Origin of the sequence: Corynebacterium mendelii (assembly GCF_017307055.1) — a bacterium.
Lineage (GTDB): Bacteria > Actinomycetota > Actinomycetes > Mycobacteriales > Mycobacteriaceae > Corynebacterium > Corynebacterium mendelii.
This window is the reverse complement of the sequence record NZ_JAFLEQ010000017.1, coordinates 297,290-354,392: the sequence shown is the minus strand read 5'-3', so window position 1 is coordinate 354,392 and position 57,103 is coordinate 297,290. Positions and strand designations below refer to the sequence as shown.

Genomic DNA, 57,103 nt, shown 5'->3' with positions numbered 1-57,103 from the left:
GCCACCGCGGCACTGGTGGCGTTGACCGGCTGCGGGGATTCGGCGACCACCACCGATGAGGCCACCGCAACCTCCATTGCGCCGCTGCCGCGGGAATCACTGTCGGCAACAGCCACCACCCCGGCAGGCGGTGATACGGATGAGTCTGTGCCTGCTGCGGCGAAAGTCAAAAAACCCGCCGACTACGGCATCGAGGACCAGGGGGCGAAAGAAATCACCGCCATCCCCACCTTCGAGTCCAGCCACACCGACAGTGACCGCACCTATCTGAAGGCACTGACCGGCGCCGGAATCACCGTCGACGATATTGAGGACCAGCTCATCGGCGCCGGGGTGGAGGTATGCCGCACCCGGGCCGCCGGCGAGCTGGATGTCACCCTGCCCGCGGTGGCGGGACAGCTGGTGGAACAGCAGCGCACCCGGCTCGGTGCGGAAGAAACCGCCAACGCGATCGCCTCAGCCGCGCAAGCCGCGTACTGTCGGACCCCATGAAAAAGATCCTCACTGTCCTTCTAGCGCTGATTGTTGTCGGCTTCATCGGCTTCGGTGTGCTCACCTGGCTGGGCGGCCGGGACACCGTCGACACCCCGCCGCCTGACGCGCAGCCCACCGGCCCGGTCCAACCCGACTGGTGCCCCGATGTGGAGGTCATTGCCGCCCCCGGCACCTGGGAATCCAGTGCCGTCGACGATCCGGTCAACCCGACCGCCAACCCGAATGCGCTGCTGCTCAATGTCACCCGGCCCCTGCAGGACCAGTACCCGGCGGACAAAGTCAAAGTGTGGACCCTGCCGTATACGGCCCAGTTCAAAAATGCCGGCTCGATGGATGAGATGAGCTACGACGATTCCCGCAATGAGGGCATCACCCGGCTGGATGAGGAGCTGAAAAAAACCCACGGCGACTGCCCCCTGACCGATTTCATCATGATCGGTTTTTCCCAGGGCGCGATCATTGTCGGCGATACCGCCAACCAGATCGGCACCGGTATCGGGGCGGTTGACGCGGAGCGGGTCCGTGGGGTGGCGCTGGTGGCCGACGGCCGCCGCGAAGCGGGCGTCGGCCAGTCGGTGGGCACCCCGGTGCCCGGAGTCGGCGCGGAGATATCGCTCAAACCCCTCAACGCGGCCGTCCAGCTGGTCATGCCCGGGGCCACCATGCGCGGGCCCCGTCCCGGCGGTTTCGGTGCTCTGGATGACCGGACAGTGGAAATCTGTGCCCCCGGCGACCATATCTGTGCCGCCCCCATCGATGTCACCGACGCCCTGGAGCGTGCCCGCAATTTGATCGACCACAATGGTGTGCACGCCCAATACGCCGGCAATATGGCGGTCTTCGGCACCGAAACAACACCCGAGTGGCTGGTGCGCTGGACCAACAACCTGATCAACCAGGCTCCGGCGGAACCTGCCGCCCCACCTGCTGGCACGGATCCGGCCGCCGGTTCCGGGACAGTGACCTCTGTTCCGCCGATACCGCAGGGCTGACAGGCGACCCGGATAACCCGATGGCCCGGGGAAGATGATTCTTCCCCGGGCTTGTGCGTGGTTGAACCAGCTGAACCAGCGGTGCATCCCCAGGCCGTCGTCGTATCCGGAGCCTGCCGGAGGGGAGCTGGGGAAAATAAAGGCGCCATGAAGCTATGGTTTGCGCACCGTGTGCGAGGATTTCCCGGTGGGGAAAACCACGTTGTCGTTCAGCGGGAAAAATGTGGGTTCCGTCAGCCATGCCGGTGTCGGCGTCAAGCCGTTGCCGGTGCTGTGCGGTGACAACAACACCGGCACAACCTTGTATCGCCCACATGCCCTGGTATCCGGTGAAAACGGCAACTGTGCCGCTACCCGGGCATCTGCCCAGAGAAAACAGTGTGGTGCAAGACAACCGGTTGCTGCAGGCTCCACGCGAAGCAGGCCCTTCCACCATCCCCGTGGCGCAGCACACCGACCTGGTGATGGGCAAAACCGGAATATCCGCCGGGCAGGCAACAGCAGCGCCGCCGAGGTTTTTTGGTTCGTCATCCGATCGTGGCCGCTGACACGGACAGCACACTCAATTCAGCGATGTCCGGCACCCGGTTGCCGGGCAGTGCCAGCGCAATGGGTCAGGGGATCGAATGTGGTATGCCCCGGGGGAGTCACCGTTGACCGGGACAGTGTCACCTATTTGTGTCCGTCACTTCTCGGCGTGGATGGTCGCGACAGGGAAAAACACTGCGCACAGACGTCGGGCATTGTCGGAAAAATTGCCCCGCAGGTTTTTTATCTCCAGGGTGTTCAGCGCAGCTTGTTCGGATGAATTCGTGTCAGTACCGCGGAAAGAACAAGTATCCGTCTTTTCCACCAAACCCTGACAACTGTGTTTTCCGCGTTCCCTTTCCGGGCGTGCGCGGCAGATGGCCGAAGATGCCGGACTTCCGCCGATGCCCGGCAGCGGGCTTTCAAGGGATACCCGCAGGCGGGGCCGGACAACATCTCCCGTGACAGCAACTCGGCCAGCTGCCGGTCACCTGTGTCGCCCATCGCCCGGCAGCACCCCGATGTGGTCAGTGACCTGGAGAACATCGTTGAAGGACAAGGTGTTGATCACGGACGAGGGGCCGATATACCGGCCCGCAGATTCCGCGATAGAGCTGCCGGTACGGCAAACATCATCGACGGCAAGGGCGTTGTGCGATCTGCTTTTCTTCATCACATGGGAAGCTGATGTGCCTTCGACAATCATTATCGATGAGCCGGAGCTGAATCTGCATCCCAGAAACCAGGTCAGGCTGGCACGGTATCTGGTGAAACTGGTCAACCTGGGGATGCGGGTGGTGATAACAACCCACAGCGACTACATCGTCAGGGAGCTGGGTATTGCGACGGTCAACCATGACCACGGTGTTGGCGGCCCGGATGGCACCGAACCGGTTGCTGCCGTGAACATGCTGGGGGAACAGCTGCAGATGGACATCCCGCGGATTAATCCGCAGGATGTCGGTGTCTACTACACGGCACGGGACAACGGGGATGCCGGTGGGATTACCGTCAAGCAGGCCGAAGACACCCGGCAGGAGGGGCGTGAGACCCTGTTTTTCGATGACGTGATCGCGGACCGGAACATCCGGTTGGACCACGCTTTTGGAAAAGGAGCCGCAGTGAGTGGTATCTCGGCCGGCCTTGGTTCTTTCCCGCAGGCCAGGCTGTGTGAAGACTGCGTCATGCACAACACCACTGGCCGTCTGCCTCCGGTTGAACGGCAGGACGGCGGTGCCGTGATCCCGGCTGCGCTGATGCCGACCGTTCCCGTCAGGCGCGCCGATTTTCCGTACCAGCACCTGGCGCAGTGGCATCTGCTTTGTCGTCTCTCCCACACCACTGTGCTGTGGGGCGGAGCATCCCGCTGCTGTTGTCCGGGGGTGTCATTTCAGCGGAAGACGGCGTTGAGTTCCCGCAGCTTGTGAACGGAAATATTGTTTCTCACCAACGATGAGGGGCGGGCCGGGGAGTCAGGGGATTCAGGGGTGGTCTCCCAGAAGGTCGGCCGCCACTTCTTGGCTGATGCACTGATATCGGCTCCCAGTCCGGCCAGCAGACAACCGGTCGACAGCGGCAACGGTTTCGAACCCCAGGCCAGCAGAATATGCTGCGGGCGGGCAAGCACCACCGCCCGGCGCAGCAGCCGAAGATGCCGGGCGGTTGTTTTCGCCGACGTCTCTGACTCAGTCAGCGACGGATCCACGTGCAGCAGAACAATGGTGGTGATTGACGTGTTGTTCTTCAGTTTCGCCAGCACCTGCTCAATCAGCTCCACGATCGCCGGATCATGCTCTCCGGCCGGGGAACCGGGCAGGGCGGTGATGACCACCAGGGTCTTTTTCCCCTTGATTTTCGTCTTTTTCGCCTTTGCCCCACCACCAATGCGCACCACCGTCACCAGCCGGTCGGTGGCTTCTGTGAGATTGTCCGTGGCCAGGTCCGGTGTCCCGGCCAGAATCTCCCACACGGTGGCGGTGACACCGTCGCAGGAAAACGAGGCGTCCTTGAGTTTGAGGGTGCGGGGAAGAGCACCCTGTCGCGGCAGCAGGTGTTCGGTGACTGCGCGGTGGTAGTCCCTGACGGTGATGGACATGGGTTCTCCCGGTGTGAAATAAGAGTCGAAACGTTGGTGTGTTCCCACCAATTCTACTGCATTGCGGCAGGTGGAACCCGTGGATTGCCGGTACCGGTTGCCACCGGTGTGTGGTTTCAGGTACCCGGCTGTGCGGTGTACCGGCTGCACGAATGGGGGCCAACCGGAGAAGTGGGGCGGCTGCGATCCCCGGATCGACAACCGCGCAGTCGGCAAAGACAGTACTTTTTGCCTGTCCGCCGGTTTACGATGAAATCCACGGCCGGTGCCGGGGTGTTTGTCCGCGCCCTTCGCGCACTGCGCCGTGCTGGTCCTTTTTTCCTCGGGCCACCACCTGCTGACAGATCCCCGGAGCCAACCCCGTGCCCATCCCGCGAGTAAGCCACACCGTGAAAATCAGTGTGCTCGTTGTGCTGTTTGTTCTCACCCCGGCGCTGACGATCACCTTCGGGCCGGCCGCTGTGCCGGCGCGGGAGGTGTTCGGGGTGATCGGGCACCATCTTTTCGGTGATGCGGTGCCTGTGGCCTGGGAGCCGATCACGGATGCGATTGTGTGGAAAACCCGCCTGCCGCGGATTGTCACCGGCCTGGCGGTCGGGGTGATTTTGGGGGTGTCCGGGGTGGTGATGCAGGCGGTGGTGAGAAACCCGCTGGCGGAACCCTATGTGCTGGGGGTCAGTTCCGGGGCGTCCACCGGGGCGGCACTGGCCATGATCACCTTCGGTATGACCAGTTCCTTTCTTGTCGGTTCGGTGGCTTTTGCCGGGGCGGTGGCGGCCACTGTCCTGGTCATTGCCATCGGCGGCGGATCCGGGTCGACGGCCCTGCAGCTGATTTTGGCCGGTCTGGCCGTCGGTTTCGGTTTCCAGTCGCTGACCAACATCATTGTTTTTTCCTCCGACAACCCGGAAACCGCCCGGGCGGTGCTGTTTTTCACTCTCGGCTCGCTGGGCCGGGCCGACTGGAATGATGCGGTGCTGGTCAGCGTGACAGCCCTGCTGCTGACGGTATTCGCATTTATTGCCGCCCCGGTTCTTGACGCGGTGGCCTCCGGGGATAAAACAGCGCAGACTGTGGGCGTCAATCCCGGGGCGGCCCGGCTGCTGCTTTTGGTTCCGGTGTCTGCCGCTGTGGCCGCGGCGGTGTCGGTGGCGGGCGGGATCGGTTTCATCGGTTTGGTGGTTCCCCACATGATTCGAAGCGCCATTGGCTACGGCCACCGGCTGCTGGTGCTGGGATCGGCTGTGACCGCGGCGCTGTTTCTGGTGTGGGCGGATGCGATCGCACGCGTTGTTTTTGCCCCCGCCGAGCTGCCCATCGGCGTGATGACCGGCCTGATCGGCGTACCGTTTCTGGTGGTGCTGGTCCGCCGACTTCCCGGGGCGGTGACCTAGCGGCGTACCGGCGGTGGCACCCCCGTCGATGGTGAGGTGCTTTGTCCACGTCGCCCAAACCAGACACAATTGAGCCATCAAGGTGTGCACGCGGTGCATGAGACAACCCGCATGTCACCGGTCCAAATCCAGCCCAACCCAGTTTTCAAGAAGAAAAGAGCCATCCATGAAACTCACCCGCAAACAACTGGCCCTGCCGGCCGCTGTCCTGTGTGCCCTGGGGTTGGTTGCCTCCGGCTGCTCCTCCACCAGGTCCTACACCACCCACAGCGCCAGCCAGCCCGGCGCCAGCCTGGCCGAGGTCGGAAAGACCATCCCCAACCCGGGGACGACCGGCACCGCGGATGAACCCACCAGCAGCGCGGCTGAACCGACCAGCGAGAAAGCCACCACCACCGCCGACAGCAAAGCCGATGCCGCTTTCCCGGTGACGGTGACAAGCTGCGACAAGGAGCTGACCTTCGACAAAGCCCCGGAAAATGTTGTCATTCTGGGTGTCTCGGGGGCTGCGGCGATGAAGGAACTGGGTGTTTTGGACCGGGTGAAATACCGTACCGGTGACATCCGTACCGGTGCTTTCGATGCCGCCACCCAGGCCCAGCTGGAAGCCATCCCCACCATTGCCGCCGACAAACTCGACACCGGCGGATCGAAGGTGTCGACGGAAGCTCTCCTGGCAGTCAACCCCGATCTGGTGGTCGGCTACGAAACCGGCGCCGACATGGATGCCCTGGACAAAGCCGGGGTCGCCTTCTACTCGCCGAATGCTTTCTGCCCCACCACATCCACCGGTAAAGCCAGCTTCGACCTGGTCGGCCGGGAGCTTGACACCTTCGGCAAAATCTTCGGTCTGTCGGACAAAGCCGCCGACACCGACGGTGTGCTCAAAGGCGAGGTCGCCACACTCGTCCCGCAGGGCGACGGCCTGAAAGCCGCGGCGCTGTACATCACCCCCGGGTCCACCACCTTCTACACCTACGGCAACTCCTCTATGGTGCAGCCGATCCTGGAAGTCAACGACCTGAACAACGTCTACGCCGACAACTCCAAGCGGGTTTTCGACGCGTCGATGGAAAGCCTGCTGGCGGAAAACCCCGACTGGATTGTGCTGCTGTCAGATGAAGGCACCGACAAAGAAACCATGGACACCTTCCTCGGTTTCCCCGGCGCAGAGGATCTGAAGGCCGTGGCCCAAAAGCGCGTCGTTGTTCTGCCCTTCGCCCTGACCGATCCGCCCAGCCCCCTGTCGGTCAAGGGTGCGGTCGAACTGAACAAAGCGATGATCCGGTCCGTTCAGTAACGACCCGTTGCCGGCGCCCCGAAAAATGCGCCACCACACCATAGAATCCCGGCGGGATGCACACCCGCCGGGTCCCTGCACGGCCACGCCCCCGGTATACCGCTCGCCGCAATCGCATGCGGCACCCGGGCGTGGCCGTGCCGTGGTTTTCGTGCCTTTTCTTTATTTTTCTTTGTTTTCCTTCTCTGCGCGGTCACCGAAGAGGTGGCGGCCGTATTTTTCAACCTTCTTTTTTTAAGGACCGACCGTGATTGAACTGGCTGGTGTCAGCGTTGTGCGTTCCGGAAACACCGTGATCGACGATGTGGCCGTGACCATCCCCGACAACGGTGTGGTGGGGCTGGTCGGGCCCAACGGCGCCGGGAAAACAACACTGCTGAACCTGATGTACCGGCACCTGTCGGCCAGCAGGGGGACCGTGGTTGTCGACGGCCGCGACATTGAATCGCTCACCCGCAGAACCATCGCCGCCACCTGCGCTGTGGTCGCCCAGGAAAAAGACACGGCCCTGCCGTTGACGGTGAAAGATTCCGTGGCCCTGGGCAGGCTGTCCGCCCGCAGCGTGTTCGGCTACGGCGACCACACCGACCGGAAGCTGGTGGCCGACGCCCTGGCCGAGGTGGGGCTGGACGCGCTGGGCGACCGGCTGACAACCCAGCTGTCCGGCGGGGAGCTGCAGCGGGTGCTCATCGCTCGGGCGATCGTGCAAAACGCCACCCATCTGCTGCTGGACGAACCCACCAACCACCTCGATATCAGCCACCAGTTCGAGCTGATGAACCTGGTGCGCGCCATGGGAACCACCACCGTGATGGTGCTGCACGATCTGAACCTGGCGGCCCGCTACTGCGACAGCATCGGACTGGTCGACGCCGGCCGACTGGTGGCTTTCGGCCCGCCGGATACGGTGCTCACCGAAGAGATCATCGGCCGGGTCTACCGGGTTGCCGTTACTGCGGTCACCGTCGGCGGGCGAAGACACCTGGTGTTTGATCCCATCCAACACGCTGCACACTGATGGAATGGCGGGCGCTGTTGCCGTCCGGCAGATAAATAGTCCGGCCGGCCACAACTTGCGAGCAGTCGTTGAAGGCGTGCTGACTGACTGCTGGTTCGGGATGTAGGCGCACCATCTGCGTTGCTTCCGCAAGCTGTTGTGTTCGGCAGGTGCCCGACTGAGGCAAGTTCAGTTTTTTGTTCACCCGGCAGAGTCATTGGCCAGCACCGACACATCCGTCCGTTGGACACAACAGCTTGAATGGTTTTGCTCAGGGAAACCTTCAGCGGCCATAGAATTTTTTGGCTGGGTATTTTTCGGGTTGGGGGATGGAAAAAGGGGGATGTGGCTGACTTCATCACAGTTTTTCCGGATCCGATCGTTGGCACAATCAGCGCCACACGGTTGTCAAGGTGGGCAGCATGGTCAGAAAGGTTCGCACCATCATGGGTAAACCGCCTACGGCCCACACCGAAAACGTAGGCGAAAAGCAGTACAGCTTGGGCTGGGAACGTATCGAAGCTGCGCGCGCATTGGCGGCACAGGGTCGGATGCTGGAAGAACTGGACCGTGAGCTTCTCTAGTGCTGACGATGCGGCAAGTGACCTGATTGACGGGGTACGGGTGCGGTGGATAGCTCCTGGACGTGCCGCCCGTGATGAAACAGCGTTTAGACACGCTCTTGCTGAAGGCCACCGGCTGCATGGTGCGGGTAGCCCTATGAAGGACAACCTGCTGATCGACGCTTACGAACGCGCCTACATGGTGGCCCAGGCTGTGGGTGCTGACGGTCGTGAACCAGAGATACCGCCTATGCGGGATCGTCTGACAATGGCCCGCCGTGTGCGCGGCTATGTCGTTAACGGCAAGCCCAGCCGCACTCAACGCACCGTAGAACGCCAAAGCAGCGCTGGACGTAAAGCACTAGCCACAATGGGCCGTAAAGGCGGGAAAAAGGCCGCACAGCGGCTAAAAACAGACCCCCAGGGCGAATACGCCCAACTCCAAAAAACACGCCTTGCCAAAGCCAACGAACGAAAAAAGCTGGAAGCACAAGGCGAAAAGCTAACCATTGCTGGCTGGTTCCTACGTGTTTACACGGAGACCGGCACGTGGCCGACGATTGCTACTGCGATGAATGAATACAACGTCTCGCGGGCGACCGTTAAGCGCGCACTTCAGGCCGCTAACATCACCCTCCCTAGAGGACGGAAGGCACAGCCAAAATAAATGGCTCAGACCGGAAGCGCTAATACGGTTCCCCCGATAGGGATAAGGCTTTTAGAACCTTCCCTTCTCGCCCCTCACCCCCTCCCCGCACCACACTCAGCCCTAGTCCCTCTCAGCTCTCGTGCGGGCAACCTGGCCCCCTGGGATGTGAAAAGCCCCCAGCGGTGTTGCTGGGGGCTTTTTTGGAGGGAGGGAGGGTTATTTGTCTGCGGTGGTTTTCTTGGTTGCGGTTTGCCGGGTGGTTTTCCTGGTGGTCTTGCTGGCTGGTGCGGGGGTTTTGGTGCTGGCCAAGATGGTGTCGATGGTGGCTTGCATCCGGGCTAGCTCGGCTTGGTGTCTTTCCTCGTCGCGTTGCCGTTCGGTTTCCAGCATTTCGGCTTTGGTCTCGCCGCGCTCCTGGACGCGGGTTATCTCGGTGGTCAGACGGGCGATTTCAGCGCGGGCGGTAGCCAACTCGTCCCGCAGCTCTTCCAACTCGTCGTTGGCTGCTGTGCGTTCATCCTCGGCCTGGCGGGCTGCTTCCTGGGCTTCTTCTACCCGCATGGCTTCACGCTCTGCCTGATCGGCGCGTGCCTCGGTACATGCTTGTTCGATCATGGCCCGCATGGTTGCCACGATCATGGCTTCTTGGTCGCTGGTGTCGGTGACCGGTCCTGCGGCTGCTGTCGCGTTTGCTGTTTCCCTCCACTGCTTGACGACCTCGGCGGCGATTCCGTTGTCGGTGCGCGCCATTTTCCGCACCTTTGCCACAGTCACCGCACCGGGGCCTTCCGTGTTGACCAGATGCGCGATAGCGGCGTTGAGTCGCTGGCGGGGGCTGTTGGTCATGGTCGGGGCGTAGCGGTCGGACATGAGGGGACTCCTAGGGAAAACAGGGCGGTAGGGGAATGTCAACTGTCATGTCATCAGAATTAAAATAAGGCGATAAGAACCGTATTGGTGTTTTGGTTGTGTGGGGGTGTTTTTGGGTGGTTGGTGCTGGCTGTCGTGTGGTGGCTGTCCCGGTCGTGGGGGTCGTACTAGAAACCACTGGTCAGCCCCCCGTGTCAGGTTGGCACACAGCCCTCTACCTGCGGTGACGGGCGGCTGTCTGTAGCCGGGTTTTCCGGGGAGCCTGTTTTCCCTGTTCGTCCCACTGTGGCAAGTTGGCAGTCATGCTCTGACCTGCGCCGATGGGGCGATTGCCGGCGGACGGCATTTAGCAAATGTGAAGCCCGTTTTGTGGGTGGGCGCGGCGGCTGCTTTCCCGGCCGCTGTGAGCAATAACGCCGGTCTGGGCTGACTGGCCGATGGGGGGCGAGAAAAGACAAATGAGTACCGCCGCCACAACGGCCATTACTTTTTGGGCGCTCACTTCAGCACCACCTTGGTGTAACCGGCAAGACTTGAAATATCTGGCTGAAAGAGCTGGTCTTCATCTGTTTTGCTCATGACCACAACCCATTCACCGTTTTTCCACACCATCGGTGTCCGGAACACTACGAATCCTCCACTCGGCAGAATGAGCGCTGTTTTAACAACGACAACCTCACCACCACAACTGGTGGCCTTCACTCCTGCCGCAACCGACTGGGGCAGCGGTGCTGGAAAAGCCGTGCGAGCACCCAAATTAACCATTCTGTTTATTCCCGGCGCATCCACATACTTCCGCTGATAATCAATGGAAAGTTCATCACTAAACGGCATTGCTCCAGAAACCGCATTAGCTGCTGCTACAGCTGCTCCGGCGACTGTTTTCGGATATCCGGCCGGCAGCGGTGCATCAAAATTCCCCGGCCCGTGTTGGTCGGTAATGAGCATCTGGCGACCGTGGATGTACTGCTGCTGACCGACGATTTCATCGGGCATGGTGCAGTCAAGTTCGTCGGGACTCTCGAAGTCACCGCGTTTGTCACCGTTGGGATTGACCGGCATATACAGCGGCCGACCAAGAACACCTGTTCCATATCCACCGGGCGCAAGTTTCGAGTCATCGAAAAGGTTGCGCTGGAAGTGCCGCTGCTCAAGATCAAATGAACCCTTATGTGGCTTCATGTTCTCAATCAGCAGGTCCGCTGGCCCCACTTCAGTAGTAGTGACTGCTGCCTGGTCGGCTGTTTCAGTGGTAGCGGTCACAGTCGCCTGGCCTGCTGTTTCTTGTTCTTGTGCTGGTTGTGGGTTGTCGTTGTCTTTGGAGCAACTGGCGACCAGGAGCGAAAGCAAGCAGAAGGAGGCAAGGGTCTTTTTGACCATCGGTTCAGTCTTTCTTGGGGGGTGCTTCTATCTTGAATACAAGTCTTTGACTGTGTGAATGTGGTCACATTGTCTTGTCTTGCATTGCACTGCTGGTCTTGTGGCTTTGGGGACGTGGGTGAGAGCCGATTGTCGCTGGGGCAATCGGCTGGGGCCATTGCGGGTCGGGTTTAAACGGCTTGTTTTTGCCGCTGGACCGGGTGTTGCCCGTGATAGTAGGTCATATCTTTGAGCATTCGGAATATGACGTTACAGCGTCTTCGTGCCAGGCACATGACAGCGGCGTTGTGGCGGGTGTGTTCGGCTCGTTTCGGGCACAAGTATTGGTGTGAACGCTCGTGGAATCTTCATGCTGCTGACAAGCCGATTGCCATAGGGCGTTCTTCAATTTTTTGTTTTCTACCCCTGTTCGGCCCGGAACTGTTGATTGGTGTTCCTGATTGTCTGTCCTGTGGGCACAGGCTTCGCGTATGAAGCCAGTTGGGCTGGTGTCCGGAAGTGGGATATGTCCCCGATGCACATCAGGATTGTTGCGGCTGTCTGGGGTCCGATTCCAGGCATGCTCAGCAGAATGTCGAACTGTGGTAGCTGACAGGCTAATGCCTCGACTTCACGGTGGACTGCTTTGCGTCGGCGGCTTTAGTTCCGGGATCTGGTGGGTGTTGATTGTGATGCCGGTGATCAGCTGTTTGGTGCCGGGCATGGCTATTTTTTGGGCTTTGACCGCGGCGATGATGCGCTCGATCAGGCTGCTGTGGCGGACAGCGCCGTGTGTCTTGGCGAAGGCTTTAAGGTGTTTGTGTCGCTCAAGTGTCCAGGCTGTGCGGGGGCTGGTAGTCGATTCATTTTTCGGGGGCAGCCGTTGTTTCTGGGGGCGTGTCCTGGCCGGGGCTTGAAGGGCTTGTAAGCGGATGTTTTCAAGCCGCCGGGGTTGTTCTAGGGCAATACCTGCAACCAGTAGGCCACACTGCAAACAGGCGTGTCCGCCACCGGTGGCTAATGTCACGGCGTCTCACAGCACATCCCGCGGCGTTACTGGCGCCGGCCGGCATCATCCCTTTTAGGGACTCATCAGGGACAGCAGTAACAATGAGCCATACTGGGCGCCAGTAACTCAACCCCCCAACAGGAAGGGCCGTTCAGAAAGCCTGAAACCCGCAGGCCCCCGCCCCGGGGCCAACACCCAACGTCATGGGCGGGAGTTGTGGGTGGTTTCCATGGGGTGTGGATGCCTTTGCGGCGATGCGGAAAAAACGACCGCCTGTGCCGGGGTGGGAGTGAAAACACCGGTGTATCGGGTCAGCTCAACGGGTGGATATGGTTTTGTATGTAATACAATTAAGGAATTTTGTTATAGCTTAGTAGCACCGCGGCGCGGGGCCGGTGTGCTCATCGGCGCCCTCATGCGGCCGGCGGCCGGTATAGCGTGGGATCTGCTTCCCGCGCTCTGGGTCAACCACCACCGGATCGAGCCGGCCCGTCGATTCCGGCCGCGGGGATGAGCGTTGTGCTTTTTGAATAATTCTCTGACTTCCGACAAGTAAAGGCGAGTGTGACCCTTCGATGGATACCAAGGCGATAGTTGCCCATTTCACCGGACCCGACGGCCAGCTGGCCATCCCCGAGCAGTTGACGATTCCCGCCATGGCGGAGATGCTGACCTCCATGGCGGTGGCCGCCGGGGCCGGCGACCAGACGGCAGTGACCGGGTGGGATTTTTCCTCCGACCCGGACGGGGTGCGTGACAGCTACACCCGGGTGCAGGCCAACCGGCGGATCAAGGCCATCGGTGCGCGCCTGCAGCAGGTGGCGCAGCCCGGCGACCGGGCCGCCATTTTGATGGGCAACTGCCCGCACTACGTTTTTTCCTTCCTGGGGGCCATGTATGCCGGGCTGATCCCGGTGCCGCTGTATGACCCGAATGAGCCGGGCCATCAGGCGCATCTGTCGGCGGTGGCCGGGGACTGTGAACCGTCGGTGATTTTGACCAACAACCGCTCCGCGGCGGCGGTGCGCCAGCGTTTCGCCGAGGTGCCCGCCGCCCGGCGTCCCCGCATCATCTCTGTCGAATCACTGCCGGACTCCCTGGCCGACAGCTGGCAAAGCCCCGACCAGACCGAGGCGGGCCGGGCCGTGCTGGAAGAGCTTGCCGCAGCCGGTGTCGCCCCGGTCGATTCCCCGGCGTTTTACCAGTACACCTCCGGCTCGACGAGAACCCCGGCGGGCGTGAGGCTGACCCACCGGTCGATCATCACCAATGCCCTGCAGATCTACAAGGCGGTGGAGTTCGTCGATCCCGCCCGCATGGTCATCTGGCTGCCGCTGCACCACGACATGGGTATTGTTCTCTCCGCCGTGTTCACCGTGCTGGGCCATCCGGTCGACATCATGTCCCCGACTGATTTCCTGCAGCGGCCCGGCCGCTGGATATCGCTGCTTGACCGGCGCCACGACAACGACCACGTCTACACCGCCTCGCCGAACTTCGCGCTGGAGCTTACCGCCCGCTACGGCCACCCGGCCGCCGGTGCGCACACCCCGGATCTGTCGGCGGTGGAAGGGCTGTTCATCGGCTCGGAAACCATCACCCCGCAGGCCCTGGACGCTTTCGAGGACACCTTTGTTCCCTTCGGTTTGAACAAGGGGCGGCTCAAGCCCGGCTACGGGCTGGCGGAAGCCACACTGCTTGTCACCGTCACCCAGCACGACGGTGGGGCGGCCATCCACCGGGTTGACCGGTCGGCGCTGGCTGACGGCCGCCTGGAGCCGGTGGGCCAGGACTGCGGGTCGGCGGTAAGTCTCATCTCCTGCGGCTCGGTGGTGGTTCCCCAGCAGCTGGTGATCGTTGACCCGGACACCAGACAGGAACTGCCCGACGGGCGCATCGGCGAGATGTGGGTGCACGGCGACAATGTGGCCGCAGGCTATCTGGACCGGGAAGATGACACCCGCGCCACCTTCCGCAACCGGCTTGCCGGGCGGCTGGATGACAATTCCCGCGCCGCCGGCGCCCCCGATGACGACCGGTGGATGGCCACCGGTGACCTGGCCGGATTCATCGACGGGGAGATCGTGATCACCGGGCGGATGAAGGAACTGATCGTCATTGCCGGGCGCAACCACTACCCGGCCGATATCGAATACACCGCCCAGCAGGCCACCGGCCATATTGCCGCCGGGGTCGTTGCCGCATTCGGCGTGCCGGGCGAGTCCGGTGAACAGCTGGTTGTTGTCGCCGAGCGTGACCCCGACAATGACAGTGCGGGCGATCGGGCGGCCGCCGCCGACATCCGGGCCGCGGTCACCGCCGGCCACGGTGTGGCCCCCGCCCGGGTGCTCATTGTGGATCCGGGGACGATCAAACGCTCCTCGTCGAACAAAATCGCCCGCCGGGTCAACCGTGCCGCCTACCTTGACGGGTACTTCACCGCCCCCTAGCCGGTTGGGCGGGCGGCAGCGGCGCGCCGGGTGGGCGCCCGCTGTAGCCAAGGGTAAGCTCTGTTGGCACACCGCTTGCCTCAGGTGACATTGTCACAGTCCGGGAAAAAATATCCCAACAGGGTTTTATCCCTTGTGCATCACAATTGCTGCTAGCATGGCGGCCATGGCCGCCGCAGCCCGCGGCACCCGGTGCCGCCACCACGGTGCCGGTGTGTGCGGCCTTGATTTCCACTATTTCCGGCGGCTGTCGGCCGCCGGAGCCAACCCCCTGGAGAACCATGAGTCTGACTGAGACCGTAGGACGTTTTTTCGCCCCCGACGGCACTATTGTGCTGCCGGACAATCTCACGCTGCCGGGGGTCTGTGAAGCCATCTACCAGGCGGATAAAGCCGCCGGCGGGGACAACCGTCAGGTGATCCGCTTCTGGGATTATTCGGCCAGCCGTGACGGGCAGGTCATCGACATTGACCGCGGCACGGTCAACCGGCGGATCAAAGCGGTGGCCGCCCGGCTGCAGCAGGTGGCCTCCATCGGGGAGAAAGCGGCCATTTTGATGGGCAACCACCCCGACTACATCTACGCTTTTTTGGGGGCGATGTACGCCGGGATGGTTCCGGTGCCCCTGTATGATCCGACCGAACCCGGGCATGCCGCCCATTTGGCTGCCGTGCTCGATGACTGCAGGCCACAGGTGGTGATGACCAACCAGCTGTCGGCTGCCGCGGTGCGGCGCACCTTCGCCTCGGTTCCGGCCGGCAAACGTCCCCGCATCCTGGCCGTGGATGCCCTGCCGGATTCGCTGGCTGATTCCTGGGTCAATCCGGCCGAGACCGACGCCGGACGGGCCGTGGCGCGCAACCTGGCGGAAGCCGGGAAAAAACCCAAGGACCAGCTGGCGTTTTTGCAGTACACCTCCGGCTCGACCCGGATGCCCGCCGGGGTGCTGCTCACCCACTCGTCGGTGATGACCAACGCCCTGCAAATCTATGTCGCGGCCCAGTTCAAAACCCCGCAGCGCATGGTCTCCTGGCTGCCGATGCACCACGACATGGGTATTGTGCTGGCGATCATGTTCACCATCTTCGGCATGCCGATGGATATTATGCGGCCCCGCGATTTCATCCAGCAGCCGAAGCGTTTCATCCGTCAGCTGGCCCGGCGGGCCGACAACGACTGGGCGTACACGGCCGTACCGAACTTCGCCCTGGGTCTGGCGGTGCGCTACGGGCTGCCCGACGACGGCGAAGAAATCGACCTGTCCAATGTCGACAACCTGATTTTGGGGGCCGAGCCGGTCATGCCGCGCTCCCTGGATGCTTTCGCCGAAGCGTTCGCCCCCTACGGATTCCACCGGCATGCGTTGCGCCCCAGCTTCGGGCAGACTGAAGCGTCGCTGCTGTTGACCACACCGCAAACGGAAAACCGGCCGATTATCGTCGCCGTCGACCGGGAGGCGCTGACCCGGGACGAAATCAAACGTGTCGACGGGGACGGCCCGCTCACCGCCCGCCTGGTCTCCTGCGGCCCGCCGATCCCGGACGAGAAAGTCATTATCGTCGATCCGGTCACCCGCAGGGAACTCGATGACGGACTGGTCGGTGAAATCTGGGGCTGGGGCAACAATGTCGCCGCCGGCTACTACAACCGCCCGGAGGACACGGAAGCGACGTTTTGCAACACCCTGGCGGGGAAACGGGCGCACGATTCCCGGGCGGCCGGTGTCCCCGATGATGCCGCATGGCTGTCGACCGGGGATTTGGGCTGCATTCTCGACGGGGAGCTGTTTTTGACCGGGCGGGTCAAAGAACTGATCGTCATCGCCGGGCGCAACCACTATCCGCTGGATATCGAATGGACCGCCACCCAGGCCACCGATCATCTGCGCCCGGCCTGCATGGCCGCGTTCGCCATTCCCGGCGACGATGTTGAACAGCTGGTTATTCTCGCCGAACGGGAGCCGGAGGCCGATCCTTCCGGTGATGCCGCGGCCATTGACGCGGTGCGTACGGCGGTCACTGAGGGGCACGGGATTTCACCGGCGGAGATTATCGTCTGCGAACCCGACACCATCGCCCGCTCATCGTCGGGCAAAATCGCCCGCCGCCTGGTGCGGCAGACATACCTGGCCGAACACTAGCCGCCCGCTGGGGTCCCGGGCAGTCGGAGATTTTGCCCGCCCGGCGGCCCCGGCTGCATAATGGTTCGGCACGCCCGGCCGGGCTGCGGCTGCACAAGTCACCGGCGCACCGTGCGGCCTGTAATAGGCGGACGGTGGCCAGCGATACAATTTGTATGGCCGCGGTTTCCGGCCATTTCGGCCTGCCCGCACCGCGCGGGCGGCGGTTTGTGTCACAGTGTGTAGAAGTTTTTTGCCCGACTAAGAAGAGAAGTGAACGTTCGAGATGGATGCACGCCCGGAGTCTTCGCCCATGACCGCAGCCAGAATCAGTGACTGGTTGATCGATTGGGTGGCCGCCACCACGGGCACCGAGGCATCCTCGGTCGACCCGGATGCCCCGATGCAGAATCTGGGGCTGTCCTCCCGGGATGTGGTGGTGTTGTCCGGGGAACTGGAAAACCTGCTCGGCATTACTCTCGACGCCACCGTCGCCTACGAACATCCGACCATCAACGCCCTGGCGGGCTTTGTCACCTCCCCGGCAGCCCGGGAGAAAAAACCCGGCTCCCGCCGAAAAGAGACGGCCCCTGTCACCGGTGGCGGCGACCACACCGGCCCCGGGGTGCACGATATCGCGGTTGTCGGCATCTCCGCCCGTTTCCCCGGCGGGGAAGATGTGGATTCCCTGTGGGATTTGCTGGTCGCCGGCCGGTCCGGGGTGGGGGAGCTTCCCATCGGCCGCTGGTCGGAATACATCAATGATGCGGTGATGGCCGGGAAAATGGCCGAAACCAACACCACCGGCGGATACCTGGCCGATATCGGTTCCTTCGACCCCGGTTTTTTCGGCCTGTCCCCGCTGGAGGCGGCCAATATGGATCCGCAGCAGCGCATTGTGCTGGAACTGGCCTGGGAAGCACTCGACCATGCCCGTATCCCGGCCAGTGATCTCAAAGGCACCAACGTCGGTGTGTTCATCGGCTCCACCAACAACGACTACGGCATGCTCATTGCCGCCGACCCCGCCGAAGCCCACCCCTATGCGCTGACCGGTACCGCAAGTTCGGTGATCGCCAACCGGGTCAGCTACTTTTTCGATTTCACCGGACCGAGTATTTCGGTGGATACGGCATGTTCGTCCTCCCTGGTGGCCATCCACCAGGCGGTCCGCGCCCTGCGGTCGGGGGATTGTGACGCCGCCCTGGCCGGCGGGGTGAATATTTTGGCCAGCCCGTTCATCTCCACGGCGTTCGGGGAGCTGGGGGTGATCAGCCCGACGGGTGCGATCCATGCGTTCTCCGACGATGCCGACGGTTTCGTCCGCGGTGACGGGGCCGGGCTGGTGGTGCTCAAACGGGTCGATGACGCCATTGCCGCCGGCGATAATATTCTGGCCGTCATCAAAGGCAGTGCCGTCAACTCCGACGGCCGCTCCAACGGGATCACCGCCCCGAAACCGGAGGCCCAGGTTGATGTGCTGCAGCGCGCCTACCGGGACGCGGGCGTGGATGCCGCCACCGTGGACTATGTGGAAGCACACGGCACCGGCACCCTGCTGGGGGACCCCATTGAGGCCACCGCCCTGGCGGAAGTGCTCGGCAAAGACCGCGACATCGCTTCCCCGCTGCTGTTGGGCAGTGCGAAAACAAACTTCGGCCACACCGAATCAGCCGCCGGTGCGGCTGGCCTGATCAAAGTGGTGCTGGCGATGGTCCACGGGGTGATTCCCCCGTCGCTGAACTACACCAGCCCCAACCGGCACATCGACTTTGATGCCGGGCATCTGGAAGTGGTGGAGGACCCGCGGGAATGGCCCGCCTACTCGGGTGTGCCCACCGCCGGTATCTCCGGGTTCGGTTTCGGCGGAACCAACGCCCACCTGGTGGTTACCGCATTCGACCAGGACACTTACGGCCCGGCCGCCGAACCTGTGCAGGCACAACTGGGCGATGGTGGACCGGTCCTGCTGCCGGTCTCCGGGCACCTGCCCTCCCGGCGCAAAGACACCGCAGGCCAGCTCGCCGGATGGCTGGAAGACAGAGCACAGGCCGGTACCGGTACTGATCTGGTGGCGCTGTCCCGGTCACTGGTGCGCAAAAACCACGGCCGTTCGGCTGCCATCGTTGAGGCCCACACCACCGAAGAAGCCGTCCAGCGGCTGAAATACGTTGCCGACGGCAAACGCGCCCAGGGCATCCACGTGCAGGATGCCCCATCCGCGCAGGGGCCGGTGTTCGTCTACTCCGGTTTCGGCTCCCAGCACCGCACAATGGCCAAAGATCTCATGCACACAAGTGCCCTGTTCGCGGACCGTCTGCGGGAGCTTGACGACATCATCGTCTTTGAATCCGGCTGGTCGCTGATCGACCTGATCGAGGATGATTCGAAAACCTACGACACGGAAACCGCCCAGGTGGCCATCACCGCCATCCAGATCGCCCTGACTGATCTGCTGGCTTCATTCGGTGCGAAGCCTGCAGCCGTGACCGCCATGTCGATGGGGGAGATCGCCGCAGCCTACGCCTGCGGCGGCCTGTCGGCCACTGACGCGATGCGGGTGGCCTGCGCCCGCTCCAGGCTCATGGGGGAGGGCGAGCAGTCCCTGCCCGAGGACCAGCTGGGGGCCATGGCCGTGGTGGAATTCTCCGTCGACGAGCTGGACCATTTCATCGACAACAACCCGGAGTTTTCCGGCATTGAACCGGCCGTCTACGCCGGCCCCGGCATGACCACTGTCGGTGGCCCCCGGGACGCGGTGATCACACTGGTCGAACTGCTGGAAAAAGAAGGCAAATTCTCCCGGCTGCTCAACGTCAAAGGCGCCGGGCACACCTCCGCGGTGGATCCGCTGCTGGGGGAACTGGCCGCGGAAACCTCCGATATCGACGCCCGGCCGATCACCATCCCGCTGTACTCGTCGGTGGATAAAGCCACCGTCTACCAGCCGGGCGAAGTGGTCCACGACAGTGACTACTGGACCCGCTGCACCAGGGGGCGGGTGTGGTTTTTGGATGCGGTGGAAAAAGTGTTCGCCGCAGGCCACGACATGCTGATCGAAATCTGCCCCAACCCGGTGGCGATCCTCGGGATGATGAACACCGCTTTTTCCGTCGGCAAGGGTGATGCGCAGCTGCTGTACACCCTCAAGCGGAAAGAAAACCCGGCGGAAAGCTTGAAAAACCTGCTGGCCAAAATGTGGGTGGCAGGTTACCCGGTGGACTTGCGCGGCATCGACGGTGACGGCGATATCACCGATGCCCCGATCAGCCCGTGGGTCAAACAGCGCTACTGGACCGCCGCCCGGCCTAGTTCCACGACCACCCCGCCGCTTCCGGGAAGAAGAGTCAGCCTGCCGGATGGCTCGGTGGCGTTTTCCACCCTGGCGGAGCTTGCCCCCAGCACCGCGGCGATCCTGGAAAAAGCCGCCGAAGCCGTCAACCCCAAGGCCACGGTCACCGCAGTCGAGGAGCACTCCACCCTGCCGGCCTCCGGAGAGATCACCACCATCGCGAAGAAAACCGTCGGTGGCACCACCATCGCCATGTACCGGGTGATGGGGGAGACCTTCACCCTGATCGCCGAAGCCTTCGCCGGGGTGATCCCGCAGGGGAAAGTGCTCGATCCGGGGCTGGAGAACAAAGGCACCCGCGCCAGCGAGGAAGAAACCGGTCTGCCGGAAGTTGAATCCCGGCTGTGGGAACCCGACTCCGGGGAAACCGTCGAGGAACGGCTGCGGGCGATTGTCAGTGAATCGATGGGCTACGACGTCGAGGATCTTCCCGGAGAACTGCCGCTGATCGATCTGGGCCTGGATTCCCTGATGGGCATGCGGATCAAAAACCGGGTGGAAAACGACTTCCAGATCCCGGCCCTGCAGGTGCAGGCCCTGCGCGACGCCTCGGTAGCCGATGTAGTCCGCATTGTTGAAGGCCTGGTCGCCAAACGCCTGGCAGGCGACGACACCGACGCCACTGACCCCGCAGCTGACAGCCCTGCACACACACCGTCGGATACACCGGCCACCGGTGACGTGGGCGGTGACACCCCGCAGGGGGTTGGTGTTGCCCCGCGGGATGCCTCCGAAAGGCTGGTGTTCGCCACCTGGGCCGCCATCACCGGTAAAGCCCCGGCAGGTATCACCTCGGCCGTGGAGACAATAGATGATGACACCGCCGCCGCGATCGCGACCCGCCTTACCGAGCGCTCCGGGGCAACGATCACGGCCGCCGATGTCCTGGCCGCGAACACCCTCGAGCCGTTGAGTGACATGGTCCGCGACTGCCTGGAAACAGAAGTCGACGGCAATATCCGGGTGCTCAGGGAACGCAAGGATGGTTCCACAAAACCCGCGGTGTTCATGTTCCACCCGGCCGGCGGATCCTCGGTTGTCTACCAGCCGCTCATGCGCCGTTTGCCCGAGGATGTTCCGGTCTACGGTGTCGAACGCCGCGAGGGAACACTGTCTGAGAGGGCCGAAGCCTACATCGACGAAATCCGCCAGTACGCCCACGGGCATGATGTGATCCTCGGCGGCTGGTCGTTCGGCGGGGCGCTGGCCTACGAGGTGGCCCACCAGCTGGTCGGCTCCGATATCAATGTTCCGCTGATCGCCCTGCTGGACACCGTTCAGCCTTCCGAGCCGATTCCGGACACCCCGGAAGAAACCAAGGCCCGGTGGGAGCGGTATGCGGCTTTCGCGAAAAAGACCTACAACCTGGATTTCCCCGTCCCCTACGAGCTGCTGGAATCAGCCGGGGAAGACGCGCTGCTGGATATGATGGGCACGTTCCTGGCCACCACCGATGCCAGCCAGCACGGCCTGTCGGCTGGTGTGCTCGAACACCAGCGGGCCAGTTTCGTCGACAACCGGATCCTCAACCACCTGGACATGACCCGCTGGGCGGATGTCGATATCCCGGTGATCCTGTTCCGTGCCGAACGCATGCACGACGGGGCCATTGAACTGGAACCCAACTACGCCCACATTGACCGGGATGGTGGCTGGGCCACGATCGTCAGGGATCTGTCCATCGTGCAGCTGCACGGCGATCACCTGGCCGTGGTCGACGAGCCGGAGATCGCCACCGTCGGCGCCCACCTGACCAAAGCCATCGACGAACTGGGCTAACTCCTCAGGCGGTGCCGCCAGGCGGTGCTGTCGCGCCCGGTTTTTTCCCGCACAACCCTGCCTTGCTGCCCGCAAACAGCGACGCAGGGTTGTGCCGGTTGTGGTAACCGGCACAGCAGAGCCGCTTGTTTTCCCCACCCAATCTGTGCGGTCTGCCGCAGAAAAGCAGAGGGTTTTTCCGCCATCCGCCCCGGGCGCAGCCGAGGGGCGTGCGATCACCGGCAGCCGTATGACATCCGGTGGTGCACCACAACCGCAGCGAAAAATTGATGGAACAGCCCAAGGGTGCCGTGAACTACCGCTGCGTGGGCGAAACCGGCCGCGCCGGTGACGCGGCCTGCAGGGCTGGTGGCTGTTGTGCGGTTACCGGGGTAATCGCACAACAGCCGTCGTGCCCAAGCTCGGTCACCGTGCCGATGGGGGCCACCAGCACTGGCTCTGAACGACGGGGATGGGAAAAAATCTCCCGCGCAGATCAATAGCGGCTATGCCCGGGAGAAAAAGGGTGCGGCTGCCGGTACCGATTGGTGCCGGTGCTTCTTTTCTTCCGGCTGGATATGCGCTGCCGGTGGCGCCATACCCGGTGCCGGTGTGCCACCTGCTGCGGGAAGAACAACACAAAGCCGGTGACCTATGTGCGCGGCTCCATGTCCGTCGGGGCCACGGTGGGCTGAACTGTCGAGCGGCATCCGGGCCGCCAAATGTTTATCCCGGATGTTGTCCCGGGGCCACGATCGTTGCTGCGGCAGCAGTAGCCGACCAGGTGGTATCTGGCCGGAAAGAGGTCCGCGAGGAATCGGCAGATCTGCGGTTTCACTGCCGACAATTCCATAGATAATATTAACTTTCTGCGGCTCCATTGCGTCGTCGGCGATTTTCCGGAATCGTCCGATTGTCTTATTGCCGTTTGTTTGTGTGCCGTCGCGTCCAAAACGTAACCGGCGGAAAACCACAGTTGTGGGCGCAGCAAGGACACCAAAGGCCAGGCAATGGGACACGTTGTCTTTTTTTATCTTTCCTGCAGAAAGTTGTTGCATGTTTTCTATAGATGTCCCGGCGGCCATGTCACAGCAGCGGTGGAACGCGCTTCGTGTGGTGTGTGCATTCCTCGCGATCGTCGCCGTCGTTGCCGGTGTCATGTCGGTGCCGCGTTCGTGGGCGGTATCACCGGAATCCCCCGGTGCCGCACAAGTGACGGTCAAAGGTGAGCATGATGAAGCAATCACCGTTGGTTTGACTCTTCAGTCAGCAGGTCTTGGCCCGGAACCCGAGAAAGGGGAGCCCTGCTTCATGCAAACCGGCAACGGTTACGCCGAGGACAACTCGGATACATCCACCACGGACGGTCGGGTGTGTGCTGGGGGACCGGTGACATATGTGCTCGCAGTTTCTTCGGAAACCGGCACTGACCCAGTCAGCGTCGATATCACGTTCTTTTGGGACAAGCGTGAGGCCAACAAGTCCATGGCTATTGCTGTCGCGCCTGCGAGTGAGTCTGGAAATGAGGTGCAGAAACTGGATGACAATAAATACCGGGTCACCATTCCCGGCACAAATAAAACGAATTCCCTCACCTTGTCGGCAAAGGTTCCGAAGGCGGGGACACACAATCATGCAGGCCAGTACCCGCTGGTAGGCGAGTACACGCTCGGCGCCAGGGTGCAGCCCGTGGACAGCGAGGGCAACGATCTTCCTCCGGACAACGGCAATGGAACTATCACTACCCGAACAATTAAAGTTCTCCGTTCTCAGCGTTTTGATTTGAGCACCTCGGGTCGTCATGTCGGCGATTTCGATGAAACCATTGATGGTGTGAAATACCGGCGTTTAACTGTCACACCGCAGGTCAACGCTGTTCAGCCCAATACAAAAAAATGGAACCACCAGGCTATTGGTGCCAACCAGTCAACCACGGTGCCCCCGCAAAAAATCCGGTTTACCCTGGATAAAAACAGTTTTCCGGAGAGTTTCCCGGAGGAAGATTTCTCCAAGGTGCTGGTGCAGTTCAACAACGAAGATCCAACCCCAGCCCCCCTTGATAGCGGTAGTCCCTACTTGGAAAGGAAGGGTGAAAGGAGTTTAAGCAGCAACTACTACAACACTCCACAAAATGTGGACTATACCTTCCTGGTCCCGGTGAAAAACCTTCCCAAGCAGCCTGTTGAACTTGCTGGTTTTTTCACTGTTGTTGACGATGAGGGCAACCCAACGAAGATCCGGGGATTTAACGGCCCCTCTGATTTTCCCGAGCTCGCGGACAACGCGCAGCTGGGGGGTAATGTCGTGGATCCGGGAACCGGACAAGACAAAGATTTTTCCACTGCTGATCAGGAAAGCGGTCTGATCAGCGGCACAAAAGAGAACAGGGTATCCGGTAATCAGGGTGGTTACCCCAACAACAACTGGGCCAAATTCGACGTCGATCTCACCGAATGGCAGTGCCCGGAGGGGGAAAACTGCGAGTACAGCAAAGAAGACGCCAATAGTAATTCCGTTATCCACGACGGCGACAAGACTTATCCCAGGGGTCAGGCGGCCGTGCGATTGCGGGCATACCCGCAAGATCTGCGGGATAATCCCCGGTTCTGTGTCGCGTGGAAACCCGGACACCAGCTGTTGTCGGGGGATGCCAAAATTCATTTGGGTGACTCTCCCAGCGGTGCTACCACGGTGTTGACCAGTGTTTTTCCCGGTGTCCGGATTTTTGCCACAAACCGGGACCTCTTAGGGGACGGCAACCGCCCAGATTGCTCCAATGAGAAAGGGGAGTTCGTTGCAATTTGGGATAGCGCGAACAACCTGGACAGGACCGGAAAAAACGGCATGGCTGATGTGTTCGGCCCCGGTACCGGATACGGGGACACCAGCGGCTTTCTGATCGAATTTCCCGGTGCTCTGGCGGATGTGGGATCACCTGTGACGTTGTCTTACTCAACCATGTATTACGATGCCACAACCATCGGTCCGGATCAGCCCACCACCAGCAACGGCAACTATTTCCTTACCACCAACTACTTCACCATGTCACAGGGCGGCGGTGAATTCGGTGACGTCAAACAGGCGCACATCGCCCAAGCCGTGAAACCGACAATCCACAACCAGGACAACAACACCAGTCCACGACCGGGCACAGTGTTGAAAACCACAGGGGCCGGTCGTCAACGGTACAACGTTGTCCAATCGTCTTTGATGAAAATCAACGGTTCCATCGCCCGGGCCATGAATACCAATCGGGTTGAAGACGGCCGCACTATTGCCAACCGCTTCAATTCCCGTTTGTACCTGTCGACCTGTTTACGGGTTGATGAAACTGAACTTCCGGCCGGTTATGTCTACCACCGGCCCGATGTGCTGGAAAATGACTACGATAAGTGCTCCTTGTCCAAGGAACACTACATTGAACGCACCTGGCTTTTGGGTGACAGGGAAAACACCACCGGTGATCCGTTGAATGATCCGGTGTTCCCGCGCAATTACTCTGAGAAGCACCCGGGGCAGGTCAACGGTGAGTTTTGGTTGAGGGACAGTGCGCCGGCGAAATTCGCTGCGCCGGTCTACACCCCGGAGTGGGCGTTGCCGACCCAGCGCTTCGACATGCTCGCCGACAACTTTGTCGACGGTGCAAGCCATATCAAAGATCCCACCGCAACCAAGGATGACGACCGGTACTATCCCAGAAATTACATCGACCCCCAGACCTACTATCCGGGAGCCGGGGCTTCGTGGCCGCTGTCGATCGAGGTTCCCTCGCTTTCTTTGTTGAGTGCGCAGAAAATCGCCTATCAAGACCAGATTCCCAAAAATCATGAATTCACCCATGTGGCCCAGATCATCAACACGACGGAGGGTGTTTACCCGAATTTTGAATTCATTGATGTTTTCCCCTACAGCGGCGACGGAAAACGCGGATCGGTTATTCACGGGGACTACTGGCTGACCGCGGTGCCATCGGCATCGAGCCCCGGACAGCCCCCCTTCGAGGTGTACTACACCACCGACAAACCATCGACGGTGTCTCAATGTCCCCCCGGGGCCCAAACCGAGGACGAGCGTGAATCCTGCCGCACCAACCAAAACAGTCGGGGAAAAATCGACAACGCTCCCAGTGACACGAACTGGCAGCTGCTCACCCCGGAAATTGTGCAGAATTACGCCGGAGTGAACAAGAGCAAGCGCATTACTGCGGTGTACATCAAGGGTACTGGTCTCAATGGCAACACCGGTGTGCAGGTGCAGTTCCCGTTTGCAACGTTCGGCAACCACAACGATGACACGTACGTCAATTCGATTGGTCCGGTCATCCTGCCCATTGCGGGCACCACTGCGGCCAGCCCGATTCCCGCTCCCGCCGCTGCTCGCACCAAAGTCATCGCCAACACGATTTCCGGTACCGTCTACGACGATGCCAATAGCAGCGCGGACAAAAACGACGGGGAAAACGGCTACCCGGGTGTGGAAGTTCAGCTGCTCGGCTACGACGAGGAAAGCGACAGCTACAGCGTTGCCCACACCGTCCACACCAACAGTTCGGGGCAGTACAGTTTCGAAAACCTGCTGGGCGGGAAGTTCAAAGTCAGAATCGCCAACCCCGACACCTCCCGGGTGGAAATCACCGAATCCGGTCGTTTCGTCACAAACCGGGGGACCGGTGAATCAGCCCCGATTGAGCTGCCGACAGCACAACGCAAAGTTGTTGAGAATCTCGACTTCGGTCTGTTCACCCCGGTCCCGAAGATCGCCGTCACCAAGACAGTCAATGGGAAAAAGGACGCCACCATTGCCACCGGCGCGCCGGGCGTGTTTGTGATAGTGGGCCGCAACACCGGTAATACCCCGTTGGCTGACGTATCGTTGGTCGACACTTGGGTGGACGGCAAAAAGCCGCTGGAATTGACCTGTGAGATCACCAACGGTGAAGGTAATCCCTATGAGGGCGAGGAAGTGGCCGCCAAAGGCAACGTGCTCGAGGGGACGGGTGTGTTGGCTGTGGGTGATTCCTTTACCTGCAAAGGCAGCTACAACGTCACCCAGGATGATGTTGATTCCCCTAGCCTGGAGACTCTGCCCAATAAAGCTGCTGCCACCGGCACCTACACCGGCCAGATCGGTACACGCACCGTTTCGGACGAAGCCACGGCCACCATCACTCCTTATCGGAGCGGCAGCATCGAGTTGAACAAAAACGTCGTCGGGAAAAAACCCATCTATGTTGCCGATGACGAAGTCAACTACACCTTCACTGTGACCAACACCGGGACAGTCACGCTTGACAACGTGGTGATCTCTGATCCGATGCTGGGCGAGAATAACCCCGTGACCTGCGATCAGACCACTCTTGCCCCTGAAGCATTCACGACATGTCACGCGGGGCCCTATGTGGTCACGGCTCAGGCGCAGCCGGTTGCCGAGGTGACCAACACCGCTGAGGTCAGCGCTGACCGCAGTGATGGGCGTGGCCACGTCAGTGATGATGCATCGGCGACCATTACCGTTGGTCAACCTGGTTTGGCGATCACCAAAACCTCGGATGCGGATGGACAGAAAAAGAGAAAGGGGGACAAGATCACCTGGACCATCACTGTCACCAACTCCGGTACCACCCCGGTGGAAGGTGTGACCGTCACCGATAAACACCTGGCCGACAAGGGTGTGGCACTGGACTGCGATCCATCTGGTTTAACCAGCCCTAGCGGGGTTACCCTGCAGCCCGGTTCCTACACGTGCACGGGGACGGAAACTGTCACCCAACAACAGCTGGACAGCGAAAAAAATATTGTCAATACAGCCAACGCAAAAGGCCGCTACGGTGAGTGGGCAGGAACCGCGACCGCTTCTGCCGAAGTGAAAGTCAGTGATAAAGCCGGCATCGCGGTCGAAAAAACCGTGCTCAACAAACAAGACGAGTACACCGTCGGTGAGCAACTGTTCTACCGTTTCGTTGTTGCCAACACCGGCGATGTGACGCTGAAAAAGATCTCACTGGATGACCGCATGCTCGCCACAGCGGGTGTTGCCATCACATGTGAGCAGCAGGATAAGCTGAAGTCGTTGGCCCCGGGCGAGTCGGTGACCTGTTTTTCCGGGGGATACACCATCACCAAAAAACAGGCCAGGTTGAAGCCCGGTGTGTTGGCCAACCATGTCGATGTGTCTTCGGTGACCCCGTCGAACAACACTCCTGTGACCGGAAGCGCTGAGGCGAGCGTGTCCACAGGTGTTCCGCATCTGAAGGTCAGCAAGAAAGCCCGGCGGGGACAAGAAATCACCGCCGCCGGTCAAACCGCGCTTTTTGATATCACTGTCACAAACAATGGTGGTGTTGACCTGGACAATGTGGTCATCACCGATCCGGTAGTCACCGACCATGGTGGTTCGCTGACCTGTCAGCGGGGAACTGTCACGGTCAATCCTGCCCGTGCCGGAGCATTGGCGAAAAACAAGCAGATCACCTGCGTGGCTTCCTATAAGGTGACCCAGGACGACATCGATGCGTTGGCGGCCCTGGATTCCACGGTCATTGATCGTGCATTCCGCAAGAACACACTGCCCAATACCGTCACCGTCGGTGCCACCTTCCATGGCACGCCCATCAAGGATGTCTCTGACAAGGCCAAGGTTCATGTGAAGGTGCCGGCATCGGTGGACATCATCAAACGGGTGCCGAAGCACAAGTCCATGTATGTGGCCGGCAATAAAGTCACCTACGCCTTTACGGTGCGCAACAACGGCAAGATCACGCTGACAGATGTCGCTGTCACCGACCCGATGGTGGGGAAGGTCACCTGCGAAAAAACCATCCTCGCACCGGGAGAGGTCACTGCCTGCCACGCCGATCCCGTCACCCTCACACAGGAGATGATCGCCAACGCAACCGAGGTGAACCGGCGGAAAGTTGTGCCCAACACTGCCGGGGTGACCGCCAGGGCCGGTGCGGCATCGGTTACAGACAGCGCGTCCAAAGACATCAATGTCGGCACCCCGGATCTGTCTGTGGCCATAACCGCCGACAAACCGGATACTCCCCGCGTCGCCGGTGACACGATTACCTGGACGATCAAGGTGACCAACACCGGTAACACCAAGGTCAACAATGTCCGTCTCTCCGATGAGATGGTCGGCGTGGGCACTGTGCTCACCTGCCCGGAGAAACTGCTGAACGGCACCCAGTCCATGACACCCGGGCAGACGATGACGTGTATCGTCACCACCACCGTGACCCAAGCGGATGTCGATGCCGACACTTCCATCGACAATACTGCCACGGTCACCGGTGGTTTCGGTGGCAAGAAACTGGCTGCCGATGCCCCGCAGCGGACCTCCACGGCTACTGTTGCGCTCCGCAGGGACACACGCGTGGCGATTGTCAAAACAATCGACGGAAAGGATCCTGCTGTCTACGAAAAGGGCGATACCGCCCACTTCAAGTTCCGGGTCACCAACACCGGCACCGTCACCCTCAACGATGTTGAGGTCATCGATGACCTGGAGGATGTGACGCTGAGCGGGTGCGGACCGAAATCCGTGGCCCCGGGTGACTCTTTCACCTGCTTCGGAACCTACGTCGTTAAAGAAGAAGATGCCCGGGGCGAGGGTAAAATCACCAACACCGCCCGGGCTGCCGGCATACCCGCCAACGACAGTGAGACGATCACCAGTGACGATTCCTCGGTGGATATGGTTGCAGGCACCCCGTCGTTGACGCTGGAGAAAACAGCCTTCCCAGCCGGTCCGCTCAATGCGCAAGACACCACCAGGTTCACCTTTACGGTGCGCAACACCGGAACCACAGTTGTCAAAAAGGTGCGGTTGAAAGACCCGTGGCTGAGAACCAGAACTGGCAGCGGTACCGAAGCAGGCGCAATTGAATGCCCGGAGGAATATGCGGGTTTGCTCAACGACGGCGGGGCCGAATTGCAGCCGGGTGATGAGGTGGTATGCCATGCGGATGTGACTGTTGGCCAAGACGATATTGACCATGGGGCCGACTTCGTCAATGAAGCCATCCTTTCGGGAAGCTTCAACGACCGGCAACTGGATCCGGTGAAATCCGAGGCAACCGTCACCATTAATGCTGACGCAAAAATCAGTTTCGCCAAAAGCGTGCTCAATGAGCAGACGCTGTATGCGCCCGGACAGACGGTTGACTACCAGCTGCAGCTGACAAACACCGGCACCCAAACACTCACAAACGTTACGGTTGCCGATGCCATGGCCAAAGGTCTGCACGGCAATGGCAGCGGCAGCTTGTCGTGCACGCACAACGACGAGAAAGAGAAAAAGGAAATTTCTTTCCCCCTGTCCAGCTTCCCTCCCGGTGACAGCTACACCTGCACCTATTCCATAGAGATTTCCGTGCAGCAAGGCCAGCGGGGCAGTATCGTCAACAAGGCTTCCGTCACCGCTGAAAAACCCGGTGATACGCCAGGCTCGCCGTCGATTAGCTCCACTTCCTCCACCACGGTCACGACCGGCGTACCCGATGTATCGGTTGAGAAAACCGTGTCCCCGGTAAAGGCGAAGCGGGGGGAGGCTCTCACCTGGAAAATCAAGGTGACAAACACCGGTACCACTCCGCTTACCTCCGTGTTGTTGGGTGATGAAGCCAGTGGTGCCCACAACACCGCTCCCCTCGATTGCGACCAATCGGCGTTTATCAGCACCGGCGATCCCGACTCCACGACCGCTGATCGATCTATTCGTGTGCTGCCCATTGGTGGAGTGATTACCTGCACCATGGTCTCGACAGTCACGCAAGCTGACCTGGATTCGGGCAAACCTGTAACCAACAATGCTTCCGTGATCGGCTCTTTCGGCACCGCCAAAACCAAAGAGAAAACAAGTACGGCCACGGTGGAGCTCGACAGGTCGGTGTCCGTGTCGCTGAACAAGGAGGTTGTCTCCGCCACCACGGCTGAGAACAACTCACTTGCCGAAGGCGAGTATGTTTTGGCCGGTGACACCGTCAACTACCGTTTCACGGTCACCAACACCGGCACGGTCAGTGTCACAGACATCAGCATCAACGATGACATGTCCTTCGGGACTGGGCCTGTGTGCAGTGAAAACTGTGATGGCCTGCTTGCTCCCGGAGCGAAGCGGGTCTTTACTGCCTCCCACACCGTCACCGAAGACGAAGCTGCGGCACCCGGTGGGTTTTTGGATAATACCGCCACGGCCCAAGCCACCCCGCCGTGGTCTGAGGAACCGGTATTTTCGGAGCAAAGTTCCGCGACTGTTGCTGTCGGGGTGCCGGCCATTGCCGTCGACAAAACAGTCGAAGGCCCCGGCACTGCTGGTGTCGGCGATGCCCTGAACTACACCATCACGGTGAAAAACACGGGCAATACTCCGTTAAAGGAGGTGACACTGTCCGACCCGATGTTCGCCGAGGGCGAGCTGACCTGTGACAATGACGCGATTGTGGGGGCGGGTGCCGCCTTCGGGGACGACGGTGGAGCCGATGCCATCACCTGCACCGGAACCCACGTGGTGACCCAGGAGGAAGTTGACTCGGGCAAGCCGATCGACAACACCGCCACCGCCACCGGGTCCTACCGCGGGAACAAGGTGGAAGATTCCTCCACCACCAGTTCGCCGGTCTCCACCAAGGCGGCCGTGGAGGTGGAAAAAACTGTCGCCAACCTGCAGCCTTTCTATCTGGTGGGCGATACTGTCCCCTACCGGGTACAGGTCACCAACACCGGTGAGGTGTCCCTGAAGGATTTCAGCCTTTTCGATTCGACGAACTCCGGCCGCGCCGTGACTCTTCGATGCCCGAAGCAGTCCCTCGGCTCCGGGGAGAGCATGGTGTGCCTCCCGCAGCCGGAGTTCACGGTGACCCAGGGTGATGCTGATTTCCTCGCCACCAGCACAGATGGCGGCCTGGTTGCCGAATTCGGCAGGTCACTGATCAACTCGGTGACGGTCAATGCTTCCCCGGTGACGGTCAATGCTTCCCCGGTGACCGGTGGTGTGGTGACAGGCGGCGACACAACCCCCATCACCGTGGGCACCCCGGGGTTGAGCATCTCGAAGAAAGCCCTGGACGGGGAGACAGCGAACAAAGCAGGGGACACGATCACGTGGCTGATTGAGGTCACCAACACCGGCTCCACCCCGGTGACGGGTGTGACCATCGCCGATCCCGAATTTGGCGCCACCCCGGAGGATGTGCGGGCTGCCGTCGACGAGGGGCGGATCACCTGCGGTGACAGCAACGCGGTGATCACCGGTGCCGGAATCACCGTGCCGGTCGGAGGCAGCATGACCTGCAGGCTGACCAGCACTGTCGACCAGGACATGGTCGATCGCCAACAGAAGATCATCAATACCGCGGCCGTGACCGGAACCTCCGGGACAAAAACACTCACCCCGCCGAGCGCATCGGCGGAAGTGCCGGTCAGTACCAGAGCCTCCCTGGTGTTGACCAAGAGTGTCGTGGACAACGATTCTTCCCGTATTTTCCGTCCCGGTGACACCGTCACCTACCGGTTCATTCTCCGCAACACCGGTGATGTCACCCTCACCAATCCCACCATCAACGATGAGATGGTGGCCGGTAGCACGTCATTGGATGCATGCAATGCGCCCTCCACTCTGGCTCCCGGTGGAGTGAGGACCTGTGATGTCGCATATGTGCTCACGGACAGGGATGTTCCTGCTGACGGTGGAACCTTGACCAACACTGCCGCAGCTGTGGCCACCGCGCCGACGGCACCGGAAGAAGGCAGCGACATTCCCGGTAGCCGGGAGATCAACTCCGGGGTGGACAGTGCCACCATCCCGGTGGGCCGTCCCGGACTGGCAGTGGACAAAACCGCCCGGATCATCGGCAAACAACCCGGTGACCGGCTGCAGGCAGGTAACACCGTCGCCTACACCTTCGTGGTGACAAACACCGGTTCCGTTCCGCTCAACCACGTCACACTGTCCGATCCGCTGCTCACAGACCGTCGCATCATCCCGACCTGTGATGACGTTGACGCAGCTGAAGTGTTTGGCCCCGGGGCCGAAGGCATTGATCTGAACCAAAACCAGGTGGTGCGCTGCCAGGCGCAGGTGGTGGCCACCCAAGCTGACATCGACGCCGGCGTCGACTTCGTCAACGAGGTCACCGTCCACGGCAACTCCTACGACACCCCGCTCGATCCGGCAACCAACCCGTCGATGACCTCGTCGACGGTGACGCCGGTCAGTGACCTCGCGGCGCTGAATCTTAAAAAAACCGTGGTTGATTTGAAGGACCTGTACGTCTCCGGGGAACAGTTCGGCTACCGTTTCACGCTCCGCAACACCGGTGACGTTTCCCTGCACGGCATCACCATCGACGACCCGTCGTTGGGTGACGCAGCCGACAACATCACCTGTTCGCTGCCCGTCGACCCGACTGCCCCGGCCCCCGGGGCGGGCACACCGGCCGCTGACACCGCTGAAGGCACCGGTGACACTGAACCGGCCCGGGTGGCACCACAGCAGCTGGTACTCGCCCCCGGCGACACGGCCGTGTGTTTGTCCCCGCAGGTCACCGTCACCGACGGGCAGGCTGCGGCCGGCCGGGTGGTCAACACCGCCCGCGCCGAAGGCACCCCGCCGGTCCGGGCGGACGCAACCACACCGGATCCGGTGGTCTCCAACGAGTCGACGGCTTCGGTGACCACGGGTGTGCCGTCGGTGACCATCACCAAAACCGCCGACACCGGTGACAGTGACAAACCCGGCCTCGGCGAAAAAATACGCTACAGCGTTCGGGTGCACAATGACGGAACCACCCCGCTGCACCGGCTGCGGGTGACCGACAGCATGTTCGGCGGCGACAATCCGTTGGACTGCGGCACCGTGGTCGGCGGTGCCCTCACCGACGAGGGCATGACACTGCCGGTCGACGGACAGTTCACCTGTACCGGCACCCACACCGTCACCCAGGACGATCTGGACCGGTCGGTCAGTCTGGTCAACACCGCCAGCGTGTCCGGATCCATCGGCGACAAAACCGCCACCGGGTCGTCAACGGTGGCCACCCCGATCAACGGCATCGAGTCACTTGAACTGGACAAGTTCCTGGTCTCTGAAGCACGCCACTACACCGAGGGTGAAACCATCACCTACGGGTTCAGGGTGCGCAACACCGGCAGCCGGACCCTGTTTGACATTGGTGTCACCGACCCGTTGACCGGTGCGGTCACCTGCCCGGAACAACCGTTGAAGCCCGGCCAGACCGTCGAGTGCAGCGCTGCGGAGCTGACCGTCACCCCTGAGCAGGCTTCCCGCGGGCAGCTGACCAACACCGCCACCGCCACCGGCGCCACCCTCAGCGGGGAGGAAGCCACCGGCACTTCTTCGGTGGAAACAGCCACCGGCTATCCGGGACTGTTCATCGGTAAAACCGCCGACACCGAAGGACCGGTGAACGCCGGCGATGTCATCGGTTGGACGATCACCGTGCGCAACAACGGAACCACCCCGTTGTCGAACGTGGTGGTCACCGACGCTGCGGCGGGGCTGGAGAATCTGTCGTGCTCGGATCAGGCGGCACTCAGCGGGACCGGTGCCGACCTGGTGACCGGCGGCACCATCACCTGCCGTGGCACCACCACCGTGACCCAGGAGCATCTGGACAAGCAAACCGCGATCGTCAACACCGCCTCGGCGGTGGGGCGTTTCAACGACATTGCGTTGAAGCAACTGACAGCCTCCGCGACGGTGCCCGTGGCCGCCCGTGCGGGTATCACCGTCACCAAGACAGTCGACGGCCACACAAACGGTCATGTTTACCGGGCAGGCGATGAGATCGTCTACCGTTTCACGGTCACCAACACCGGCACCGTGACCCTCGACGGGCTGACCGTCAACGATGGGCAGCTGGCCGAGTTGGGTACGACGGTTGACTGCCCGGACACCAGACTGGCCCCCGGCGGGTCGGTGGAATGTTTCTCCGGGCCGGTGACGGTGACCGCGCAGCAGGCCCGCTCCGGTGAAGTGATCAACACCGCCTCGGTGTCGGCCCTGACCCCGGCGGACCGCACCCCGGTGGTGTCCGATCCGTCAACCTCGACGGTCCCGGCGGCCGAGGGTGCCCTGGCGATCGACAAGGACGCCGACCGGGCCGCCGGGCTGGCAGCCGGTGACAGCGTGGTGTTCAGCCTGCGGGTGTCGAACACCTCACCGGTGGCCGTCGACCATGTGGTGGTTGCTGATCCGCTGATCACCGACGCCGGCGGCAGCATTGAATGCCCGGTGCTTCCGGGCCTGGTGACTGCCGACGGTGCCACGCTCGCCGCCGGCACCACGGTCGGTTGTGTGGCCCGCTACACCATCACCGACGCCGACCAGCAGGGACAGCCCGATCTGACGAATACGGCCACCGCCACCGGTTCGATCGACGGTGTCCCCGTCGGGCCGGTGACCGCGGACAAAACCGTCACCTTTGACCAGCGCCCGAGCATTTCGCTGACCAAGACGGTCGCGGATCCGGCCAAGGTGTATACCGAGGGCGACAAGGTGGTGTTCATCTACACGGTGACCAACAACGGCACCACCCCGCTGACCGGCATCTCCGTTGCCGACCCGTCGGTGGCGTCGGTCACCTGCGAAAAAACCGATCTGGCTGTCGGTGAAACCATGCAGTGCCGCTCTGCCGGGTACACGGTGACCGCCCGGGATGCCGCCCGCGGCAGCTTCGGCGGGCCGGCAACCAGCTACGGTTCCATCCCCGGCAGCATGCTGCCCGCAGTCACCGACCGCACCGTCGACAACCAGTCGACCCTGTCGTTGAAAGCGAAACAGCACCCCGTTCCCGCCCGGGAAGAGAACACCACCACCTCGTCGGCCGGTTGGCTCATCCCGCTGATCCCGGCGGCGGTGATCGGCGGAATTGCCCGGTTGCTGGCTCCCACGGAACCCGCCCCGCAGGCCCCGCCGACCACGGCACCTGAATCACCGCACGACCACGCCCCCGGGGACACGCCGCGCCTGCTGGCCGTCACCGGCGCCAACGTGCTGGTGGTTGTGCCGCTCAGCCTGCTGCTGATCGGTGCAGGTCTGGTGCTGCTGTTTGCCACCGGGCGCAAACGCCACCGCAACCGGTAGCCGGAAACACCGTCAGGCCCGGGTCGGGCCGTGTCCCCGGCGGCTGCCGGGGCACCGGGGGCGCGGCAAGCAACGAAGAATCGTCGTTGCTTGCCGCACCCCCGGTTTTTTCATGCCGTCAACCGGGGGGTGACCGGGCCTGATACGGCGTCCGTGGCGCCCACCGCATCCGGCAGGCAACCCTTAAACGGCGCGGGGGATAAGACCCGGGGGCTCTTCTTTTCCACGCATCCGGCCCCGGCGAAGCACCACAGAGCCGGGCACCGGGGGTGCAGTCCCGGTGGCTTCCTGTGCGACGGGTTTGTCCTTATGTTCCGCAAAACGTTGTGCAGGCGGGGCTGCCCGCAGGCGGCGGCATGCGGGTGGAGTCATGGCGGCAGCGTCGGTCGAAGGGGGCGGTGACGGCCGCAAGCGTTTCATTGAACAGGGCCATCTCCCCGTCGACGGCCTCAGCGATGGCGCGGTCGACGACATGGTTGCGGGGTATGTGCACCGGGTTGGTGCGCGACATCACCTCAGGATCGGGATCTGTGCGCAGCCACCGGTGAAGCCACCCGAGCAGTGGTGCGGCTGCCGAAGTGCCGGCGCCGGCGCCGCAAAACACCTCGGCCACCGCCCGGTGGATGGTGTCGGTGGCCCTGTTCCCGCCGTCCCCCGGGGCTGTGGCCGGGGACCGGCCGGTGCCGCGCCGGGAGTGCGCGGCCTGCGTCAGCAGGTCGAAAGCCCGGGTGTGGTCGGGGTGATGTGTCGCCAGCAGGCGCAGGAAATCGTGAACCAGCTGTTTGTTCCGGGTGTGGTCCGGGTCGGTGGGCGGGACTGCGGCAAGACCCAGTTTCCGGTGGAGCAGCCGATCGTGGCAGTCGAGTATCCGGTTGCCGAAACGGGCACGCTGCTCCATGGCGAACGAATGTGCCGGGCCGCCGATGGTGGGTCGGCCGTCAAAGACCAGGGGCAGCACACTGTCGATGAACCGGGCCATATTCCACTGCATGACCGCCGGCTGCTGGTCGAAACGGTAGCGTCCGGCAGTGTCAATGGAGCTGAATACCGCCGCCGGATCATGGTTGTCCAGAAAAGCACACGGCCCGTAGTCGATGGTGAAGCCGCCAACCGTGACGTTGTCGGTGTTGAGCACCCCGTGGACAAACCCGATCCCCATCCAGGAGGCCACCAGCCCGGCCTGCCGGTCACACACCGCCTCGATGAAACGGCGGTAGGTGTCGGGATGACCGCCGGTGGCGGCAGTGCTGCTGGTTGAATCTGTGGCCGCCGCTGACTGGTTGCCGGGGAGAAGATCAGAAAAATGCCGTTCGATGGCGAACTCCGCCAGGCGGCGCGTCAAGGTGCTGCCCGGGTCAGCCAGCTGGCGGGCGGCGGCGTACTGGAAAGAACCGACCCGCAGGTGGCTGGGTGCGGTCCGGACCAGCAGCCCTGCCCGCTGCGGGGTGTTCCGTACAACCTGCCAGCCGGGATCGATCACGGCGAGGGATCTGCTGGTGGGGATTCCCAGCCCGTGCATCGCCTCGCTGATGATGTATTCGCGCAGCATTGCCGCCAAGGGGGCCAGACCATCGCCGCCGCGGGAAAAAGCAGTCCGTCCACTGCCTTTGAGATGGAGGTCGATCACCTGCCCGGCGGGTGTCTCAATCTCCCCCAGCAGCACCGCCCGCCCGTCGCCGAGAAGAGGAACAAAATTTCCGAACTGGTGTCCCGCATAGGCCTGGGCGACGGGTTCGGCTCCTGCCGGAGGTTGGCGGCCCATAAGGAAATCAATTCCCCCCGCGCTGGACAACCAGTCAGGATCAAAGCCCAGCTCGGCGGCCAGCTGACGGTTGAACACAACCAGACGTGGTTGCCCACCTGCCGGTAGCGGCGGCTGGCAATCAGGTGACCAGGGTGTGCACATCTCGGGCAGGCGATCAGCGAACCAATGATGGACAACAGGGTGTGGTCTGGTAGTCAACGGCAACCTCAGGCTCAATCAGCACGGGCAAAAAGTCGGTGAAAAAAGATGCGGGGCCGGGCAGTTGGTGTCAGTGGCCATCATGCACGGAATCTTTTCCCCAACAGCCGGCTGCGTGTAGCGTACCGGAGCTTGGGTCAGCGAGCGGAGTGCGCAGCCTTGGGGGAGGAGTGCACCGGGTGCGCCCCGCTGCCTGCAGGTCCCGGCGGGAACACCACGGCAGTCAACTTCCGGTTCCCGTGTGCGGTGACGCGGCCGAGGGAACTTTCGGTTGAAAAGCAGGGGTTTCCCGCACTGGTGGGGTGACAGACCCGAATGTGTTCTGACCGGCGATCACCGGTAGTCTTGGGAGGAATGGTGCCGTTGCGCGTCAGCGGCTTTTTACAGTGGCTCGTGCACCTGTAGGGTGCTTGTGCCGTGTTATGTTCCTCATCGGCGCGACACAGGCGGCACTGTTCGTTGAATTTCTGCAATGACCGTTAGACAAGACAAGGCGAGGCGATAGACGTGGAGGGCACCACAGCCGAGAAGCTTGCTGATTTAAGGTCCCGGCTGGAAAAAGCCAAGGATCCGGGCAGCGAGCGGGCGCGCAAAAAGCGCGACGACGCGGGCCGGTCGACGCCCCGTCAGCGTATCGACGCGCTGCTTGATGCCGGTTCCTTCGTCGAGATCGGTGCCCTGGGCCGGACCCCCGATGAGCCTGATGCGCCCTACGGAGACGGTGTGGTCACCGGATACGGCCGTATCGAGGGCAGGCCGGTGGCCATCTACGCCCACGACAAAACCGTCTACGGCGGCAGTGTCGGTGTCACTTTCGGCAAAAAGGTCTGTGAGGTCATGGACATGGCCATCAAGATCGGCTGCCCCGTGATCGGTATCCAGGACTCCGGCGGTGCCCGCATCCAGGATGCGGTGACCTCGCTGGCCATGTATTCGGAGATCGCCCGCCGCCAGCTGCCGCTGTCGGGCAGAAGTCCGCAGATATCGATCATGCTCGGCAAATGCGCCGGCGGTGCCGTCTATGCCCCGGTCACCACCGATTTCGTGGTGGCTGTCGAAGACGCCGAAATGTATGTCACCGGCCCTGATGTCATCAAATCCGTCACCGGTGAATCCATCACTTCTTTCGAGCTGGGTGGCGCCCGCCAGCAAATGGCCAACGGCAACGTCCACCATGTCGCCGACAATGAGGAAGACGCCTTCGACTTCGTGCGCGACCTGCTCGATCAGCTGCCCACCAGCTGCTTCGAGGACGCACCCGTTTTCGACTGCGACGATGATGAACAAACCGAGCGGGATCTGGCGCTGGACAGCTTCATGCCGGATGACACCAACGCCGGCTACGACATGCACGACCTGCTCGAGCAGATCTTCGACGACGACTATTTTCTGGAACTGCAGGACGATTTCGCCCCGAACATCATCACCGGGTTCACCCGTATCGACGGAAAATCAGTCGGGGTCATCGCCAACCAGCCGATTCAGCTGGCCGGCTGCATCGACGCCGATGCCGCCGACAAAGCGGCCCGGTTCATCCGTATCTGTGATGCCTACAACATTCCGCTCGTCTTCGTCGTCGACACACCCGGTTACCTGCCCGGTGTCGACCAGGAAAAAGTCGGCCTGATCCACCGCGGTGCGAAGCTCGGGTTTTCCGTGGTGGAAGCCACGGTGCCGAAAGTGTCCCTGATCGTGCGCAAAGCCTACGGCGGGGCATACGCGGTCATGGGTTCGAAAAACCTCACCGGCGACATCAACCTTGCCTGGCCCACCGCCCAGGTCGCCGTCATGGGTTCAGCTGCCGCCGTGGTCATGCTCTACGGCAAGAAACTGGCGGAAATGCCGGAGGACCAGCAGCCGCGCATGAAAAAAGTGTTCATGGATTTCTACGATGAAAACATGACCAGCCCCTATGTGGCAGCTGAACGCGGCTACATTGACGCGATGATCCAGCCGCACGAAACCCGTGTCGCCCTGCGCCAGGCCCTGCGGCAGCTGGCCGACAAACACGTTGATCTCCCGGAGAAAAAACACACCATCATGCCGATGTAGCGGCAGAGCATGCGCTGGTTGGGGCGACAAAATGTGTGTATAACCCCCGTATGTTCTTCTGCCGAGAGTGTTGTTTTTCTCTTTAGGCTGCGATGAGTTCTTTTAGATTGGCTACCGCCACATCCGGTATGCTGCGACGTCTCAGCACTGGGAGATGCCACCGGGAGCATTGTCCGCGGTATGTCAGCTGCGGTCACCACCACGATGCGGACCAGTAGCCGATGGAATAGCACCTCCACGACCGGTCGGAACAATTTGATGGGGTGGTTGCACCCTCGGCATGGTGTCAGTACAGGGACTTTTCGTTGGGCAGGCAGATTGCTGCTCTTGGCATCCGACCGGGGAACAGAAACTAATGCAGGCAGGACCTGTCGACAGCTGTCTGGATGCTTTCTGATATTCCCGGCTGCTGGCTTGTGTAGACAATAGACGTTCAAAAAACACGGCAGCGCTTCGTTTCGGCTTTTCTCCAGTCTCGAAGGCGCTTGCTGTCGTAGTCGCTGATTATGAGGTTTTTGCTGTTGGTTGGCGGGGATTGGTGTGGCCCCGAATGGGGATAGTTGTTGATTTGGTATTCGGGAAACTGCTGGTGGGTGGGGTGGACCCTAAAAAATTAGGGGTGTGGTGGTGTGCTGGGCTGCATAGGCTCTGTGGGTAAGGGCTTCACCGGGGTTTGCCGGTGATTGCCGTCGCACCTATTTGTCGAGGAGTTTCCATGACGTCCCTGCCCCGTTCCCGCCGTGGGGTGTTGTCCCGCAAGACCCGCGTTGCTCTGGTCGCTGTGGTTGCATCGTTTGGTTTGGTGCTGCCTGCGGTAGCGCCTGCCGGAACACCGCTTGCCGTAGAAGCTTCTGCAGCGGAAAAAGTCAAGCAATTGGCTGTTGATGCAGGTTTTGATTTCTGGGTAGAACCCATTTCGATTTCGACTCATGACCGTTCCGGTAATTTTGATGTCAAAATAATAGATCACCTCAGTCTCGATCCCTTTGCTTCCCAGAGGGGGTACCCTGATCCGAAGTTCAGCGTGGAAACGCCTGCAGGCTGGGGTGATGCGATTTCAGTAAGAGAATATTATGGCCACTTTGGCTACTACAAGCTGCCAAGTGATGTGGCTGCTGGGTCGTACGCGATCCAGGTGACTGCAACATTGGATAGCGGCAGGAAGGTTACCCACACTGTTCCGGTTATTGTCTCGGATAAAGACAGTGATCCTGATTTCTCGGAATCTCCTGATACCGCGGCGTACACATGGCAAACAGACATCCGTGGCGCAGAAAGCCGGACGGCAGAGCTTTCGTGGAGTGGATTGAGGGCTGGGGCCACATCCGGGGCACGTGCAGTTCTTGGCCGAGGCGCCCCGTCGGGCGCTACGGTGAACTCGAAGACGGGAAGTGTTACTTACACGCTTCCCGAGGGGCAGGAGTTTGCTGACATTCCAGTGGATGTGACGTTTCAGGATGGGCGCAAAGACACTTTTATTGCACGGTTTACGCGTGCTTCGGCCGGGAATCAATACGTGGTGGAATGTGAAACATCAAAAGCAACGGCGGGAGTGCCTTCACATTCATTTCTTTCCTTCCATAGAGGATCGTCGAGCTCGGCTTTTCCTCCTTTCACTGTGAAGAGAGAACTCGATCAAAGCTCGGTGTCGGGTGGTGCCGTGTCATCCTTTGACGTAGAAGTTAGGGGGGAAAGTATTCCCTTGTATAGAGCTGTGCCTGATTCTGGTGCACGGTCGTTGTCATACGACGTAAAACTCACCTTCAATGACGGGAAGTCAAAAGTCGTACGATGCAAACATGACATCTTTTCCCAGGGTGAATTGATCGAGTTGGGCTGGGAAACGGCTTTCGGTCTTGTTCCCGGCCAGACGGCTGTATCCGAGGTGATCGTTGCTGGGCAGGCAAGTAATGTCTTAGGGGCGGATGTAATAGCAGACCTTCCCAAGCTGGTGGATCACTACGAGTTGGGTGATGATCAGCCACCTGCAAGTCTTGGAGTTGCGGAGTTGAATCCGGAAACTGGTGCGGTGACTTTTACGCCCTCGGAAAAGGCTACGGGGGAAATAGTTGTTCCGGTGAAGATTCACTTCAAGGATGGCTCTGTGAATGAAGATGCGATGGCCTTATTTCAGGTCGGTTCCATTGCAGAGTTCGTCGGACCACTTCGGCAAAGGAAAGAGGACTCAGATTTTTCCTTGGGGGATAATATCGTGCGCTTCTCCGAGTTTGATAGAGAATCGAATGAAGATGGGAGAGACAGTTTCTTTATTCCGGGAACGAAGGTGGAGCCGACTGGTGGCGATTGGTCCCTGCTGTCACCGAAGAGGATCAACAGTGTGAGCTGGAAACTGACTGTTCCCAGTGATGTTGCTGATGAAACGACGTACACCCTTGACGCGGTTGCGACTTTTCCTGATGGCTCAACCAAAAAAATCACACGTGTATATACAGTCAACCGAGACGGTGAACCAGATGTGAAGCGGTTCGATTCCATTGGATTTTCTTATGGGTTGGTTGATGTTGCCACCAACGAGAACACCGCAATCGCACAGGCCGGAATGTTGGGGGAACTCGTATCGTTCGAGCAGATTACCCGCATGTACCACTTTTCAAACTTTTACAAGTTCCGGATTACTGACACGAAGGGACATGATGTGTCGGTTGATGAGAAGACCGGTCGGGTGACCTTGAAGTTGAAGCCTTCGGATGCGAATTCGACGATCCGGATTCCGGTGGAGATAAGTATTCCGTGGTTGTCGGATGGGGAGTATGAGCCGTTTAGGACGGAGGCTGTTTTCAAGGTTGGTGAGGTGCCCGAGGATGCCGGTGGGGATGATGGGGATCCCGTGAAGAAGTCCGATGCTGAGACTTATACGGCTGTTGGCGGTAAGGCTACGGTGGTTGCCGGTAAAGAGGCGACTGCTGCGGTGATGGTTGAGGACCTGCCTGATGGCACTGTGTTTACTGTTGCTAAGGATTCGCCGGTCAGTGAGGGTGTGTTGGTTGACAAGTCCACTGGTGTGGTGACGTTCAAGCCTGCCGGGGATGTTGCTGCCGGTAAGTACACGGTGAAGGTGACGGTCACGTATCCGGATGGAAGCACTGATACCGCTGATGTGGTGTTTACCGTCGAAAAGCCTGATGCTGATGTGTATGAGGCTGTTGGTGGTGCTGCCAGTGTGGTGGCCGGGGAGACTTCGACGGCGACGGTTGCTGTTGCTGAGAAGCCGAAGGGGACAACGTTTACGTTGGCGGTTGATTCGCCGGTCAGTGAAGGTGTGTCGGTTGACAAGTCCACTGGTGTGGTGAGTTTCAAGCCGGGTAAGGATGTCGCTGCCGGTAAGTACACGGTGAAGGTGACGGTCACGTATCCGGATGGAAGCACTGATACCGCTGATGTGGTGTTTACCGTTGGTAAAGCGGCTGCTCCGAAGCCGGACGGGAAGAAGGACAATGAGTTCTACAAGCCGCAGCCGGCCGCGGGAGAGGCTACAAAGGTAGCCCGCGGCAGTGATGGGGCGGTAGCGATTGTGTTCGATGATCCTGCGACCGAGGAGATTGAATCCGTTCCGGCTGGCACTATGTTTGTGCTTGGTGATGATGCTCCTGAGGGGGCGGATGTTGATGCGGATACTGGTGCTGTGTCGTATAAGCCGGCTGATGGTCAGTTGGCTAAGACGGTGAGAGTTCCGGTGAAGGTCACGTATCCGGATGAGACGACAGCTGTGGTTGAGGTGCCGTTTGTGGTGACTGTTGATCTGGGTGTTCTGTTTGCTTCTGCGGAATCTGCGGGTTCTGTGACCACGGTCAAGCCTGTGTCGGATGTTCCGACGGGAACGGTGTTTGGTTTGGCGCCGGGTACCCCGAAGGGTGTTTCGGTTGATAGGGACACTGGTGTGGTGACGGTCAAGCATGTGGCTGGTTTGAAGGGTAAGACCATCGAGGTTGGTGTGGTGTTGACCAATGGTGAGCAGGAGGAGATCCGTCGGATCAGTGTGACTGTTCCTGCTGGTGGGACCAAGCCTGCGGATAAGGCGGAGCCGGGTGGTACCAAGTCTGGTGGCCAGTCGAAGGATGGTTCTTCCGGTGGTGCCGGGTCGGCGGTGATTGCGATCATTCCGATTTTGTTGGCGATCCTGGGTATTGGTGGTGCCGCTGTGATGGGGATGATTCCGGGTGTGCCGGCGATGAAGATGCCTGCGATGAAGTTCCCGGGCATGTAGAAAACCGGTTGGTTCCTTATTGATTCCGGCTGGATAATTGAATATGTGTGTGCTGCCGCCGGTGGCCTGTCGTTGGGCAGGCTGCCGGCGGCAGTGTCATGTGTGGTGCCGGTGGGGGATCAGCCTTCGACGGTGAAAAGATCAATCTCGCCGGTTGCGAGTTCACCGCTAAGGATCAGGTTTGTGGTGAAACCGGCGACATCGGCGCGGGAGACGGATTTATCTCCATTGGGTTCATCGTTGATGCTGGTGCGGACCATGTCGGTGGGGGCATCATCGGTGAGCCGGGCCGGTTTGATGATGGTCCATTCAAGGCCCGAATTCCGCAGGTCATCATCGGCTTCCCGCTTGGAATCCCAATATGCGGTGAACACTTCGTCGGTTCCGGCCGGGGTGATGTAGCCCGCGCCGAGGAAAGAAATTTGCACGAAGTGCCTGATGTCTTTGGCGATGGCTGCCTGCGCCGGCGGCAAAGACCACTACATCCGCATCCCCGTAGGCTTCCGCCAGCTCGGCCACGGAACAGGTTTCGATATCGGCCACCACCGGGATTCCGCCCCGGTCCCGGACATCATCGGCATGGTCGGGATTGCGGATGATGTTTCTGGTCGTGGCCCCGCTCAAGGAAGCGAGTTTGGTCATCTGCAGGGCGATTTGTCAGTGTCCGCCCACAACGGCAACAGTCAATTCACTGGTGTCGGCCATACCCGGAACAACGGCCCGGGTGGGGGTGTTCGTTCCACACAACACCCGCCGGACCTGTGCGGGCTGCGGAATATCAGCTGGCGGGTGCGGCGGGTGCGGGGTTAGGCGTCTCAGGCGATCGGATCGACGGCTTTTTTGTCCCAGATTTTCGCTCCGATGGCCCGGTAGCCCATCAGCAGTGCCCCGGAGACCGAGCCGGCGACAATCATGAACGACCAGTGGGGGACTGCACCGTGGCGGATACCCCAGATCGACAGGCCGAAGACAACCGACATCAGCCACACGAACACACCTGCGGGTGCCACCTTGTGCGGCAGCCAGCCGGTGAAGTGCATGGCCATCCAGCTGGCCAGAAGACCGGTGAGAAACGGCCAGGCGGTATCGACCCAGCCGATGAACGTGAACGGCAGGTCATTGCGGTGCGCGGCACGGGCCAGCAGGGCGAAAGCCAGGATGGAGGCCACGTCGCTGGAGAAAATGTACCAGTCGGAGCAGACCTTGACGTTTTTGTCTTTTGCGAGTGTGGTCACGGCGGACAGTCCTATTCTTGTGGGTAAAGACGGAAAAAAGTTGTGAAGCGGCAAAGCTGTCGCCATCAACCACCCTAGTCGCAGTTGCACCGCCGCCGGATCAATCCAAGGTGTGATGTTGCATCATCGTTTGGGTTTTACTACCCGGTGCCCGACCATCGCTGCTGATTTTTTGTCTCGAGGGCAGCGGAACCGGAATCAAAGCCAGTGCCGTGTGACATCGGCAGGGGAAGCCGGTGGATACTTCTCGGCAACACCGGTGTTACGGCGGGTCCCTTATATGGCGGGTGAGCACTGCCCTGCCGGTTTGACCACCACCGGCAATTGCATGGCGGGCTATGCTCCTCCAGCCAAGTCGGCCATGTTTCGGACGTGTGATTCGTTAACCCTGTTGCAAAGGAGGGAAGTGGGATGCTGACTCGACCCTTTTCAGCAATGCCAGACCGGCTCTGTTCCGGTCTGTGCTCTCGATGACAAGGACACCGATGTTTTTCCTCGAGGTGTTCGATTCTCAAGGCGACGAAACTCAAGGATTTCATGGTGAGCGCCTCAGCCACTGCTCGGGGGACCGCGTACAAAACCTCCTGTTCCTGAAGCCAGTTTTCACAGGCCGCGCTGCCGGGAGCAAGGGAGTCTGATTCAGGGTTGTCGAATGAAAATTGATACCGGTCGACTTCTTTCTGCCACGCTTTGCAGATGATGCCCTGATTGCCCGGATAATGTGGGCGCCCCTCTTTCTCGAATTCGGGATTGCCGGATATGCGGGCAATCGGTATGAATCGGCTGGAAGAGCTGTCATGGCAGTAAACGGAAATTCTTGTGTCCGGTCGACATGCACGGCGCCCGCTGTTCCTGTGCGAGATCGCGGAGATTGTCTTAGACCAGCTCGCGGGTATTGTCCTCGTATTTCCTCGCGATGTCCTGCGACTGCCCCACAGCTTTCTCGAGGGGCGACGAGCTTTTTGTTTTTCTTGGCGACCCCTATACCGCCTGCGATGAGACAGATGACCGATATGGCCAGAACCACCAGGCCAGAGCATTTTTGCTGATTTTTGCAAGCAGCAGGGATGGGAACCAGCGAGACAACGATCCCCGATAACGTGGGGATTCCCAGCAGATTTCAGCCCACCACTGGTCAAGGAAGGTCCCGATGCGGACTCCCGGACCGGGTTTTTCGGATCTGTGATGCGTGCGACTGTTGGCGCAGCCATGTGCTTGACCTAGGCGCAGGACAGCGTGTTGCCGACTCTTGTCAGAGCGTCTCTGGGATGTAGGGGGTTGGGGTTGACGAAAAATTTGCGGATGAAAAAGTCCGAGGTCTGCTCGGCTTCCTCGAGGTCTTCGGCATGAAATTCAAGCTCGATCCGGAGCCGTCCCGGAACATCAGTATCCGTGATGGAGGGGGTGAGTTCACGCATTTCTTCTTCGGCCGCGCAGCGCCCGCTGAACTCGTGGAGTACAGCTTGCGCGCTGTCCGGTGGGGTGACGCAGACAAATGTCATGAGGCGGAACTTTTCGAAGTGACACGTCTGCCTTATCTTTCTGTCCGGTGGGCTTGTGTGCGATGACTGTGGTCTACGCCATCGGGGTCATGGACAGGGATGTGCGGCGGGTGGCAGCTGTGGAAATAGGCGGTCCGGATCAGCGGGAAGGTTCCTCGGCGGCCAGTGTTTTCGCGTTGACTCCCCGGCGGGCAAACACCATGGCGTGCACGATCCAGCCGATCACCGTCACCCCCACCAGGCTCATCATCCGGTACACCAGCACAGTTCCCACCGCCCCGACCGCGGTCATGCCGACTGCCACCAGGGTGGCCGTCAGGGCGGCTTCCACCGGCCCCAGGCCACCGGGGGTCGCCTGTACGGTACCGGCGATTTTACTGCTCACATAGGCCAGTACCACGCCGGCGATGGTGGTGTGGTTGGTCTCGGCGTGCAGGGCGGGCAGCGCCCCGGTGACCGCACCGACGGCGGCAATCAGGGCGGCGATGTCAAGCGCCCAGTTCGCCAGTGACCAGGTGGCGGCGGTGGCGAATTTTCCTTTCGACAGCTCCACCGCATCCAGCTGGTGGATGTGCTCGAGGGCGCAGTCAAGACCGGCGGCCGGCTCCCGGCGAAGCAGCCGGTTGATTTTCGGGATGATGCGCCTGGCCCAGCGGGCCAACGCCCTGGGGTGGCTGGTCGCCCAATACACCAGGGCCGAGAGAAGACACATGATCGCCAGGGTGGGCACCAGTGACCAGATGGGGATCGAGGCCCCGAGAGTGAATGTGGCCGCCAGCCCCAAACACACCAGCCACATTGTCGACAGCGTCCCGGAGACCACGATCTGCCAGGAGCACAGCACCACCGACGCCCCCCAGCTGCGCATGGTGTTAAACGACAGCACCGTGGCCAGGGCCTGTCCGCCGGGAAAGGAAGTCGACCAGGCGTTGGCGGCGAACACCAGTTCCGTGGTGTGCCGGAGATTCGTGCGGGTTCCGCCGGCCGCCAGCAGCAGCCGCATCACCTCACCCATGGCAAACAGCGACAGGCACGACAGCAGCAGGGTGACAGCCACCCCGACCGGGTCGGCGGAGCGGACCTCCCCGAGGCCTTCTTTGATGAAATCGACTTTGGCGTGCAGTACGGCGGCAAGTACCGCCACAATCACCAGCGGGATCAGCCACCGCACCCATTTGTTAGCGAACAACCGGGACAGGGCGGAGGGTTTTTTCTTTTTCTTTCTCCCGCTGGGTTGGTTCACTGGTGGTTCTCCCGGCAGACGGCGGTCCCGGTGGAATCAACAGCCGACGGTGCTGTGACCGGGGTGGGCCGGGCCGGGGTGGTCGCGCCGTGGCCAAGGGCCGCGGAGGCTTTTTTCACCCACACCGGTGCCCACCAGTTGTCCTCCCGGAGCAGATGCATGACTGCGGGCACCAGCAGCATACGGATGACGGTGGCATCCAGCAGCAGGGCGGCGATCATGCCGAAGGCAATGTATTTCATCATCACGATCTGGCTGAAGCCGAAAGCCCCGCAGACCACGATCATGATGATGGCGGCGGCGGTGATGATCGACCCGGTGTGGGCGGTACCGTAGCGGATCGCCCGGTCGGTGGTCGCACCACGCTGGTTGGCCTCCACCATCCGGGAGACCAGAAACACCTCGTAGTCGGTTGACAGCCCGTAGACGATGCAGACAATCAGCACCAGCACCGGGCTCATCAGCGGGCCGGGGGTGAAGCCGAACAGATCCGATCCCAGCCCGTCGACGAACATCCAGGTCAACACTCCCAGTGTGGCACCCAGTCCGAGAATGGTCATGATGATCGCTTTGGCGGGCAGGATCATTGAGCCGAAAGTCAGCGACATCAACAGGAAGGTGGCCAGCAGAATATAGATCGCCATGGCCGGCAGGGTGTCAAACAGTGCCTCAATGGATTCGACCTCCAGCGCCGGGGTGCCGCCAATATAGACCTTCGCCTGGCCGGGAATGTTTATGGCGCGCAGCTGTTCGACGACGGCCGCATTGTCCTCCCGGTTGGTTATCCCGGCGGCCAGAACCGTGGTCTGGTCTTTGGTTTCGCTGGCGATTTTGAACCGGCCGGTCAGTCCCTGGACCTCATTGGCCTGGGAGTAGATGTCGGCCAGCTCTTCCGGGGTGGCATCGGTGACCACCAGCTTGACCGGGTCGGTGCGAAATTGCGGGAAGGCCTCGTCGAAATCGGCCTGTGCGGTGCGGGTGGCCTGTCCCGGCGGCAGATAGGTTTCGTTGATCCCGCCGAAGGTGATTCCCACCAGCGGCAGGGTCAGTGCCACCAGCCCGGCGACAAGAGCAACCGTGACGGCGGTGGCATTTTTCATGGCGAAGGTGGGAACCGCCCCGAAAAACCCTTTCTCCGGGTCTTTGTCGAAGTGGGTTTTGCGCAGCGTGAAACGGTCGATACCGGGGCCTAGAAGGCCAAACAGGCTGGGCAGGACGGTCAGTGACAGCACAGCGGCCAGGCCGACGGCACTGATGGCCCCGTAGGCGATGGATTTGAGGAAAGCCTGCGGGAACAAAAACAGCCCCGACAAAGCAACAATGACCATGCCGGCGGAAAACACCACGGTTTTTCCCGCCGTGGCGGTGGTGGTGGCCACCGCATCGTCGACGCGCACTCCTTTGGCCATCTCTTCCCGGAACCGGGAGACCATGAACAACCCGTAGTCGATGGCAAGCCCCAGGCCGAGCAGGGTGACCACCGACTGGGCGAACACATTGACCTGGGTGAAGGAAGCCAGGATGCTCAACACCCCAAGAGATCCGAGAATCGACAGCACGCCGACGATCAGGGGCATACCGGCGGCCACCACCGACCCGAACACGATCACCAGCAGCACGGCCACGGCGGGAAGCGCGTAAACCTCGGCGCGGTGGATGTCACCGGCCATGCCTTTGTCCAGGGCGTCAGCGATCGCGGTGGCGCCGGCGATGCGGACGGTGACTCCGCCGGGAAGTTCCGTCGGTTTGTGGGCGTTATCCGACAACGCGTCGATGGCCCGGAAATCCTTCAGGGTCTGCTCCCCGTCGCCTTTCAGGCCCACCGCGGCAAAAGCCAGGGTTTTGTCGTCGTTGATCAGATTGGGGTTCATCGCATCCGACCAGCTGGTGACATGGTCGATCTGCTCCGGGTGGCTGGCTTTGAGGATCTCCAGGTACGAGGCGATGGAGGTCCTCAGCCCACCGTCGGCGAGGGATGCTCCTTCGGGGGCGGAAAACAGCAGAATCACATCGCCGTTGTTGTCGCGGCCGAAGGTGGCCTGCTCAATGGCGGCGGCCCGGGTGGAGGAACTGGCCGGATCATCCCAGCCTTCCTGTGACAGCCGCTGGTCCAGCTGGGTTCCGGCCAACAGGTACAGCCCCATGATTAGTGCAATGAACACCAGCGGAACAGCACGCCGGTGGCGGAAAGCGAATCGACCCCAGGTGACAAACACGATGAGTTACCTTAAATTTCCTGACCCTTGTGACAGACATGGCGGTGGAACGGGCGTGGAACCCGCCCGGCCGCGCAACCGGCGGTTGAACGGCAGGCGGGACTGCTAGCGTTGGTTGGACGCCAGGCACGACAGCGGCCGGAACGGCGGCAGCCAGCCACCGTTTTCCGGCAGGTTTTCCAGCTTCAGGCGCGGCAGCGGGTAACGGAACACCCCGTCGATGTCTTCCAGATCAACGAATTCGATCGGCTCGGAGGTCACCGCCCAGGAGGCATGCTCCCGGAACCCGATGACGGTGGCGGGGATACCTTCGGCGACCAGTTCCTCCAGCGTCGACTGGAAGTTTTGGCCATCGGCACTGGCGACCACCACACTGTGCAGAACCCCGGCGTCATGGCGTGCTTTGATGTGGGCGAGCATATCCGGATCCACATCCGAGTCCTCGGAGACCTTCGGCTTGGCGAACACCGCGAAACCGACGTTGCGCAGCGCCTCCACCCAGGAACGCATGGAATCTTCACTGCCGCGGGCCACATTGGTGAACACGGTGGCTTCCGGGGCCACACTGTGTCCGGCGCGGGCGCCGGCAACCTGTGCCTGGCGCAACAGCCACAGGCCGACAGCATCGAAACGCGGCCGGTTGGCGGAATCGGGTTTACCGCCCAGAATCGAACCCAGCCCCATATCAATATTCGGGGCATCCCACACCAGCAGCAGAGTGTGCTTGCCGGGGGCATCCAGCGGGCTGTGCGGGTCGTGGGCGGCGTGGGGATCAATCTCGCCGTGGGGGGACATCTCGTGGGACATGATTCTCCAGGAGTCTAGAAGCGGTTATCTCATCGTGGGCGTGGAAAACAAAAACGGGACACCCGTTTTCGCGGGCACACGATCTGGCCGATGACGGGCATCGGCTGCCGGGAAACACCCCGGCAGACGATGGCACCGTCCGCCTTCCCCCAGGTTATCGGACGCAGACAGTGCCGGTCATCTTGACGGCCCTGTGTTTCCGGACACCGCAGCCGGGGTTTAGCCGCGTTTGCGCCACAGGTATTCGTGGATCGTGTGGTCGCGGCGCAGCCCCTTGCCCTCGAATTTGGTGATCAGCTGCCGGTCGGTCAACTGGGGGCAGTCGGACCAGGGGAAACCCATGTATTCCAGTGACGGCTCCACATCGACCAGCCCGTCGATCCACTCGGCGTAGCCGGCATGATCGGTGGCCACATGCAGCACCCCGCCTTTTTTCAGCCTGCTGGCAAACAGCCGCAGCGGGCCGGACTGGATGATGCGGCGCTTGTGGTGGCGGGCTTTGGGCCACGGGTCGGGGAAAAACACCCGGATGCCGGACAGGGATTCCGGTTCGATCATGCGGTTGAGTACCTCGATACCGTCACCGCGGACCATGCGGATATTGGGGATGTTTTCCCGCACCACCGTGCCCAAAAGTTTCGCCAGACCCGGTTTGTACAGTTCCACCGCAATGACATGGGTGCCGGTTTCCACCTGCGCCATCGCCGCGGTGGAGGTTCCCGTCCCGGAACCGATCTCGACGATGGTGGGCGCCGGGCCGCCGAACCAGTCGTCGATGTCGATGCGTTCATCCGCCAGCACCCGGCCCAGGCGGGGCCAATGCTCGGTGAACAGTGCTTCCTGGTTGTCGGTCAATGTGCCGCGGCGGAAAGACACCGCGCCCAGCCGCGGATAGTCCAATCCGTCAGCGAACTCTGATTGCAGGGGACGGCCCGCCGGCAGTTCACCGACGCCGTCACGGCCATGATCCGAGGTATGTTCCATGGCCAGCATTGTTCCAGAAAACGCGGGAAACCCCGCCCTGCGGGTGGCGCAGAGCACTCCGGCCACGTGTGAGGGCACCATTATTTTTGTCCATTTCTTCCCGGCCGACGAAAAAAAGAACCACCTCTGTCGGGGGTGGCCGGGGCCACCTGTGTCCGGGTGTGTCCGGTTCCACACTTCAACAACAAATTTGCACCCACCTGAGGGGGAGGCGAAGAAAGATCAGATTAATAACCGCCAAAAAGCAGGCGGGATTCCTGTCTCCGGCAGGTGGCGGGGGAGGGGCGTCTTGAAAGGGATGATGAAAAGCGGTGAAGGGGGTATTTATGACCGCGGATATGGGCGAAAATAGTTGTTTTTTGTCCTGAATCGGGCCGATTTTTGGCTTTCTCAGGGGCGGTGAATCGGGCGCGGGTATTACAGTTGGGGGAAGCAATACTGCACCGCACATTTTTGCGGTTGTTCCCGATCGACACGGAAATTGAGGTTCACCCATGAGGGATCTTCGTTCAACCACTCGCCTGGCCGCGGTGCTTGCGGCTGGCGCCCTGGCCACCACCGGACTGGTCGCCTGCTCGTCAGACGATGCCTCCGACGCCGCTTCCGACGCCACTTCGGCCGCCAAGGAAGCAGCGTCGTCCGCCGCGGAGGCGGCCACCTCCGCCGAGAAAACCACCGAGGCCAAGGACTCCGGAAGCGACGGTGCCGTTATTGAGTACTGGCATCGCCTGCCCGACAAGGACGGCATGATCACCGTCGCCGAGTCCGCTGAGGAGTGGAACAAAGAGCACCCGGACATGATGGTCAAGACCGTCAAGTTCGAAGGTGACGCCACCGCCTCCTACGACAAGATTTCCGCCGCCGTCAAAGCCGGTAACGCCCCCTGCCTGGCGCAGGCCTCCTACGACGGCATCCCGGCCATGCTGGTCCGCGGTGAACTGATGGATGTCACCGATCTGGCCGCCAAATACAAGGACAACTACGGTGCCGGCCCCTTCGGTCAGGTCACCCTGGGAGGCAAGACCTACGGCCTGCCGCAGGACACCGGCCCGCTGGTCTACTACTACGACAAGGCCGCCTTCGATGAGCTGGGCCTGAAGCCCCCGGCAACCTGGGACGAGTACTGGTCGAATGCCGAAAAGGCCCACGATGCCGGCAAGTACACCTCCGCCTTCTTCAAAGATGAGGCCGGCGACTGGTACGGCGCCGTCAACGCCTCCTACGGCGACCAGTGGTTCGGTGTCGACGGCGACGCCTGGAAGGTCGACGTCAACGGCCCGATGAGCCAGAAGATCGCCAAGGCCTGGCAGACCTCCATTGAGGCCGACACCACCCTGGTGGCCGACCGCTGGGGCGATCCCTCACCGACCGACACCGCCCTGAAGGACGGTACCCTGATCGGCTACATCGGCGCCGCCTGGGAGGCAGCGTTCAACCTGGATCCGCTGGGTGTTGACACAGCCGAGTGGCAGGTCGCCCAGATGCCCGACAACACCTCCGGCCCGTGGGGCGGTTCCGCCCTGGTCGTGCTGAAGGGCTGTGAAGCACCGGAAGCCGCCATGGAATACGCCAACTGGTACAACACCAACCTCAAGGCCATGGCCTCGCAGGGTCTGGTGCCCGCCGCCAAGGGCAAAGTCGAAACCCCGGAGGCCATCAAGGCCCTCTACGGTGGACAGGACGTGATGGCTGAGCTGACCAAGGCCGCCGACAACGCCAACCCGAACTGGCTGTTCAGCCCCACCTGGCCTGCCGTGAAGAAGACCCTGATCGACAATGCCGGTAAGGGCATGCCGCTGCCGAAGAACATTGACGCAGCCCAGGAACAGGCCGTCTCCTCCCTGGAAGGCCGTGGCCTGGCGGTCAAGCAGTAAAAAACACCGGCAGCTGGATAACACCAGCAGCCACCCGGACTGACCCGGCACCATCTCCCGGCGGGATGCCCACGCATCCCGCCGGGGGCCGCAGCCCGGACAACAATCACCTTCCTTCTCCTTCTACCCCCGAACTTTTCCGGCAACTGCCGCCCCGACGTTGCTGTCCCCTCACCGCACGGTGTCCCGGGAACACGTCCGCCGTCGGCTCTTGCCACCCGCCCGGACACCACCACCTGTCACCGCGGCGCCCAATCCGCCGCGGCCCATGAGTGTTTTCCACGTCCGGGATGATCCTCCGTGCACCCGTGGTGCCAGGACGCGATTGTCACGCCGGTTCCTTGTGACGATGTGAAAAAAACGACAAAGAACCGGGGCTTTGTGCTGTTGCGGTGTTTAAAAAGGGGCACCGACTGCGTCCTTCCGCCACCGGCGTCACCGCCTGACCGTCGGCTTGCGGACACCATCCACCGGCCGGTTTGCGGCAGGATGACCGGCGCAGCCCCGCTGCCGCCCCAGCCTTTCGGCGGGAACACCGGGTCCACGGACTGTTTCGAGAAAACACCACCAGACTTCTTCGACCCTGGGAAGGACAGCCGTGGCACAGACCACCACAGGCGCACCACCGGCGGCAGCCGCCGCCGCCACTAACGAAGCGTCCATACGCAAAAGAGCACGGCGCAAAGCCCTCTACGGCTGGGCTTTTCTAAGCCCCTTCGCCGTGCTGTTTCTCATTGTGTTCGTCGTCCCGATCTTCACCTCCGCCTACGAGGCATTTTTCCAGGTGAAGGCCGCCGGCGGGGGACTGTACGGCGGCGGTGAATCACAGCGGGTGTTCGTCGGCGCCGAGAACTTCATCAACGCCGCCACCGCCCCGAACTTCTGGCACGGCATGGGAAGGGTGTTCCTGTTCGGTATCGTCCAGATCCCGATCATGATCCTCATCGCCCTGGCCCTGGCGCTGGTGCTGGACAGTGTGGCGGCCAAACACCAGAAGATCTACCGGCTTTTGTACTTTTTGCCCTACGCCATTCCCGGCATCATCGCCGCGATCATCTGGATTTACCTCTACACCCCGGATGTTTCCCCGATCATGAAATTGCTGGGGATCAGCCCCGACATGTTCAGCCACAATGTGGTGCTGTGGTCGATGGCCAACGTGACCACCTGGACCTACACCGGCTACAACATGCTGATCTTCTACTCGGCTCTGCAGTCGGTGCCGCGGGAACTGTACGAAGCCGCCCGCATCGACGGCGCGACCGAATGGCAGCTGAACACGAAAATCAAAATCCCGATGCTGTCCTCGGCGGTGCTGCTGACGGTGCTGCTGTCGATCATCGGCACCATCCAGCTGTTCAACGAGCCGGCCATGTTCCAAAAGACCGCGTCTCTTCCGGCCGACTACATGCCGATGCTGATGGCCCTGGCCGTGAAAAACGAACAGGTCACCATCGGCGGTGTCTCGGGCGCGGGCCCCGCCGCAGCCCTGTCACTGGTGATGGCCGTCATCGCCGGTGTGATGGCTCTCGTCTACGCCATGATCCAGAGGAAGGTGGCGCCCAGCAATGACTAGCACAACCAAAAAGAACCGGAAAACCGCCACCCTGCCCGACGGGCGCACCTACGTTCCCTCGAAAGGCAATGTCGCCCACTCACTGAAACCCTCCCCGGTGGCGTCGGTGATCACCCGGATCGCCCTGGTGATCGTGGCCGTCTACTTCATGCTGCCGGTCTACTGGCTGGCGGTCTCGGCGACGAAATCCGACAACGGCCTGACTGCCTCCAACGGATTCTGGTTCGCCCCCGAAACCGTCGACGGGCGCAATGTCGGCGGTTTCCACCTGGCGGAAAACTACGCCGGGCTGATGGCCTACTCAGCATCCCACGGCCACTACTGGCGGTGGGTCGGCAACTCGGTGTTCTACTCGGTGGCCGCCGGTGTGATCGGCGTGCTGATCTCGGTGATGGCCGGCTACGCGCTGTCGAAATTCAAATTCAAAGGCTCCGGAGTTGTGCAGGGCGCGATCATGGCCGGGCTGCTCATGCCGGTGGCTCTGCTCAGCGTTCCCCTGTACCTGCTGTTCAGCCAGTTCGGACTGCTCAACAACCCGCTGGCCGTGATCATCCCGTCGGCGGTGTCCCCCTTCGGCGTGTTTTTGGCCCGGGTCTATGTTGAAGCCTCGGTACCCGATGAGCTTCTGGAAGCCGCCCGCATTGACGGGGCCGGCGAGTTCCGGATTTTCTTCACCATGGTGCTGCGGCTTTTGGCCCCGGCAATGGTGACGATCTTCCTGTTCATCTTCGTGGCCACCTGGAACAACTTCCTGCTGCCACTGATCATGATGACCGACGAATCACAGAAACCGGTCACCGTGGCCCTCTACGGCATGCTGGCCTACTTCGACCCCGACAAGGGGCAGGTGCTGCTGGGCGCATTGATGGCTATTTTGCCGGTGATCATCCTGTTCACCTTCCTGCAGCGCTTCTGGCAGTCCGGACTTGCCGCAGGCTCGGTCAAGGGATAGACGACCCAATCAACACCAGGCCGCACCATTTTTTAAAAAACCGGTCGGTTCAGCAGTGCCCCGGGGTGCCGTCAACGGCACTGCCGGGGCACAGCTTTGTCCCACCCCGCCCGCAACCGGTGTCCGGCCCGGATTTTTTACACAACAACACACCACTGACAATCACCCACCACACCCCGCGGCAGGGGCGCTACCGTGTCCGCTACCGGGGGATCGTTGAACAATGAAGGACGGGTTGCAACAGAGCATGAACGAGTTTTTGCACGACCGCATCGCCTACGGCGGTGACTGGAATCCGGAGCAGTGGGATGACCAGACCATCGCCCGCGATATTGAACTGATGACGCAGGCCGGGGTGAACCTGGTCACCGTGGCCGTGTTTTCCTGGGCCAAGCTGCAGCCGGATCCGGACACCTTCGACGCCGGATGGCTGACCG

Annotated in this window: 30 protein-coding genes and 1 pseudogene; 18 read left to right on the top strand and 13 right to left on the bottom strand. The window is 61.3% G+C overall.

Annotated elements, in window-relative coordinates:
- From JZY06_RS11690 to JZY06_RS11680, 3 genes are all read left to right on the top strand, one after another.
- Positions 1-492 (top strand): DUF732 domain-containing protein (locus tag JZY06_RS11690; protein ID WP_207279728.1); only part of this gene is annotated, 492 nt, incomplete at its 5' end.
- Positions 489-1,487 carry a cutinase family protein gene (locus JZY06_RS11685; RefSeq protein ID WP_207279727.1) on the top strand — a complete coding sequence of 333 codons (999 nt, stop codon included), beginning with the start codon at positions 489-491 and terminating at the stop codon, positions 1,485-1,487. The genes JZY06_RS11690 and JZY06_RS11685, both read left to right, overlap by 4 nt.
- Positions 1,488-2,392: 905 nt before the next feature.
- A complete protein-coding gene (locus tag JZY06_RS11680; protein WP_330617282.1) occupies positions 2,393-3,442 on the top strand; it encodes an AAA family ATPase in 1,050 nt (349 codons plus the stop codon).
- Here JZY06_RS11680 and JZY06_RS11675 read toward each other — a convergent pair.
- Positions 3,406-4,110, bottom strand: coding sequence for a hypothetical protein (locus JZY06_RS11675; protein ID WP_207279725.1), 705 nt, complete (start codon positions 4,108-4,110; stop codon positions 3,406-3,408). The genes JZY06_RS11680 and JZY06_RS11675 overlap by 37 nt on opposite strands.
- Positions 4,111-4,472: 362 nt before the next feature.
- Between JZY06_RS11675 and JZY06_RS11670 the strand changes: the two genes are divergently transcribed.
- The 5 genes from JZY06_RS11670 to JZY06_RS11655 all read left to right on the top strand — a co-directional run bounded on the left by JZY06_RS11670 (position 4,473) and on the right by JZY06_RS11655 (position 9,031).
- The gene (locus JZY06_RS11670; protein ID WP_330617281.1) at positions 4,473-5,504 is read left to right on the top strand and encodes a FecCD family ABC transporter permease; all 1,032 of its coding nucleotides are present in this window, start codon (positions 4,473-4,475) and stop codon (positions 5,502-5,504) included.
- A 166-nt stretch (positions 5,505-5,670) separates the two neighbouring features.
- The gene (locus JZY06_RS11665; RefSeq protein WP_207279724.1) at positions 5,671-6,804 is read left to right on the top strand and encodes an ABC transporter substrate-binding protein; all 1,134 of its coding nucleotides are present in this window, start codon (positions 5,671-5,673) and stop codon (positions 6,802-6,804) included.
- A 247-nt stretch (positions 6,805-7,051) separates the two neighbouring features.
- Positions 7,052-7,822 carry an ABC transporter ATP-binding protein gene (locus tag JZY06_RS11660; RefSeq protein ID WP_207279723.1) on the top strand — a complete coding sequence of 257 codons (771 nt, stop codon included), beginning with the start codon at positions 7,052-7,054 and terminating at the stop codon, positions 7,820-7,822.
- A gap of 401 nt (positions 7,823-8,223) precedes the next feature.
- On the top strand, positions 8,224-8,385 hold the full coding sequence (locus tag JZY06_RS12400) for a hypothetical protein (protein WP_242516961.1): 162 nt from the start codon (positions 8,224-8,226) through the stop codon (positions 8,383-8,385).
- Positions 8,386-8,521: 136 nt separating this feature from the next.
- Positions 8,522-9,031, top strand: a complete 510-nt coding sequence (locus JZY06_RS11655) for a hypothetical protein (protein ID WP_242516960.1) — start codon at positions 8,522-8,524, stop codon at positions 9,029-9,031.
- A gap of 198 nt (positions 9,032-9,229) precedes the next feature.
- Here JZY06_RS11655 and JZY06_RS11650 read toward each other — a convergent pair whose 3' ends face one another.
- From JZY06_RS11650 to JZY06_RS11640, 3 genes are all read right to left on the bottom strand, one after another.
- Complete coding sequence (locus tag JZY06_RS11650) at positions 9,230-9,883, bottom strand: hypothetical protein (RefSeq protein WP_207279722.1); 654 nt, start codon at positions 9,881-9,883, stop codon at positions 9,230-9,232.
- Positions 9,884-10,381: 498 nt separating this feature from the next.
- On the bottom strand, positions 10,382-11,263 hold the full coding sequence (locus tag JZY06_RS11645; RefSeq protein WP_207279721.1) for a hypothetical protein: 882 nt from the start codon (positions 11,261-11,263) through the stop codon (positions 10,382-10,384).
- Between the two features lie 399 nt (positions 11,264-11,662).
- Positions 11,663-11,824 carry a transposase gene (locus JZY06_RS11640; RefSeq protein WP_207279720.1) on the bottom strand — a complete coding sequence of 54 codons (162 nt, stop codon included), beginning with the start codon at positions 11,822-11,824 and terminating at the stop codon, positions 11,663-11,665.
- Between the two features lie 1,002 nt (positions 11,825-12,826).
- Between JZY06_RS11640 and JZY06_RS11635 the strand changes: the two genes are divergently transcribed.
- The 3 genes from JZY06_RS11635 (at position 12,827) to pks13 (ending at position 21,952) form a co-directional block, all read left to right on the top strand.
- On the top strand, positions 12,827-14,701 hold the full coding sequence (locus JZY06_RS11635; RefSeq protein WP_207279719.1) for a FadD32-like long-chain-fatty-acid--AMP ligase: 1,875 nt from the start codon (positions 12,827-12,829) through the stop codon (positions 14,699-14,701).
- A 281-nt stretch (positions 14,702-14,982) separates the two neighbouring features.
- Positions 14,983-16,842 carry a FadD32-like long-chain-fatty-acid--AMP ligase gene (locus tag JZY06_RS11630; protein ID WP_207279718.1) on the top strand — a complete coding sequence of 620 codons (1,860 nt, stop codon included), beginning with the start codon at positions 14,983-14,985 and terminating at the stop codon, positions 16,840-16,842.
- Positions 16,843-17,107: 265 nt separating this feature from the next.
- Positions 17,108-21,952, top strand: a complete 4,845-nt coding sequence (pks13, locus tag JZY06_RS11625; protein WP_207279717.1) for a polyketide synthase Pks13 — start codon at positions 17,108-17,110, stop codon at positions 21,950-21,952.
- A 485-nt stretch (positions 21,953-22,437) separates the two neighbouring features.
- Here the strand turns inward: pks13 and JZY06_RS11620 are convergent, their stop codons facing one another.
- Positions 22,438-22,989 (bottom strand): hypothetical protein, encoded by a 552-nt coding sequence (locus tag JZY06_RS11620; RefSeq protein ID WP_207279716.1) that lies wholly within the window; start codon positions 22,987-22,989, stop codon positions 22,438-22,440.
- Here JZY06_RS11620 and JZY06_RS11615 point away from each other — a divergent pair.
- Positions 22,988-36,037, top strand: a complete 13,050-nt coding sequence (locus JZY06_RS11615) for a DUF7507 domain-containing protein (protein ID WP_207279715.1) — start codon at positions 22,988-22,990, stop codon at positions 36,035-36,037. The two genes, JZY06_RS11620 and JZY06_RS11615, sit on opposite strands and share 2 nt — an antisense overlap.
- Positions 36,038-36,344: 307 nt before the next feature.
- Here JZY06_RS11615 and JZY06_RS11610 read toward each other — a convergent pair whose 3' ends face one another.
- Complete coding sequence (locus JZY06_RS11610) at positions 36,345-37,877, bottom strand: protein adenylyltransferase SelO (protein ID WP_207279714.1); 1,533 nt, start codon at positions 37,875-37,877, stop codon at positions 36,345-36,347.
- A 630-nt stretch (positions 37,878-38,507) separates the two neighbouring features.
- Between JZY06_RS11610 and JZY06_RS11605 the strand changes: the two genes are divergently transcribed.
- Complete coding sequence (locus JZY06_RS11605) at positions 38,508-40,052, top strand: acyl-CoA carboxylase subunit beta (RefSeq protein ID WP_377769063.1); 1,545 nt, start codon at positions 38,508-38,510, stop codon at positions 40,050-40,052.
- 715 nt (positions 40,053-40,767) lie between these two features.
- The gene (locus JZY06_RS11600) at positions 40,768-44,277 is read left to right on the top strand and encodes a Rib/alpha-like domain-containing protein (protein WP_207279713.1); all 3,510 of its coding nucleotides are present in this window, start codon (positions 40,768-40,770) and stop codon (positions 44,275-44,277) included.
- Positions 44,278-44,396: 119 nt separating this feature from the next.
- Here JZY06_RS11600 and JZY06_RS12395 read toward each other — a convergent pair.
- The 7 genes and pseudogenes from JZY06_RS12395 to trmB all read right to left on the bottom strand — a co-directional run bounded on the left by JZY06_RS12395 (position 44,397) and on the right by trmB (position 52,264).
- Positions 44,397-44,919, bottom strand: a pseudogene (locus tag JZY06_RS12395) (NAD(P)-binding oxidoreductase).
- 173 nt (positions 44,920-45,092) lie between these two features.
- The gene (locus JZY06_RS11585; RefSeq protein ID WP_330617280.1) at positions 45,093-45,512 is read right to left on the bottom strand and encodes a DUF3054 domain-containing protein; all 420 of its coding nucleotides are present in this window, start codon (positions 45,510-45,512) and stop codon (positions 45,093-45,095) included.
- A gap of 1,220 nt (positions 45,513-46,732) precedes the next feature.
- The gene (locus JZY06_RS11580) at positions 46,733-47,014 is read right to left on the bottom strand and encodes a hypothetical protein (RefSeq protein WP_207279709.1); all 282 of its coding nucleotides are present in this window, start codon (positions 47,012-47,014) and stop codon (positions 46,733-46,735) included.
- A gap of 139 nt (positions 47,015-47,153) precedes the next feature.
- Positions 47,154-48,257, bottom strand: a complete 1,104-nt coding sequence (locus JZY06_RS11575; RefSeq protein WP_330617279.1) for a lysylphosphatidylglycerol synthase transmembrane domain-containing protein — start codon at positions 48,255-48,257, stop codon at positions 47,154-47,156.
- On the bottom strand, positions 48,254-50,473 hold the full coding sequence (locus JZY06_RS11570; protein ID WP_207279708.1) for an MMPL family transporter: 2,220 nt from the start codon (positions 50,471-50,473) through the stop codon (positions 48,254-48,256). The genes JZY06_RS11575 and JZY06_RS11570 overlap by 4 nt, the downstream gene beginning before the upstream one ends.
- A 105-nt stretch (positions 50,474-50,578) precedes the next feature.
- On the bottom strand, positions 50,579-51,280 hold the full coding sequence (locus JZY06_RS11565; RefSeq protein WP_242516959.1) for an NYN domain-containing protein: 702 nt from the start codon (positions 51,278-51,280) through the stop codon (positions 50,579-50,581).
- Between the two features lie 219 nt (positions 51,281-51,499).
- The gene (gene trmB, locus JZY06_RS11560) at positions 51,500-52,264 is read right to left on the bottom strand and encodes a tRNA (guanosine(46)-N7)-methyltransferase TrmB (protein WP_207279707.1); all 765 of its coding nucleotides are present in this window, start codon (positions 52,262-52,264) and stop codon (positions 51,500-51,502) included.
- A 494-nt stretch (positions 52,265-52,758) separates the two neighbouring features.
- Here trmB and JZY06_RS11555 point away from each other — a divergent pair, with 494 nt between their 5' ends.
- From JZY06_RS11555 to JZY06_RS11540, 4 genes are all read left to right on the top strand, one after another.
- Positions 52,759-54,138 (top strand): ABC transporter substrate-binding protein, encoded by a 1,380-nt coding sequence (locus JZY06_RS11555; protein WP_207279706.1) that lies wholly within the window; start codon positions 52,759-52,761, stop codon positions 54,136-54,138.
- A 598-nt stretch (positions 54,139-54,736) separates the two neighbouring features.
- A complete protein-coding gene (locus JZY06_RS11550) occupies positions 54,737-55,714 on the top strand; it encodes a carbohydrate ABC transporter permease (RefSeq protein WP_207279705.1) in 978 nt (325 codons plus the stop codon).
- Complete coding sequence (locus JZY06_RS11545) at positions 55,707-56,666, top strand: carbohydrate ABC transporter permease (RefSeq protein ID WP_207279704.1); 960 nt, start codon at positions 55,707-55,709, stop codon at positions 56,664-56,666. Before JZY06_RS11550 ends, JZY06_RS11545 begins: the two co-directional genes overlap by 8 nt.
- Before the next feature lie 247 nt (positions 56,667-56,913).
- Positions 56,914-57,103: beta-galactosidase (locus tag JZY06_RS11540; RefSeq protein WP_207279703.1), on the top strand; the 190-nt coding region annotated here is incomplete at its 3' end.

Bases quoted from the DNA above. Each gene is read 5' to 3' on its own strand.
- JZY06_RS11615 (WP_207279715.1), top strand. From the start codon at position 22,988: ATGTTTTCTATAGATGTCCCGGCGGCCATGTCACAGCAGCGGTGGAAC.
- JZY06_RS11645 (WP_207279721.1), bottom strand. From the start codon at position 11,263: ATGGTCAAAAAGACCCTTGCCTCCTTCTGCTTGCTTTCGCTCCTGGTC.
- trmB (WP_207279707.1), bottom strand. From the start codon at position 52,264: ATGGAACATACCTCGGATCATGGCCGTGACGGCGTCGGTGAACTGCCG.
- JZY06_RS11580 (WP_207279709.1), bottom strand. From the start codon at position 47,014: ATGACATTTGTCTGCGTCACCCCACCGGACAGCGCGCAAGCTGTACTC.
- JZY06_RS11620 (WP_207279716.1), bottom strand. From the start codon at position 22,989: ATGCAACAACTTTCTGCAGGAAAGATAAAAAAAGACAACGTGTCCCAT.
- JZY06_RS12400 (WP_242516961.1), top strand. From the start codon at position 8,224: ATGGTCAGAAAGGTTCGCACCATCATGGGTAAACCGCCTACGGCCCAC.
- JZY06_RS11565 (WP_242516959.1), bottom strand. From the start codon at position 51,280: ATGTCCCACGAGATGTCCCCCCACGGCGAGATTGATCCCCACGCCGCC.
- JZY06_RS11680 (WP_330617282.1), top strand. From the start codon at position 2,393: ATGGCCGAAGATGCCGGACTTCCGCCGATGCCCGGCAGCGGGCTTTCA.
- JZY06_RS11630 (WP_207279718.1), top strand. From the start codon at position 14,983: ATGAGTCTGACTGAGACCGTAGGACGTTTTTTCGCCCCCGACGGCACT.
- JZY06_RS11555 (WP_207279706.1), top strand. From the start codon at position 52,759: ATGAGGGATCTTCGTTCAACCACTCGCCTGGCCGCGGTGCTTGCGGCT.
- pks13 (WP_207279717.1), top strand. From the start codon at position 17,108: ATGGATGCACGCCCGGAGTCTTCGCCCATGACCGCAGCCAGAATCAGT.
- JZY06_RS11635 (WP_207279719.1), top strand. From the start codon at position 12,827: ATGGATACCAAGGCGATAGTTGCCCATTTCACCGGACCCGACGGCCAG.
- JZY06_RS11600 (WP_207279713.1), top strand. From the start codon at position 40,768: ATGACGTCCCTGCCCCGTTCCCGCCGTGGGGTGTTGTCCCGCAAGACC.
- JZY06_RS11650 (WP_207279722.1), bottom strand. From the start codon at position 9,883: ATGTCCGACCGCTACGCCCCGACCATGACCAACAGCCCCCGCCAGCGA.
- JZY06_RS11655 (WP_242516960.1), top strand. From the start codon at position 8,522: ATGAAGGACAACCTGCTGATCGACGCTTACGAACGCGCCTACATGGTG.
- JZY06_RS11665 (WP_207279724.1), top strand. From the start codon at position 5,671: ATGAAACTCACCCGCAAACAACTGGCCCTGCCGGCCGCTGTCCTGTGT.
- JZY06_RS11675 (WP_207279725.1), bottom strand. From the start codon at position 4,110: ATGTCCATCACCGTCAGGGACTACCACCGCGCAGTCACCGAACACCTG.
- JZY06_RS11545 (WP_207279704.1), top strand. From the start codon at position 55,707: ATGACTAGCACAACCAAAAAGAACCGGAAAACCGCCACCCTGCCCGAC.
- JZY06_RS11685 (WP_207279727.1), top strand. From the start codon at position 489: ATGAAAAAGATCCTCACTGTCCTTCTAGCGCTGATTGTTGTCGGCTTC.
- JZY06_RS11640 (WP_207279720.1), bottom strand. From the start codon at position 11,824: ATGCCTGGAATCGGACCCCAGACAGCCGCAACAATCCTGATGTGCATC.